The following is a 57,671-nucleotide window of genomic DNA, read 5'->3' as shown; positions in this document are numbered from 1 at the left end:
GCGTCGCTGGTCGCCAATCTCATCGACAACGCGATCCGCTATACGCAGAAGGGGGGCCGTGTCACAGCCATCTGCCGCTGTGAAGAGGGCGAGGCGATGCTCCAGGTGGTGGACAACGGACCCGGCATTCCGGCCGAGGCGCGCGCGCACGTATTCGAGCGCTTCTATCGCGTCGCGGCGGACACCGAAGGCACGGGCCTCGGACTCGCCATCGTGCATCAGGTCGCGCGCTCGCACGGCGGGTCGGTGAACGTCGCCGCGGGGGCGCAGCGCGTGGGGCTCGTCGCGACGGTGCGCCTGCCGGTGCTGGCAGGCTGAGGAGGGACCATGAAGTTGCTGCTCGTAGAAGACAATGCCGAACTCGCGCGCTGGATCGTCAACCTGTTGCGCGCCGAGAATTTCACGGTGGATTGCGTGGCCGACGGAGAATCCGCCGATTCCGTTCTGATCACGCAAAGCTATGACCTCGTGCTCCTCGACATGCGCCTGCCGCGTTTGAGCGGCAAGGACGTGCTCAACCGCCTGCGGCGCAGACGCAACAACGTGCCCGTGCTCATGCTGACCGCGCACGGTTCGATCGACGACAAGGTGGCCTGCTTCGGCGCGGGCGCCGACGACTATGTGGTCAAGCCGTTCGACAGCCGTGAGCTCGTGGCGCGCATCAAGGCGCTCATACGGCGGCAGTCGGGCGAGAAGTCGGGTTGGCTGACGTGCGGCGACCTGCAGTACATCTCCGATACGCGCGAGTTCCGTCACAAGGATGCGCCGCTCAGCCTGCGCCGGCGCGAGCATTCGATTCTGGAGGCGCTCATGCTGCGCCAGGGCAAGGCGGTGCCGAAGCACGTGCTGCTCGAGCGCATCTGCAGCCTGAGCGACGAGCCGAGCGCGGATGCCATCGACATTTACATCCACCGCCTGCGCAAGCACCTGGCGGAGTCGAGCGTGCAGATCACGACGCTGCGCGGGCTTGGCTACATCCTGCGTGCGAAAGAACCCGTGGCGGCTTGAACACGTCCGGATTTTTCCGGTATTGGTGAATGTACTTAGGAATACAGACGGTTCATGAAAGAATCGCGAAGGGATCACCTCTCTACTATTCGTCTCATCCGCTGACTCACGAGGCTCGACTACGTGTCAGGACTGCGTCCGGGACTGCCCGTCCGGGACTACCCGTCGGGACCAAACCGGCAAGTGACTGCAGCGGGTCCATGAAAACTTCCAAACGCGAAATTCCCTGGAGACGATCTTGAAGAGAAGGCATCTTGCAATTACCGTGGCGGCAGGCGCATTGGCGGCGAGCGGCGCGCACGCGCAGTCGAGCGTTCAGCTCTATGGTCTGTTGGACCTGAGCGTACCCACGTATCAGTCGCACGCGGATGCCGAGGGCAACCACGTGATCGGCATGGGCCTCGGCGGCGAGCCCTGGTTCAGCGGCAGCCGCTGGGGCTTGAAAGGCGCTGAAGACATTGGCGGCGGCACGAAGATCATCTTCCGGCTCGAAAGCGAATACCGCGTGAGCGACGGGCAGATGGAAGACCCGGGCCAGCTCTTCGACCGCGACGCCTGGGTGGGCGTGGAAGACGAACGCTTCGGCAAGTTCACGGCGGGCTTCCAGAACACGATCGCGCGCGATGCGTCCGCCATTTACGGCGACCCGTACGGCAACGCGAAACTCACGACGGAAGAGGGCGGCTGGACCAACGCGAACAACTTCAAGCAGATGATCTTCTACGCGGGGAGCGCAACGGGCACCCGTTACGAAAACGGCCTCGCGTGGAAGAAGGTCTTCGACAACGGCATTTTCGCGGCTGCGGGTTACGCGTTCGGCAATTCCACGAGCTTCGGCAACAACGCGAACTACCAGTTCGCGCTCGGCTACAACGCGCCGACCTGGACGGCTTCGACGTTCTATAACCACGTGAACCGCGAAGGCAATACGAACCAGGCGTTCTCGGTGGGCGGCAACTATACGATCGGTATTTTGCGCGCCAATGCGGGCTATTTCCGCTACTGGGGCAATCAGGGGGCGCTGGGCCAGCGTCAGGACAACGCCTGGACGGTCTCGTTCAAGCTCGTGCCGAAGGGCGCGCTCGACTACGAACTCGGCTATCAGCAGATGCGCACGCGCAATGCCGCGTACAACGTCGACGGCAACATCCCGAACGCCAACATCGGCGCATTCGATCCGACCAGCGGGCTGCACAACGGCTTCAAGGAGACGCTCTACGGTTCGATCTTCTATCACCTGTCCAAGCGCACCGAAGTGTACCTGGCAGGCGACTACATGAAGCTGCACGGCGGCTACACGGTCGGCTCGACGTTCGGCGCGACCAACCAGGTCGAAGTGACGACGGGCGTGCGCACGCGCTTCTGATCCCGCGTCAGTCTGTTTTTCTCGACAGCTAGCAGGGCTCGATTCGTCTGGCGAATCGAGCCCTTTGTTTTTGCTGCGCCATCAACCCGCGCTCACGCATGCCACGGTCGGCGCCGTATAAGCAGACGGGTAAGGCGAGAATGGGCCGCTGAGCAGTCGCAAGCGCTGGGTGGCGAGGACATCGGCCTCGACCTGTTCGCGGCGCGTGAGCGCGGCCGGTTCGCCGGCCGGCGGCGCTTCGTTGACGCCGCAAAGCAGGTTCTTCCCGCTCGATAGCTGCACAGGCGTCTGGTAGACCGAGCCGGGCGCCGCCGCGGCCAGGGCGCCGGTGCTCCACAACGCCGCCGCGCAGACCATTGCGCATCCGGGCAAGACGATCTTCATGGCTCACTCCTCAAATTGCGATGACCCATCTTCTGCCAATGAACGGGCGCGTTCCAGACCGGATCCGGGAAATGACTCTTGCGACTGGCTCAAGGATGGCGGCGTCGTCGTGCAGGCCGAGATTTCAGCCTGCGGCTCGGGCCGATTCTGAAAGTTCGGACAGGCTGCGGGCGCGAGTGGGTTCATCTGCCGGAAAAGTGCCGATAGATCAAGGGGTTATTCATTGACCGCGGCGCTGGCACGCCTGCTGCTTTATAGAGGTCCGGCGGCCCAATCAGGCCGCTTCCCTCATCAAACAAGCACCGGAGACGCGACGCAGTCCGGTCGCGAAAACGAAGGAGACATCCCGTGCAGAACAGCGTATCCGCATCCGCCACTTCTCAGGCGATCCCCGAGCCGTCCTCGACTCCCCAAACCCGCTTCTGGCCGGAAGGCTGGTGGAAGCTGATGGAGATCCGCATCGGCATCATTCCGCTGCCGATCTACATGATCCTGTTCGCGCTGATCGCCGGCTTCGCGGTCACGGGCAAGGTGCCCGGCGAGATCTCGATGGCCATCGCCGTGCTGGCGTACTGCGGCTTCACCTGCGCCGAACTCGGCAAGCGCCTGCCACTTCTGCGCAACATCGGCGCGGCCGCGATTCTCGCGACCTTCGTGCCCTCGGCGCTCGTGTACTACCACGTGCTGCCCAAGCCCGTGCAGAACCTCACGGTCGAATTCACGAAGCAGACCAACTTCCTGTATCTCTTCATTGCGTCGATCATCGTCGGCAGCATTCTGAGCATGGACCGGCGCGTGCTCATTCAGGGCTTCCTGAAGATCTTTATTCCGCTCGCCGCCGGCACGGTCGCGGCGACGCTCGTGGGCACCGCCGTTGGCGCGGCGCTCGGGCTTGGCGTCAAGCACACGCTGCTCTATATCGTCGTGCCGATCATGGCGGGCGGCGTTGGCGAAGGCGCGATTCCCCTCTCGATCGGCTATTCGGAAATCATGCACGTCGCGCAAGGCGAGCTGTTCGCACAGGTGCTGCCGCCCGTGATGCTCGGCAGCCTCATCGCAATCATCCTCTCGGGCATGCTCGACATGCTGGGCAAGCGCCTTCCGCATCTCACCGGCAACGGTCGCCTGCAAGTCGGCGCGACCGACGAAATGGCACCGTCGGACGAGGAAGTGCGCGGCCATGTCGATGTGAGCCACATCGCGGCGGCCGGCATCACGGCGATCACGCTGTACCTGATCGGCCTGATGGCGAACAAGCTGTTCGGCTTGCCCGCGCCGGTCGCGATGCTTTTTCTCGCCGTGCTCGTGAAGCTCGCGCGCGCGGTTTCGCCGCCGCTGCAGGAAGGCGCGTTCGTGGTCTACAAGTTCTTCTCGACGGCGGTCACCTACCCGCTGCTGTTCGCGATCGGCGTGGCGATGACGCCTTGGGAAAAGCTCATGGCCGCGTTCACGCTCGTCAACGTCGTGACGATCGCCGCGACCGTCGCAACGCTGATGGGCACGGGTTTCGTAGTGGGCCGCCTGATGAAGATGTACCCTATCGACACCGCAATCGTGAACGCGTGCCACAGCGGCCAGGGCGGCACCGGTGACGTCGCGATCCTCACCGCCGCGAACCGCATGCAGCTCATGCCGTTCGCGCAGATCGCCACGCGCATTGGCGGCGCGATCGTCGTGACCGTGACGCTCATCGTGCTCGCCCATTTCGGCGCATGACGCGCGGGTGTGCCCCTCGCACGCGCCGTCGCGATGGCGGCGCCGGTGCATCCGGCGCGAACCGTCCGCTCATCGAGCGACAGGGCGGCGATCCATCGACGAGAGTGAACGTGCACAGGCGCTACAAGGGAATTCCATGGTGGGGATGGGCGGCGGCGGCCGTGCTTTATGTGGGCGCGGCCGCCGCCGCGGTGGAGTTCGCCTGGAGCCGCGCGATCGACGCATTGGCCGAAGTGGGTGCGCACCGGCTCGACCTTTACGCGGCGAGCCTGACGAGCGAGCTGGGACGCTTCGAGATGGTGCCTGCGCTCGTCGCGAGGCAGGACAGCGTGCGCGCGTTGCTCAAGGCCTCGCCGGACGAAGCACGCGCGAGGTTGCCCGCGGTCGATGCCTATCTGGAAGCGGTCAATCGTGACGTGGGCAGCGGCGCCGTGGACGTGATCGATGCGCACGGCACCGTGATCGCCGCGAGCAACTGGAACCAGCCGGTCAGCTTCGTCGGCACCAATGTGTCGTATCGCCCTTACTTCATCGACGCCCTCGCGCAGGGCAGAGGCCGTTTCTTCGGCATCGGCACCAACACCGGCATTCCCGGGCTGTATTTCGCGAGCGCGATTCGCGATGGCGATGCCGCGATCGGCGCCGCGGCCGTCAAGGTCAGCGTCGACGCGCTCGAGTCCGCCTGGCGCACGCCCGGCGAAGCGGCGGTCGTGGTGGACAGCAATGGCGTGGTCGTGATCTCGACCGAGCCCGAATGGAAATTCACCGCCCTGCGCGCGATGACCCCGCAGCAGCAGCGCGAGATTCAGGCGTCGCGGCAGTACGCGGGCCGCATCGTCGAGGCGCTGCCACACCGGCGCGTGGGCGACTGGAACGACGCCGCGTGGATCGGCGTGTTTCCCGACCTGCGCCGCGCGGGCCGCACCGCGCGTTATCTCGTGATGTCGCGGCCCGCGCCGCAGGGGCAGGACACGATCATGGTGCTGCTCGACACCGCCGGTGCGCGGCGGCAGCAGCGGCTTGCCTTCGTGTCCGTGACGGGGGTGTTTCTGATCGCCGCACTCTATGCGCTTTATGCGGTGCAGCGCCGCCGCGTGATCGTGGAGAAGCTCAAGGCGCAGGAAGCGCTGCGCCGCGCGAACGACCAGCTTGAAACGACCGTTGCGCAGCGCACCGCCGCGCTCACCGAGGCGAACGCGCGGATGCAGCGCGAGATCATCGAGCGCGAGCACACCGAGCAGCGTCTGCGTGCCACGCAGCAGGAAGTCGTGCATGCGGGCAAGCTCGCGGTGATCGGCCAGATGGCGGCGGCCCTCACGCACGAGCTGAACCAGCCGCTCGTGGCGATCCGCACGCTCTGCGACAACGCGCGCACCTTCTTCGAACGCAATCAGCCCGCGCAGGCGATCGCCAATCTGGAGCGCGTCGCTCGCCTCGTGGACAGCATGGCGGTGCTCACCAGCGAGCTTAAGGCCTTCGCGCGCAAGCCAGAGGTCGAGCGCGTGGCGGTATCGCTTGCCGAGGCCGTCGCACACGCGCGGCTCATCTACGAGTCGCGGATTCGCGACGAAGCCGTGCGGCTCGATGTGCGGATTGCGCCGGGCCCGACGGTGTATGCAGAGTCGAGCCAGCTTCAGCAGGTGATCGTCAACCTGCTTGGCAATGCGCTCGACGCCGTGCGCGACGCGAGCACCCGCGTGATCGCCATGGATGCCAGCGAGCCCGATGCGTCAGGTTGCGTGCGCTTCACGATCGACGACAGCGGCCCTGGCATCGCGCCGGACGTGCTCGCGCATCTGTTCGAGCCGTTCGTCACGACGAAGCCGCGCGGGCAAGGCCTCGGTCTCGGGCTCGCGATCACGTCGCGCATCGTCGAAGGCTTTGGCGCGAGAATCACCGCGGCGAACCGGGAAGAAGGCGGCGCGCGCTTCACGATCGAATTCGCGGCAGCCGAGCCGCAAAGGACAGAACATGGCAGATGAGATCCGGGTGCTGGTTGTCGAGGACGACGAGAACGTCCGCATCGGCGTCGAGCAGGCGGTCGCGCTCGCCGGCTTTCCGGTGAGCGCATACGCATCGGCGGCCGATGCCTGGGCCGATATCGCGCCCGGCGCGCCGGTCGTGGTCGTTTCGGACGTGCGCATGCCCGGCATCGACGGCCTGCAACTGCTCGACCACGTGATGGCCATCGATTCGCAAATCCCCGTTCTGCTGATCAGCGGCCACGCGGATATCTCGACGGCGGTCAGTGCGATGCGCGTGGGCGCCTACGACTTCATCGAGAAGCCGTTCTCGTCCGATGTGATCGCGGCCCGCGTGGCCCGAGCCGTAGAGAAGCGCCGGCTCACGCTCGAAGTCGAGGGCCTGCGCGCAACGCTCCACAACTGGCAGGGCATCGAGGCGCTGGTGCTCGGCAAATCTGCGGCGATGGCGGATGTGCGCAAGAAGATTCTGCGGCTCGCCAACACTTCGGTGTCGGTCCTCATCACGGGCGAGACGGGCACCGGCAAGGAATTGATCGCGCGCAGCCTGCACGATTTCAGCGCGCGGCGCGACGCGCATTTCGTGGCGCTGAACTGCGGCGGACTGCCCGAGCAGGTGTTCGAGAGCGAGCTGTTCGGACACGAGGCCGGTGCCTTCACAGGCGCGATCAAGAAGCGCGTGGGCAAGATCGAATGGGCCAACGGCGGGACGCTCTTTCTCGACGAGATCGAAACGATGCCGCTGCCGCTGCAGATCAAGATGCTGCGCGTGCTGCAGGAGCGCGTGGTCGAGCGGCTTGGCGCGAACGAGCTGATTCCGGTGGATTGCCGCATCGTTACCGCTTCGAAGGCGGACCTCGCCGAACTCTCCGCCGCCGGCGGCTTTCGCGCCGACCTGCTGTACCGGCTGAACGTTGCGCAAATCGAGTTGCCGCCGTTGCGCGAGCGGCGCGAGGACGTGCCTTTGCTGTTCGAGCACTTCGTGCTGGCGGCGGCGCGCCGCTTCGGCACGCCGCCGCCCGTCGTGACCGCTGCTCAGGTGTCCGAATTGATGACGCACGCGTGGCCCGGCAACGTGCGCGAGTTGCAGAACGTCGCCGACCGCTTCGTGCTGGGGCTGACCGGAGACAGCCTGCTTTCGGCAGGCGCCGCCTCAGTGAAAGGGGACACGCTGGCTCAGCAGCTTGCGTACTTCGAACGCATGCTGATCGAAAACGCGCTGCAGCGCCATCGCGGCAACGTCGCGGACGCGAGCGCCGAGCTAGGGATGCCGCGCAAGACGCTGTATCACAAGCTGCGCCAGTTGAAGATGGCGGCGCGGGATGCGCAGGGCGAGGAAAAGGAAGACCCGGACGCTTGAGCGTGCGGCCGGCAGTCGGCCGCAAATTGACCACGATTTCCACCACGCAGCGCAAACATGGACCGCATCGAGCTCGCGACGCAAGGCCAGATTCCCGGCTATCTGATCCGGGGTGTCACGCAACGCCAGAAAGTATTTCGTCCCGGGGATTGGGCGGAACGGCTCAAGGGCGTCATCACGCTTTTCGTCGGCGAACGGCGGCCCGGGCTTCACGTCGCGTCCACGCGGCTCGTCATGCCGGTCGTATCGGCGGGTATCAAATGTTTGTTCGTGTCCGACGAATTGAGGTTGATCTGCCCGGATGCATTCGAGTTCGTGATGGGATTCGCAACGGACAACGAACTGCTGGTCAGCGGGCACGACGCACCGCTGATCGCCGTGGTGCCAACGGCCTAGTTGGTGCGGTACGTGGTGGTGGTCGACTGCAGTTTTGTCAGCGTGCCGTTCTTGAGCCGGAACCAGCCTTCCGAGCCCTGCATCACGACTTCATCCGGTTGCCAGAAGACGCGTTTGACCGTCATGCGCATGTTCGCGCGCTGCACGAGCGGCGGCTGGCGGCGAAAGTCGTACAGCACGGGGCCGTAGGCGGTTTGCACGAGCATGCGCGTAACGGTGCCGTTGTCGCCACCGACTTCATCGAAATGCACGAGCGTCTTCGCGTCGAAGCGGTCGAAGATCTCCTTGCCGAGGACAGCCACGAAGTCGCGGTCGTCACGCACGAATTGCACGGTGCCCGCAGGCGTGGCGAACGAGCCGGGCGCGTTGCTTTGCGCCTGCGCGCAAGTTGCAACGAAGGAGACGGCGGCGAGCGCGGCGAATAGAAGTCGTTTCATGTTGCTTTCCGGATCGGGCGGCCGCCCCGTGAGTGGCGTGGCGGCACATGGACGTTGGCTTGCCGTGCATTTTCGTTCATTTCCGCTGTTACGTCGAATGTCCCGGGCCGCGCTTGCGGGGCCGCGCACCGCATATGCGCAAGCGCCCGGCCTGCGGAACAGGTCCGCGGGCCGGGCGCTTTGCATTGCGTTACGCGGGGAGGCTGCCTGGAGGTCAGCTCGGCACGTAGCCCTTGGGAAGCGTCGAATTGGAACTGGCCACCGACGCATTCTTCGAGACCACGTAGATCGGCGACTCGGTCAAGCTCAACGACACTCTGCCATTGGAGTAGCTCATGGTCGTCGGATTGCCCATTTCGTCGAGCACGGTGACCGTGCCGCTCGTGCCGGGTGCGTCCACGGCGAGGCTGTAGCCCACGCTATAGGTCGAGCTGTAGCCGCTGCTCGCGCTCCACACGTTGTTGTTGTGCGTCCAGAGGGCCGTGATGACCGCGCCGTTGTTCAACTGCTGGAACGCGTAGGCGTAGACGCCCGAGGGCGTGCCGTTCACCGGGCCGAGCGTGTTGGTGCCGTCGAGAATGCGCGTCATCGCCGCCACCGACATCGCCGCGGGCTTCGGGCTGATGTTCTGCGCGCCGTATTGGCCCTGGGCATCGGCGAGGTCGAAGAACGTGCCGTAGCCCGTGAGGCCCGGGAAGTCCGCACCGTAGAAGATCCAGGTTTGATCGGCGCCTTCGCCCAGGATGATCAGGTGGCTGCGCGCGACCACTGCGCCTTGTGCATAGAGGATATTGCCGTTCGGATAGTTCGGACCGTACGACGTGCCATTGTCATAGCTGATGCCGAGTTCGGTGCTCCAGAGCTTCATGCCCGGCTTGTAGTCGGCCGCCATTTCGCTGCGCAGGGCGCGCATTTGCCCGATCAGCGAGTTGGACGCGTTGGCGGGATCGGTCGCTTGCCGTTCCGGCACGTACGAGGGCGAGGTGCCGTTGACGTCGTAGTAGCCGTGCGTCGTCACGCCGTCGATGTACTGGGCAAAGCCGAGCGACGCGAGCGTTTTGAGGTGGTTCGCGGTGCCGGCCGGCGCCGTATCGGTCGGACCCATCACGACCGCGTGAGGATCGGTCGAGTGAACGCCCTGATGGACGGCCTGGTAAAGCTGCACGAATTGCGAGTTCGTACCCTTCCATTGGGAATCCGGCTCCCAGGTGAGCTGGTAGTAGTTGGCCGATTGATGCGGGTAATAAGTCGTCCGAATCGAATTCGATTCCGTACCGAGCCGGCTCATGTAGTTCTGGTAGTACGTGAGATCGGTGGGCAGCTGTGCCTCGTCCTCGAACGCGTTGGTCGGGCTCGCCCAGGCGGGAATGCCGTCGAGGCGAACCATGCGCATCACGTTACCCGTGGCGAAGAACGGGTCGACCTTGCTGGTGCTCGGGTTGAAGGTGTTGGGGCCGTTCGGCTCCATGGTCGACATCTCGCGATGGTCGTAAATCGTCGAGATGCCGAGCGAGGAGAGCACGGATGTGTTGCCGTCCTCGCCTTGCATGCCGAAGCGATGCTGGTCCTGATGCGCATACGTGACCGTCGGGACGATGCCGGACAGGTTGGGCAGCACGCCGAACGTCGCGAGGCCGGTCGGCCGGGTGCCCGCGGAGGGGAGCTGTCCGCCGGCGGTGTCGAGCTTGGCGGACACGGCGAAGTAGCCAGCGAGCGTGGACGTGCAGCTCAAGGTGGTCGTCACGGCGCCTGCCGTCACGTGCAGATGACCGCTCGCGGCCACGTTGCCGACCTGGTCGGTGACCGACCAGGTCAGCGTGTCGGCTGCGGGCGCATTGGTGGTGAAGGCGAGCGGGAACGTCGCGCCCGAGGCGAAGATGCGGCCGCTTTGTGCGGTCGGGGTGTCGGCGCTCACGAGATTAGTGCTGGAAGTCGCACTGGATGTCGTGGGGGAGCCGCATTGCATCGTGCCATGCGTGAGCGCTTTCGCGTTGGCGCTCGTCGTTGCATTTGCAGCATTCGTGCCGGCTGCGCTTTGCGGCGTAGCAGAGGCATTGGCTGCATCCGTTGCGGGGCTTCCGGAGCCACCGCCGCCGCACGCCGCCAGGAATAGCGACGACGACAACAAGAGATAGAAGAGCTTCATCGATTGAAAAGGGCAAAGCGACGCCCGGCCGGCTGCGGCGCGCGATGGGCGCTCGGGGCAGGCCAGAAAGTCGGGACAATGAATGAATGCGGCGTGGCTCGAAGAACCCTGCACCCGCTAACGAACGCCGTGCGCTGGCACGAGCTTGGCTATCTGGTACTTCGCGGTAGCCCAGGTAAAAATTTCACCTTTGCTAACGCTGCACCGTCGGAAATTCGGCCTTGCGCTGGATCCCTGGAGGAGGGGAGACGTGCGCAATTTTTACGGACGAAGATGACGTAGTTACTGCTTGAAGTCCAGACGCCGAGCGAATATTACCGATAATTGGCGTTTTCATGTGAAAATTAGACGTAACAAAATGTACAGACGAATTGGTTCTATCCATTTTTCCCGAAAGCCAGGCCAATTCGAGCCAATAGCGAGGTATTAATTACCTCACGTCGAGACGGTAATGTTTGCCGCATCATCCACGATGAAACCCGCTATCTCCTGCAATATCGGCAGTTCGGCGGGAATATGAATGGCGCCAGGGTAATTAATTCTGGCAATATATCCCTTTTAATATCCTTTCTATTTAATTCGGGTCGGAATTAATTGACTTCACCGATTTATTTCGATCAGGGGTGGCGAATTGATCGACGGCGATAGCGCTTTTATTCGCTTTATCCGTGACTTGAGTGGGAACGACGGAGTAGAGAAGGCCGGCCAGCGCTCAGGCGTGGCGAACGAAGTTGCCGGACGGGGCGCGGCCCCTAGACCCGGTCGAGTGCGAGATGCAGCGGTGCGTGCGGTCGCAACGTCACGTTGAGCATGGGGCGTGGTCCCGCCATGCCATCCCGGGCCGAGAGCGTGTAGCGCTGCAGCACCATCGCCGCGATCACGGTCATCTCGGTCATGGCCAGGTGCTGGCCGAGGCCCGAGGGTTCGAGCTGAGCGACGCGCAACGGCTCTCGCATTTCCCGGCGTCCCCGCTGGTGTGTCTTTCGTGGTAGCGGGAACTGGATGCGGGGCTCGTGCAAGCGTGCGCGAATGGGCCGACGTGGCGGCCGTTCGGCACGGCGCTCACGCTTTCGGGCAGCCAGTCGCGACCCACCACGAGCTGGGCGCCGACCACGGGTTTCGGCGGCATGATCTGCTTCGCGGCCGATGCGGCGAAAGCCTTGTTCGATCTGGATCTGGCCACAGTTCACGACCGCTTTCTGATTGCCAGCGCCGCGCTGGGACCGCAGTGGCAGACGTTCCTCGACGATTTGATCTGCACTGCTGACGATACCCAAACCCTCGCGGTTCTTGCACACCACCTGTCGCCGCGTTGGGAGGCGGTTCGTGAGTCGCACGCACAGCGAGCGCCAGGTCGAGCGGCGCATCAAGGCTTACAGCGGCCGCTCGCTGCGCGAGTGGCGGTCGCTGGTGAAATCCGAGGGCGCGTATTTCGCGGCAACGGACCGCTTTGCGTCCGGCCAGTCCTTCGATTGGGCGGCATTTGCCCAGGACGAAGGTTTTGCGGATCAGGCGCACCTGAGCCGCACGACGAAGCGCATGACCGGGTTCTCGCCTACTGAGTTCGCGCAGCGCTATGTCGAGGACGAGTCGTTCTGGATGTACCGGTTGTGGGTATGACGCGGCTCTGGCGCGAGTGGGCCGATGCGGCACCGCAGGAGAGTTAGCAAGCGGCCCAAGAGCCACGGAAACTGCGTCCGGCCTGCAATGTTTTGTGTCCGGCACCGCCGCCGATACAGTGAGATACAAAACCTCTCGCGCCTTGCGGTATAAACGCATCATTCCCCGCACACGGAGCCCGAACATGCACGCCGATGGTTTTGCGGCCCCCCGCCGCGTGCCGCTTTCCGTGGCGGCGCTGCGCTGGCCGCGCACGCTGTTCGCGCGCCTCGCCCTGATCCTTTGCGTCGGCCTCGCGCTTGCGCAGGTGTTGTCGTTCACGCTCACCGTAACCGAGCGCGACGACGCCACCGCGACCATGATGACGGCCTACATCGCGCGCGAAGTCGCCATCTCCGTGGCGCTGCTCGATCATCTGCCCGCAGCCGAGCGCGAAGCCTGGCTGCCGCAGCTCGCGCGCCGTAGCTATTTCTTCATCCTCGGGCCCGGCACGCCTGGCGAGCCGCCCGAGGCGCACCGCTCGAAGAGCGTGGCGTCGGCGATCGCGAGCGGCCTGGGCGACAAGTACCCGCTCACCTCCAGTGCCGTGCCGGGCACCGGCGAACGTCTGCAGATCCATCTGCGCCTCTCCGACGGCTCGCCGCTCACCATCGACTACCGGCCGCCTCCCGCACTGCCCATGTCGGGCTGGCTGCCGGTCGTGCTGGCGGCCCAGCTCGCCGTGCTGGCGGTGTGCTGCTGGTTCGCCGTGCGCATCGCGACGCGGCCGCTGCACGAGCTCGCGCGCGTGGCGGACGCGCTCGGACCGGACCTGAAGGCCGAGCGTCTGGAAGAAGACGGCCCGTCCGAAGTGGCGCGCGCCGCGCGCGCGTTCAATGCGATGCAGCAGCGCATTTCGGCGCACGTGGCCGAGCGCATGCAAATCCTCGCAGCCATCTCGCACGACCTGCAGACGCCGATCACGCGCATGCGGCTGCGCGTGGATCAGATGGACGACGAAGCGCAGGCGGGCAAGCTCACGCAGGACCTGCTGGAGATGGAGCAACTGGTAAAGGAAGGCGTGGCCTACGCGCGCACGCTGCATGGCACCGGCGAGGCGCCGCGCCGCGTCGATCTCGACGCGCTGCTCGACAGTCTGGTGTGCGATTACGTGGATGCGGGTTCGCCCGTGACGTTCGAGCGCCGCCTGAACGTGGCGATCGTCACGCGCGTGCAGGCGCTGCGGCGCATCGTCGGCAATCTCGTGGATAACGCCCTGAAGTACGGCAACACGGCGGCCATCGAGGTCAGCGCGTCGCCGCAGGACAAGACCGTCACGATTTCCGTGCTCGACAGCGGCCCCGGCATACCGGACGAGGCGCTCGAAAAGGTATTCGAACCGTTCTACCGCCTGGAAACCTCGCGCAATCGCGGCACGGGCGGCACGGGGCTCGGCCTCGCGATCTCGCGTCAGCTCGCCGTGGCGATGGGCGCGCAGCTCACGTTGCGCAACCGGCCCGAAGGCGGCCTGGAAGGGCGGCTCGTGCTGCCGGGCGCCGATGCGTGAAGGGAGTCAGGCTAGCGGAATGAAGACATTGAACTGCCCCTCGTCGGGGTGCCGCGAGCGATGGCCCTTGCCAATGGTGTCCTCGCAGAGCACGACGGTGCCCGGCTCGCAATGGCGCGTATCGCCGTCGCTCGTTTCGAACTCGACCCAGCCAGTCATCCAGATCACGAACTGGCGCACCGGCGTGGTATGCCAGTCCGCTTCCTTGAGGCCCGCGGGCACCCAGCCGAAGCGCACCGCCTTAGCCGATTCCCATGTGGAGAGGTAAATGGGCGGGATGTTGGGGAAAAGCTCCAGCCGCGTGAGCGGGATGTCGATGTCCTCGAGATGCGACTCGCCCTGGGCATCGGCGTAGATACGCAGGCATTTCATGGGAACCTCCTGGAACCGTTGTCGCCGTTGTGCGCCTATGCGCATTGTCGTCCCGAATCGGGCGGTGCGGTTCCGGTTTGTACATGATGTGCAGCGCATTGCATGCCCCCCGATGCAATGTGGCGTGTCTGCCCGCGCGAGACTTTCCGTTCTGGAGGACGCATGAAACGTTGGTTGGCTATCCTGTTCTTCGCCGCGAGCGGCCTGGCTGCGGAAATCGCGCATCCGGTGTACTGTTCGTGCATCGCTCAAACCCGTTCACGCCTCGGGCGCAAGGAGAAACATGCCAATGACGGAAAAGATGGATCATGTCCTGATCGTCGATGACGATCGCGGCATACGTGAACTGGTCGGCGCCTACCTCGAAAAGAACGGCATGCGCGTGTCGCTGGCGGCGAACGGCCGCGAGATGCGCTCGGTGCTGGAGAGCGGCGCGCCCGACCTGATCGTGCTCGACCTCATGATGCCCGGCGACGACGGCCTCGTGCTGTGCCGCGAGTTGCGCGCGGGCAAGTTCCGCGCCGTGCCCGTGGTGATGCTCACCGCGCGCAACGAGGAGACGGACCGCATCGTCGGCCTGGAAATGGGTGCCGACGACTATTTGCCCAAGCCGTTCGCCGTGCGCGAACTCTTCGCGCGCATCCGCTCGGTGCTGCGCCGCACACGCATGCTGCCGCCCGGCATGGAAGTGAGCGAGTCGGCCCAGTTGATCGCGTTCGGCGACTGGCGGCTCGACACCACGGCGCGTCATCTGCTGGACGCCGAAGGCACGATCGTGGCGCTGAGCGGCGCGGAATACCGGCTCTTGCGCGTGTTTCTCGATCATCCGCAGCGTGTGCTCACGCGCGACCAGTTGCTGAACCTCACGCAGGGCCGCCAGGCCGATGCGTTCGACCGCTCGATCGATCTGCTCGTGAGCCGTCTGCGCCAGCGTTTGCGCGACGAGGCGCGCGAGCCGCGTTACATCAAGACGCTGCGCAGCGAGGGCTATGTGTTTTCGGCGGCGGTGAGCATGGCCGAGGCACCGGAGTAGGTTCGACGCCAATGCGCATGCCGCCGCCGGTCGAGGTCTGGCCGAATCAATGATCGTTTCGCCATCCTTACTTCGTCCTGCGATGTAGCGGAGCCCCTCACTCCACGCTTTCGCCCCGCCCCTTATGCTGCGCCGCCAGCCTGTCCTGGTGCGTCGGCGGCACGGGATCGTAGTGGCTTAGCTGAATGCTGTAATTTCCATGCCCGCCCGCGAGCGAATTGAGCCGCGACTGATAATCGTTGAGTTCTGCAAGCGGCACCTTCCCCGCAATGACCATGGCTTGCCCACCCATCGTGCGCGTCCCATGCACCTGCCCGCGCCTCGCGGATAGATCGCCGATGATGTCGCCCATCGCAGCCTCAGGCGTCATCACCTCAATATCGACGATCGGTTCGAGCACGATAGGCTGTGCTTTCAAAACCGCATCGATGAACGCCTTGCGGCCCGCGGTAACGAACGCCACTTCCTTCGAGTCCACTGGATGGCTCTTGCCGTCGTACACGATCACGCGCACGTCCTGCATCGGAAAGCCCGCAAGCGGCCCGCTGTCGATCACCTGCAAGATTCCTTTTTCCACCGCAGGCATGAACTGCGAAGGAATCGCACCGCCTTTCACAGCATCCACGAATTCGAAACCAGCGCCGCGCGGTAACGGCTCCACGCGCAGCATGACTTCGCCGAACTGGCCCGCGCCGCCCGTCTGCTTCTTGTGGCGGCAGTGTCCCTCGGCCTTGCCGCCAATCGTCTCGCGCCAGGCGATCGTGGGCGGGCGCGTGACCACATCGAGTTTGTACTGATCGGTGAGCCGCTCCAGCATGTAGCGCAGGTGCAGCTCGCCCAGCCCGCGCACGACGGTTTCGTTGGTGCCCTCGGGATGATCGATCTGCAGGCAGGGGTCCTCGGCCGCGAGCTTTTGCAGCACCTCCCACACGCGCTGCTCGTTGCCGGGACGCGCGGGCTCGATCGCGAGCCCGTAAATCGGATTGGGAAACGCGGGCGGCGTGAGATGGATGTTGCCGTCCTCGGGCGCATCGTGCAGCACGGCATCGAAGCCGATGTCATCGGCCTTTGCCACGGCGCAGATGTTTCCGGGCCCGGCGCGCTGGACTTCCGTATGCTCTTTGCCCTGCAGCATCAGCAGATGCGCGACCTTGAACGGCTGTCGCGCGTTGCCGATATAAAGCTGGCTATCGCGCGTGACGGTGCCCTGATGAATGCGAAATACGGCGACCTTGCCGATATACGGGTCCATCACGATCTTGAACACATGCGCGAGCACGTGCTTGTTGGCGTCCGGCTCGGCCTGCACGGGTTCCACCTTGCCTTCCAGCTCGCGATAGAAAAGCGGCGGATTGCCTTCGGTGACGTTGGGCAGGAGCCGAACGAACACGTCGAGCAATTGTGCGATGCCCGCGCCCGTCGCCGCGGACGTGAAGCACACCGGCACGAGATGCCCTTCGCGCAACGCGCGCTCGAAGGGCGCGTGCAGTTGCTCGGGGCTGATGGCTTCGCCTTGCTCGAGGTAGAGCTCCATCAACTCGGGATCGAGTTCGATCACCTGGTCGATGAGCGCATTGTGCGCCGCTTCCACCGAATGAAAATCGGCCTCTCCCGCGGGGTTGAAGAAGCAGTCCACCACCTCGCGGCCGCCTTGTGCGGGCAGATTGATCGGCAGGCAGCTCTTGCCGAAGGCCTCCTGAATCTGCGCGAGCAGGCCCGGCAAATCGACTTTTTCGGCGTCGATGCCGTTCACGATGATCATCCGGCATAGCTTGCGCTGTTGCGCGTACGTCATCATGCGCGTGGTCGTCATCTCGATGCCGGTGCGCGCATTGATGACGATGGCCGCCGTTTCCACCGCAGGCAGCGCGCTCATCGACATGCCGGCGAAGTCGGGGTAGCCGGGCGTATCGATCAGGTAGATGCGGGTGTCCTGGTGGTCGAAGTAGGCGACAGCGGAATTGAGGGAGTGGTGGTACTTGCGTTCGAGGGGATCGAAATCGCAGAGGGCGGTGCCGCGATTCACGCTGCCTGGCGCGTGCAGCGCGCCGCCCTGGTGCAGGAGCGCTTCGGCAAGTGAGGTCTTGCCGCAGCCGGCATGGCCGACCAGAGCGATCGTGCGGATGGCTTCGGGACTGTAATCCATTTGTCGATCCATTGTTGTACTTCATCCAGTGTGACCCACAAGCGTTTCCAAAATCCACTGTATAATCAATAGGTTGTCAACGTAATTCGCCCAAGATGACCCATTTTGTTCCGACTGCTGCCATGTGTCCAGTGGTGGGATAGAGGGTGGGTCAGGATCCTGGGGAAATACCCTATGCCTGCGCTTCCCGGTCGCGCGGTCAGCCCAACGACGCATAGGCGCCGGGAGATGGGATTGGGCGTGTACCCGCCTACGTCGCTGCGCGACGCCCGAGCGCGAGCGCTGGTGATGCGCAACCAGCTCGATAGCGGGCCACGACCCTATCGACGAGCGCAGACGCGAGCAGGTGATTGTCGAGCGAGAGGTGAAGGTGCCTACGTTCTTGCAGGCCGCCGAGAAAACCCACGAGAGGGCAAAGAGCGGCTGGAAGCATGCCGACGGGAGAAACGCACGGCGGTGGCTAAGTAGCGTAAAGGCGCACCTTGCGCCGCTGCTGGAATGTCGCGTCGATACCCTCCGGCCGCGTGACTTTTCCGATGCGCTCGCGTCCGCATGGATCGAGTGCCCGCGTGTTGCGGATAATGTCTTTCAGCGTGCTAGTGCAATCATGGAATGGGCTTTCGCGGCGTACCCGGAGTACGTGATGTGTAATCCGGTGCCAAGTGCGCGCGCTTTGCTGCCAAGCAGAAGCGCGCGGCAGTCGAGGCCAAAGCACCACCCCGGGATCCTGCACACCGATGCCCCCGCGTTCGTGCGCGTGCACCTTGCGGGCATTGAGCCGCACGAGGTTACGCGCGCGTGCACGTTCGTGCTGCTGCACACGGCGGTTCGCCCGGCCGAGGCACGAGGCATGGAATGGGGCGAGCTCGATTTTGACAGTGCTCGGTGGCTGATCCCCGCAGAGCGCATGGAAGGCGGCGTCGAACACGATGTGCCGCTCGTCCCTGAGGTGATGGCCCTCCTACGCGCGATACGAGAAATTCGAATGCACGATCGCTTTGTTTTCCCGAACGTGACCAACACAGGTCCGGTTTCCGATGTGGATCTGCAGACGTTCTTTCGGGAAACGGGCACTGTGTCGGATACTCCGGGCCGCACGCCTGTGCCACATGGTTGTTGTGCGTGCTTTCGCGATTGGGTCGACGCCAAAGGCTATGATCCCAGACTTGGCGAGCGCCAGCTTGCGCACTGGCCACGCGGAGAGACGGCGGTGGCATATCAACGAGATACGATGTTTGAGCGCCGCGCGGTCCTCATGGGTGCATGGACGAACTACCTGCACGGGCGGGCAGCGGCAGGTGACAACGTGATTGCGCTTAACGTGAGCGCAGCGGCATAAAAGAACCCGGCCTTGTGCGAGCTCAGTCAATTGGAGCCTCTAAACGAAAATGACTTGTACTGCCGCGAAGCGACATGTTCCACAAGTCGGATGGAAAGGAAGGCGTGTGATCAAAGATCCGCGGTGGCCCAGACGAAGGGACGCAGATCAACCGCGAGAGCGTCAGATCAGCGTAGGCACCTCGACGAACAGCGCCGGCCTCAGGTGCGGTCTTTTGTAGGTCCTGTAGAGCTTCCGTTGTGAACCTTTGTTGGGCCGGACGCCGGGTGTCCGCGAGGCCGAAGTCCTGAAGTCCCAGTACTTTTCGCAGGTACGCCCCGGGCGGGGCCAACCCGCTTCACATCACCGCTGGCAGTGCAAAGTGATCTTCTGTCTGGTCATGGTCAAATGGCGCTACGGTGTGGATGTCGGTGTTTTAACCGGCAGATGGTTCATGTTTGAAGTCATCGCCGTATCTCAACAGGGCCCACGCCATCCTCGCGTTCTTGGCAGCAATAGCCACCGCAGTGCGCCAATAGTCGCGGCGGCAAGTGCAACATCGCCCGCACCGTTGCGGATTGCGCTTGAGACGGCGCGAGGCGGCCTGAGCGTTTCGTTCGTGAAGCGCCGCGGCCCGCATCGCGATGACCCCGTCTTCGTTGCACTGTCTCCGCGCCGCCCGTCGATCAGGTGGCTTCGCGCACCGCGCGCAGGAACTGCTGCGTGCGTTCGTGCTGCGGCGACGCGAAGAACTGCTGCGGCGGCGCCTGTTCGATGATCTTGCCTTGCGAGAAGAAGCACACGCGGTCCGCGAATTCCTTCGCGAAGCCCATCTGGTGCGTGACCATCAGCATCGTCAGGTTGTGCTCCGCGCCGAGGCGGCGCACGACGTTCAGCACTTCGCCGCACAGTTCGGGGTCGAGCGCCGACGTCACTTCGTCGAACAGCATCACCTTCGGGCGCATCGCGAGCGCCCGCGCAATCGCGACGCGCTGCTGCTGGCCGCCCGACAACTGCGACGGGTAGTGATCGCACTTGTTCGACAGGCCGACCATCGACAGCAGTTCGCGGGCGCGCTCGACGGCGTCGCGCCGGCTCATGCGGAGCGTGCGCATCGGCGCTTCGATCGTGTTCTGCAACGCGGTCATGTGCGGGAACAGGTTGAAGCTCTGGAACACCATGCCGATCTTGCTGCGCACCGCACGGACATGGCGGTCGTTCGCCGGCACCAGCCCGCCGTTGCGGCGCATGTGCGTGAGCGGCTCGCCGTCCACTTCGATCATCCCCGAGGTCAGCGGGTCGAGTGTCATCAGCACGCGCAGCAGCGTGGACTTGCCGGAGCCGCTCGGCCCGATGATCGCGACTTTCTCGTTGCGCGCGATGTCGAGGTCCAGCTCGTCCAGCACGGTCAGCGTGCCGTAGCGTTTCGTTACGCCGCGAAAGCGCACCATCGGCTGGTCGTGCTGGGCCTCGGCCAACTGACCGAGGGCGGGGTCGAGATCCCGTTTCATCTGCTTCTCCTGAATTTGCATGGCCGTGTCGTCCGTTGTGGCGCTCGGGGTGCGGCTCACGGCAGTCTGACGCGCCGTTCCAGATGCCGTATCCCCGAGGCGAACGTGATGCTGATGACGAGAAAGAACAGCCCCGTCATCGTGATCGGTTCGAGGTAGCGGAACGTTTCCGATCCGATATTTTTTGCCTGCTGCATCAGTTCAACGACGGTGATGGCCGACAGCACCGGCGTGTCCTTGAACATGGCGACGAGGTAGTTGCCGAGCGCCGGAATGACCGGCCGGATCGCCTGCGGCAGGATCACGTCGCGATAGGTGCGCGAACGCGAGAGCGACAGCGCGCACGCCGCTTCCCACTGGCCGCGCGCGACGCCGTTCAGCCCGGCGCGGTACACCTCCGAGACGTAGCACGCGTAATGCACCGCGATGCCGATCGTGCCCGCGGTCAGCGCGGTCATCGTAAGGCCGTAGAGCGGCGCGACGTAAAACAGCACGTACACCTGGATCAGCAGCGGCGTGCTGCGGATGAATTCGACGACGAACGCGGTCGAGCGCGAAACGGTGCGCACCGGGCTGCGCCGCAGCAGGGCGAGCACGAGACCGAGCACGAGCGCGATCGCGAAGCCGACCAGCGTGATGCCGATCGTGTACAGGCAGGCATGCAGCAGCGCGGGTGTGATCTGCAGCGCGTAGCCGATGTCGAAAAGCTGGCTCATCGTGCGACTCCCTGCAGGATGCCGTGGCTCACACGGCGTTCGACGCGGCGCATCAGCAGCACCAGCGCCTGCGCGATCACGAAGTAGATGAGCAGCGTGAGCGCGAAAATTTCGGCGGTCTTGAAGGTGGCCTCGTCGAGCTGGCGCGCGCGGAACGTGAGGTCCGAGAGTGTGATCAACGAGACGAGCGAGGTGCCCTTGATCAATTCGATCATCAGGTTCGTGGCAGGCGGCAGCGCGTTGATCATGGCCTGCGGCAGCACCACGCGAAAAAGCCGCGTGCGCGCCGACATGTTCAGCGCGAGCGCTGCTTCATACTGGCCGCCCGGTACGGACCGCAGCGCGCCGCGCAGGATTTCCGAACCGTAGGCGCCGTAGTGCAGTCCGAGCCCGACTACGGCGACCGTGAACGGCGTCAGCTCGATGTGGAACGGCGGCAGCGGCAGCACGAAGAAGAACCAGAAGAGCTGCACGAGCAGCGACGTGCCGCGGAACACCTCGACGTAGGCGTTGGCGATCCAGCGCACCGCGCGCCACGGTGCGGCGCGCAGCACGGTGGCGAGGCTCGCCATCACGATCGCGAGCACGATCGCGAAAGCCGCGATGCTGATGGTGAGCCCGGCGCCTTTCAGCAGCAGCGGCATTAATTCGTTGAGGTCACCCATGTCGTCTCCTTGCCTGCGATGACGGTTGGCGGTGCCGTGCGCGGCGCGTCGCGAAGAACGCACTGCGCACGGCGCGTTATGCGTGTTCGCTTAACCGCCGCACAATTGCGCGGCGGTCTTGTTCGTCACATTCGACTTGTCGAAGCCGAACGGCGCGACCGTCGACAGATGGTCCGGCGTGCCGAGCCATGCATGCAGTTGCTTGTTGACGGCGTCGCGCAGATCCGTGTCTTCGGGGCGGAAGGCGAGTGCGCCGTACCCTGTGTGCTTCGGATCGTCGCTGAACTGCTGGATCGCTTCGACCTGGTCCGACGCCTTCGCGGCGAGGTCCTTCATCGTCAGCGCGGTGCCGGCCGCGGCATCCGCGCGGCGAGCGCGCACGGCTTGCAGTTGCGCGGTCGTGTCGGGCACCTGGAGCAGCTGCGCATCTTTTACGCCCGAATCGCGCGCATAGCCGAACTCGACCGAACCGGCCATTACCGCGAGCTTCACGTCCGGGTTTTTGCTGACGTCCGCATAGCTGTGCAGCTTTTTCGGGTTGCCCGGAAGCGTGAGCAGCGTGTCGTGGATCTGATACTGCGGGTCGGCGAACGCGACCTGCTTGCAGCGCACGGGTGTCACGTACATGCCGGCTGCGATCACGTCGAAGCGTCCGGCGCGCAGGCCCGGAATCAGCGAACCCCATTCGGTCAGCACCGCATCGACCTTTTTCACGCCGAGCTTTGCAAAAATCTTGCGCGCGATTTCCGGCGATTCGCCGGTGACCGTGCCGTCCGGCGTCGTGTACGCGAACGGTTTTTCGTTCGCGTAGCCGATGCGGACTTCGCCGGTGCGCTGAATGCGCTGCAACGTGGTTTCCGCGTGTGCCGCCATGGCGGCTGCGCCGGCGGCGATGCACAGTGCGCCGAATGCGCTGATCGCGCGGAGTGCTGGCTTCAGTTTCATATCGATTCGTTCCCGTAGTGGTACGTCGCGTTTGAAGTATGTCGCCGCCCGCTACCGGCAGGCTTGCGGCTAGTGGAAAACCCTTGTCCAGCAAGGACTTCGCAGGGGCGGGTCCGCAGACATGGACTGAGCATACAAAGCCATATTTTTGTTCCCGATTGCTCTAGGACAATAATTTTCAGGCGCGCTTTTGGGTGACCATGAGTGCAAGTCGAAGGAGAGAGAACGTGGCGGGTAGGGCGAACGATCGGGTAGCGGCGAGCTGGCGCGAAGCGGTGGGCGCAGCGCATGGCGCCGAATCCAAATACAAGCGGCTCGTGAAGGCCATTGCAGGCGACATCGAAAGCGGCGCGCTCGGCGCCGGCGCACGGCTCGCGCCGCAGCGCGAAGTGGCGGCGGAACTCGGCATCAGCGTGCAGACGGTTACGAACGCTTACAAAGAACTGGAGCGACAAGGGCTGATCCGCTGCGAAGTCGGGCGCGGCAGCTTCGTCGCCGCGCGCGTGACGGAGTCGATGTCGAACTACATTCTCGATACGAGCGAGCGCGAGATCGTCGATTTCTCGATCGCGCGAATCGTGCACACGCCCGAGCACGACGCTAGCTGGCGCGAGGTGTGCGCGACGCTCGCCACGCTCGACGATCAGCCGTGGATCCGCTCGTTCCGGCCCATCGCGGGTTTCGAGCATCACCGCCAGGCGGGCGTTGCATGGCTCGCATCGCTGAACATGCCCGCGCAGGCGGACACGTTGCTCATCACCAACGGCGCCGCGCACGGCATCTTTCTCGCGCTCGCCACGACGGTCGGCCCCGGTGATACGGTGCTGTGCGAAAGCCTCACCGATCACGGCGTGATCGGCTCCGCGAACGTGCTGGGGTTTACGCTGAAAGGACTCGAAGTCGACGAGTACGGCATCCGGCCCGAGCACTTCGAGGAGATGTGCGACAGCGAGCGGATCAGCGCGCTCGTCTGCACGCCGACGCTGAACAATCCGACCGTATCGATGATGCCGGACTCGCGGCGCCGCGCGATTGCGCGCATCGCCGACCGTTATGGCGTGTACGTGATCGAGGACGACGTGTACGGCGCGCTGCCCGCGAAGGCGGCGACACCGATCGCGAGCCTGATTCCGGAGCTCGCGTTCTACAGCACGAGCATGACGAAGTCGGTGTTGACGGGGCTCCGCACCGGCTACCTCGCGATGCCGCGCCGGCTCGCGCTGCGCACGGAGAGCGTGCTGCGCGTGAGCAGCTGGATGGCGACGTCGCCGATTGCGGAGATTGCGACGCGCTGGATCGTGGACGGCACCGCGAAGCGGCTCGTCGCGCTTCAGCGCGAGCGGCTAGCGGTACGCCAGGCGATGGTGCGCGCATCGCTCGGCGAATATGTGCTCGGCAGCCATCCGCAGGCGCTGTCCGTGTGGCTGCGTGTGCCCGATTACTGGCAGGCCGATCGCGTGGTGCGCGAGTTGCGCAACCGGCAGATCGCAATCACGTCGCCGGACCCGTTCCTCGTCGGCAGCACGCCGCGGCCGAACGCGGTGCGGCTGTGCGTCGGCGCGGAAGTGAGCGATGCCGCGTGCAAGGCGGCGTTCGACACGATTGCCGAGGTGTTCGAACAGTACCCGCATCTGAACGATTTCATGTAGCGCAGCAACGCCCGCGAATCGGCGGGCGCGGATTGTACCAGTACATTCGAAAGGCAATCTGGCGACATTAGACTGGGCCGCACTGAAACATTTCCCAAGTCGTGCGCCTCATGTCTTCACTCACGCTTGCCGACGTCTACCGCGCGCGCCAGAGGCTTGCCGGGCGCGTCGCGCCTACGCCGCTCGTCGCGTCCGCATCGCTCACCGAACGCTCCGGCGTGCCCGTCTACCTGAAGCTCGAAACCGTCCAGCCGACCGGCAGCTTCAAGCTGCGCGGCGCGACCAACGCGCTCGCCCAACTCGCGCAAGAGGGCGTGAGGCGCGTCGTCACCGCATCGACTGGCAATCATGGCCGCGCGCTCGCCTATGCGGCGCGCGCGCTCGGCATCGAGGCGGCCGTGTGCATGTCGGCGCTCGTGCCGCAAAACAAGGTTCGCGCGGTCGCCGCACTCGGCGCGCGCATCGTGATCGCCGGGCACAGCCAGGACGATGCGCAGATCGAAGCGCAACGCCTCGTGCGCAAAGAAGGCTACGCATTCGTCCCGCCATTCGACGATGCGCGCGTCATCGCGGGCCAGGCGACGATCGGCCTGGAGATTCTCGAAGCGCTGCCCGATGCGGCGACGCTCATCGTGCCGCTGTCCGGGGGCGGCCTTTTCAGCGGCGTCGCGTTCGCCGCGAAGGCGATCCGGCCGGACGTCACGATGATCGGCGTGTCGATGGCGCGCGGCGCCGCGATGCACGCCAGCCTCGCGGCGGGCAAGCCGGTGCCGGTCGACGAACTCGAAACGCTCGCCGATTCGCTCGGCGGCGGCATCGGCCTCGACAATCGCCATACCTTCGCGATGACACGCGCATTGATCGACGACGTCGTCCTGCTCGACGAGGCGTCGATCGCGCGCGGCATCGTGCACGCCTACCGCGAAGAGCGCCTGGTGGTCGAAGGCGCGGCGGCGGTCGGCATCGCCGCGCTGCTCGACGGGCGCATCGGACACATCGAACGCCAGGCGGACAGCAGCGATACCGCCGGCCCGATCGTCGTGGTGCTGAGCGGCGCGAACATCGACATGGCGCAGCACCTGCGCATCATTTCGGATAACTGATATGCGTTTGCCGATCACACTCCTGAACGAGGCGCAACTGCGCGCGCTCGTGCCGCTCGACGTCACCGCCATCGACCAGGTCGAATCGGCGTTCGTGTCGCTCGCGACCGAGGCGGTCGCGATGCCGCCGATCCTGAATCTCGCGCTGCCGGAGCACAACGGCGAGGTGGACGTGAAGACCGCGTACCTGCCGCGCTTCGACAGCTTCGCGATCAAGGTGAGCCCCGGCTTTTTCGACAACCCGTCGCTCGGTCTGCCGAGCCTGAACGGGCTGATGCTCGTGTTATCGGCGCGCACCGGCCTGACCGAGGCTGTGCTGCTCGACAACGGCTATCTGACCGCGGTGCGCACCGCGGCAGCCGGCGCCGTGGCCGCGCGCTGGCTCTCGCGCCGCGACGCGAAGCACGCGGCGATCATCGGCGCGGGCGAGCAGGCGCGCCTGCAATTGAAGGCGCTGATGCTCGTGCGCAACATCGAATCGGTCAGCGTCTGGTCGCGCGACGTGGCGCAGGCCGAACGCTACGCAGCGGACATGAGCCGCGCATACAACCTGCTCTGCACGGTGGCCGGATCGGTGCACGAAGCGCTCGCGCACGCGGACGTCGCGGTGACGGCCACCCCGAGCCGCGAGCCGCTCGTTGGCGCGCACGACCTGCACGCGGGCCTGCACGTGACCGCGATGGGCTCCGACGCCGAGTACAAGACGGAAATTTCGCCGCTGGTGTTCCGCGCGGCGCACTACATCTGCGACCGGCTTTCGCAGACGCGCGTGCTCGGCGAGCTTTCGCATGCGATCCGCGCGGGCGTCGTAGCCGCCGACGCAGACTTCCCCGAACTCGGCGACGTGATCGCCGGACGCCGCGCGGGCCGCACGCGTGCGGACGAAATCACGATTTGCGATCTGACCGGCACCGGCGCGCAGGACACCGCGATTGCGGCGCTCGCGCTGCAACGCGCCCGCGCGAAGGGCGCCGGAACGATTTTCGATAACCATTCTTGACAACGTCAGGCACTGAGAGGGAACGATGTCAGCAATTGAAGAAGGGCAGGGGGCAGCATCCGGGCCTCGCCTCGCATTCGAGCGAAGCGAGTACGATGCCCGGATCGCCAAAACGCGCAGCGCGATGCAGAAGGCGGGCATCGAACTGCTGATCGTCACGGATCCGACCAACATGGCGTGGCTCACGGGCTACGACGGCTGGTCGTTCTACGTGCACCAGTGCGTGCTGGTGCCGATGCAAGGCGAGCCGGTGTGGTACGGGCGCGGCCAGGACGCGAACGGCGCGAAGCGCACCGCGTTCCTCGCGCACGACAACATCATCGGCTATCCCGACATCTACGTGCAGTCGCCGGTGCGCCATCCGATGGACTACCTGTCCACCGAGGTGATCGCCGCGCGCGGCTGGGAGCGCCTCACGATTGGCGTCGAACTGGACAACTACTACTTCAGCGCGGCCGCGTATGCCTCGCTGCAGAAGCATCTGCCGAACGCGCGCTGGGCCGATGCGACCGCGCTCGTGAACTGGCAGCGCGCGGTGAAGTCGCCGCGCGAGATCGAGTACATGCGCGTCGCCGCGCGCATCGTCGAGAAGATGCACGCGCGCATTCTCGATGTCATCGAGCCGGGCATGAAGAAGAACGAGCTCGTCGCGCAGATCTACGACGCGGGCATCACCGGCGCCGACGGTTTCGGCGGCGACTATCCGGCCATCGTGCCGCTGTTGCCGACCGGCGCCGACGCCGCTGCGCCGCACCTGACCTGGGACGACTCGAAGTTCGAACAGAACGCGGGCACGTTCTTCGAAATCGCCGGCTGCTATCGCCGCTATCACTGCCCGCAGTCGCGCACCGTGTATCTCGGCAAGCCGCCGAAGCACTTCATCGAAGGCGAGAAAGCGGTCGTCGAAGGCATCGAGGCCGGGCTCGCCGCCGCGAAGCCGGGCAACCGCTGCGAGGACATCGCGAACGCGTTTTTCGCGGTGCTCGCGAAGTTCGGCATCGAGAAAAACAGCCGCTGCGGCTATCCGATCGGCGCGAGCTATCCGCCGGACTGGGGCGAGCGCACGATGAGCCTGCGTCCCGGGGACCGCACCGTCCTCGAACCCGGCATGACGTTCCACTTCATGCCGGGCCTCTGGCTCGACGACTGGGGCCTCGAAATCACCGAGAGCATCCTGATTACCGATACGGGCGTCGAGACCTTCTGCACCACGCCGCGCAAACTGTTCGTGAAGGAGTAAGCCGATGCGAGCGTCACCGATAACGCCCACCGTCGATTTCGATCGGGACGGCGAGCAGCACGGCTTTTTGAAGCTGCCGTACTCGCGCGACGATTCCGCGTGGGGGGCCATCATGATTCCGGTCACCGTGATCCGCCGCGGCGAAGGCCCGACCGTGCTGTTGACGGGCGGCAACCACGGCGATGAGTACGAAGGACCTGTGGCGCTGTCGAAGCTCGCCGGCTCGCTGAGAGCGGCCGACGTGCGCGGGCGCGTAATCATCGTGCCGTTCATGAACTACCCGGCGTTTCGCGCGGGCCGGCGCACGTCGCCGATCGACGCGGGCAACCTGAACCGCAGCTTCCCCGGCAAGCCGGACGGCACGGTCACCGAGAAGATCGCCGATTACTTCCAGCGCTATCTGCTGCCGATGGCCGATTACGTGCTCGACATCCACGCGGGCGGCCGCACGCTCGACTTCGTGCCGTTCGCGGCGATCCACGTGCTGTCCGACCGCGATCAGGAAGCCCGCTGCGCGCGCGCGATGCGCGCGTTCGGCGCACCGTACTCGATGCAGATGCTCGAACTCGACAGCGTCGGCCTGTTCGACAGCGCCGTGGAAGAGGCGGGCAAGGTGTTCGTCTCGACGGAGCTGGGCGGCGGCGGCACGTCGACTGCGGCGAGCGTCGCAATCGCCGAGCGCGGGGTGCGCGGCTTTCTCGCGCATGCCGGTGTGCTCGCGCAAGCGTCGAACGAAGCGGCTCCCGTTTCGGACGCCGCGCGCACGACGACGCTGCTCGACATGCCCGACGGCGACTGCTTCACGACGAGCGAGCATCACGGCCTGCTGGAGATGTGCCGCGACCTGGGCGAGATGGTCGAGAAGGGCGACGTGCTCGCGCGGATTCACGACGTGAGCCGCACGGGCGCCGCGCCCTTCGACTACGTTGCGAAGCGCGCGGGATTGCTGGCCGCGCGGCACTTCCCGGGCCTCGTGCAGGCGGGCGACACGGTCGCGGTGGTCGCGCACGTCGTCGAACGCAACATCCCCGTGGCGGCGTGACTTGATCAAGCTCGATCGCTACGACCTCGCCATCCTGCGCATTCTCGCGCGCGACGGCCGGATCACGAAATCGAAGCTCGCCGAGGAGGTGAACCTGTCGATTTCGCCGGCCTGGGAGCGCGTGCGCAAGCTCGAAGAGAGCGGCGTGATCCGCGGCTATCGCGCGGACATCGACTGGGCGGGCGCGTTTCGCGGCAGCCGCATCGTCGTCGAGGTGACGCTCGCGCGTCATACCGCGCACGACATGCGGCGCTTCGAGGAGCGCATCGTTTCTGCACCCGAAGTAACGCATTGCTATGCGACTGGCGGCGGCGTCGATTACGTGCTGCACGTGATGTCTCGCGACATCGACCATTACCAGCGTTTCGTCGACGCGCTCCTCATGGAGGATATCGGCATCGAGCGCTACTTCACGTACATCGTCACGAAGATCGTGAAGAACGCCCCGGACGGCGTACCGGGCTGGGACTGAAAGATTTTCTGCAACGTCGGCGCGCAAAGAGAAAAAACCGCGTGCGGCACGGCGTAAAGCCGAAATTTCGCAAGGCGCATTTGCGAAAGAATGAGGCTCATGACGTCGCTACGTTATCGAGGAGGAGACGACATGCTGCCCGGACACCCCGTCCTTTTCAAATCGCTGTGCTACATGGATGGCCGCTGGATTCACAGCGACACCGCCGCGACAGTCGCCGTGCAAAACCCCGCCGATCAAAGCGTGATCGGTCACGTGCCGATGCTCGAACGCGCGCAGATCGTCGCGGCCGTCGACGCCGCGCAACGCGCGTTCGAATCGTGGCGCTGGGTGCCTCAGCAGCGCCGCAGTGCGGTGCTGCTGCGCTGGCACGAACTGATTCTGCGCCACCTCGAAGACCTCGCCGCGCTGCTGTCGCTCGAACAGGGCAAGCCGCTCAATGAATCGCGCGGCGAAATCCGCTACGCGGCGAGCTTCGTCGAGTGGTTCGCGAACGAAGCGAAGCGTCTCGCGGGACGCACGATTCCGACGCACATCGACGGCGCGCATCTCGGCACGCTGATGGAACCGGCTGGCGTCGCCGCGCTCATCACGCCGTGGAATTTCCCGGTCGCGATGATCACCCGCAAGGCGGCCGCCGCCATCGCGATCGGCTGCACGACCGTCGTGAAGCCCGCGCACGAAACGCCGTTTTCGGCGCTCGCGCTGGCGCAACTCTCGGAAGAAGCTGGCTTCCCGCCCGGCGTGTTCAACGTCGTGCTCGGCGAACCGCAGATGGCGATGGAAACGCTCGTGTCCGACACACGCGTGCGCGCGGTGAGCTTCACCGGCTCGACGCGCGTTGGTGGCCTCGTCACGCAGGCAGCTGCGCAGGCGGGCATCAAGAAGGTCGCGCTCGAACTCGGCGGCAACGCGCCGTTCATCGTGACCGAAGACGCGGACCTCGAACAGGCGGTGAAGGTTGCCGTCGGAGCGAAGTTCCAGACGTCGGGCCAGGATTGCTGCGCGGCGAACCGCATTTTCGTCGCGCGTGCGCTGTACGAAGCGTTCGTCGAACGCTACGCGGCAGCCGTGTGCGCGCTGAAGACCGGCCCGGCGTTCGAGGAGGGCGTCGACGTCGGCCCGCTCATGCATCAGGCTGCGTTCGACACGACCGTCGCACGCGTCGCCGATGCGCGCGAGAAGGGCGCACGCATTCTCGCCGGGGGCAAGCCGCACGCACTCGGCGGCTGGTTCTACGAACCGACCGTGATCGCCGATGCCCGGCCCGGCATGCGCGTCTACGACGAGGAAAACTTCGCGCCGATTTCGGCGGTCTGCGCATTCGATACGCTCGACGAAGTGGTCGCGAAAGCAAACGACACCGAATACGGACTTGCCGCGTATGTCTGCGCGAACCGTATCGACACGATCTTCCAGCTCGTGCGGCGGCTCGACTTCGCAATGGTGTCCGTCAATGGCGTGAAGTTCACTGGCGCGCCCATCCCGTTCGGCGGCATGAAGGCATCGGGCCTCGGCCGCGAAGGCGGCGCGGAAGGCTTCGAGCCGTTCACCGAAACCAAATATTTCTGCCTTGGCAACCTTGGCCTGCCGCTCACGGCGACGGCCTGAACCTACATCAGGAGCACCATCATGACCCGATCGCTCGACGCACTGTTCGAACAGGACCGCACACACTTCATGCACCCCTCCACGCACGCGTACGATCACGCGTCCGGCGCGCTGCCGGGCAAGATCATCCGCGGCGCGAAAGGCATCCGCATCGAAGACCATCAAGGCAAGCAGTACATCGACGCTTTCGCGGGCCTGTACTGCGTGAACATCGGCTATGGCCGCACCGAAGTGGCCGAAGCCATCTACGAGCAAGCGAAGCAGCTCGCGTATTACCACACGTATGTGGGCCACTCGTCGGATGCGATCATCGAACTGTCCTCGCGCATCATCGACTGGGCGCCCGCCGGCATGAAGAAGGTTTACTACGGAATGTCCGGCTCGGATGCGAACGAAACGCAGATCAAGATCGTCTGGTACTACAACAACGTACTCGGCCGCCCGAACAAGAAGAAGATCATCTCGCGCGATCGCGGCTATCACGGCTCGGGCATCGTGACCGGCAGCCTGACCGGGCTGCCGAGTTTTCATCAGCACTTCGACCTGCCGGTCGAGCGCGTGAAGCACACCATTTGCCCGCATTGGTATCGCAGGGCGCCCGCCGGCATGAGCGAAGCGCAGTTCGTCGCGTACTGCGTCGAGGAACTCGAAAAGCTGATCGCGCGCGAAGGCGCGGACACGATCGCCGCGTTCATCGGCGAGCCGGTGATGGGCACGGGCGGCATCATCGCGCCGCCGCAAGGCTACTGGGCCGCGATTCAGGACGTGCTCAAGAAGCATGACATCCTGCTGATCGCCGACGAAGTCGTGTGCGGTTTCGGCCGTATCGGCTCGAAGATGGGCTCGCAGCATTTCGACATGCAGCCGGACCTGATCACTGTCGCGAAAGGATTGACGAGCGCGTATGCGCCGCTGTCCGGCGTGATCGTCGGCGAAAAGGTGTGGGACGTGATCGCGCGCGGCTCGCAGGAACACGGCCCGATGGGGCACGGCTGGACGTACTCGGGACACCCTGTGTGCGCGGCAGCGGCGCTCGCGAACCTCGACATCCTCGAACGCGAGAACCTGACGCGCAATGCGGCGGAAGTCGGCGCGTATTTCGGCCAGCAATTGCACGCGGCGTTCGACAATCATCCGTTCGTCGGCGAAGTGCGTAGCATCGGCATGCTCGCGGCGCTGGAGTTCATGGCCGACAAGGACGCGCGCAAGCCGTTTGACGCCGCGCTGAAAGTCGGTCCGCAAGTGTCGGCGGCAACGCTGCAACGGGGCGTGATTGCGCGCGCGATGCCGCACGGCGACATCCTCGGTTTCGCGCCGCCGCTCGTGATGACGCGCGCTGAAGCGGACGAGATCGTCGGAATCGTGAAGGAAGCAGTCGACGAAGTGGCGGAGCGCACGCTGGCTGTGGCGGGGTAACGCTGGTGGGCGGTGGCGGGCGGGTGGTTGCAGCTTTGCCCGTGGTGCCGGCTGCCGCCGCCCGCGCGTGTTCGTTGTGCGATCGAGCTTACCTGGAATGCCGTGGCGTTTCTCGTGAGCGGCAAGCGGGTCGTGTTGGTCAAGCGCGCCGTCGAAGGCAGGAATCGCGGCGCGCCTGGTCACGTTGTCCGGTTTGCGGACGTTGCCTGGCTGGGACATCTGGTGGCTCTATGCGACGCTGGGTTGCCCCACACCCAGGCTGGAGGTACCATTTTAAATAGATAGCATGATCGCATTTCAATACGCATTCCTTATTGTGTGAATGCACGTCGCCAAAAGTGCATCTGGTCATCCGGTCACTATCGCCCAGTTCAACGCCGGCGAAAGAGCGGATGCAGAGACGCAGCAACCGAACACCGTTGGCCGCACCCATCTGTCTTTGTTAAGCGTCGAAGCTTCCGGATTTTCTGGCAGAAGCTATGTCGATAACTTCCGCATCTCTTCGATCAGGTCCCGCTTGCCCTCAAACCCGATCCCCGGCAAATCCGGCAGCGTCACGTAACCGTCTTCGACTTTCACTCCATCGGGAAAGCCACCCTACGGCAGGAAAAGATCCGGATGTTGGTGCTCGCAGTTTTTGCTAGCCATGACCACGGATTTTGGGAGTGGACGAAAAGTGAGGGAGCGTACGGTTCAGCGTCGAACAGACTCGGACGACCTGAAATGCGGAAAACGCTTCAGGAAACAGCGCTCCAATCTACCGTCAAGCAGCTCGACGCGAGTCTGCAGCAGATAATGCGCTCCCTTCATGGACCAGCGCATCTGTTGTCGCTTTGACAGGCGGCGATTGACCAAGTGATTCATGACCGATTCCGCTGATGCCGACGAAACGCGGCGTCCCTCCATACGGGCCTGCTGGTAGTCGACAAGGTCTCGCTGGTTGTTTTCCAGGAACGAGCGTATCCCGTTGATTATGTGAAGCTTGGCGGGATCCTGGAGAATTTCCCGGCCAAGCGCGCGGCGTCGTGACGTTCGTGCACGGCAGCGGCAGCAGCGCGGCTGAAAGTAGCGGACGGTGTCGCCGAGTCGCAGATTCCCGACAGCGCCGATGCTGCGGTCGACCATCAAATCGTATGGCTCGCCATTGTCTTCGAGCAGCGTGATGCTGACGCGGCCGGTGTCGATCGCAATGACGACCGCATTCGCATCCTCGGGTTCGCCGTCCCGGCGTTCGTCGCGGCCGCGTCGCCGGACGTCACAAGTGCCGGTGCCGCGCCGACAAGGAAACTGTATCGCCATCCACGTTTCAAGGTGACTTCTCCGCTGTTTTCCGCAAGCGCATATTTGCCGACGTTACCGGCGCCTCGACGGTGACGGCATTTGACCGCCTGGGAGCGTTGCAGGGCTTGACTTGCATCAATTCCTTCGCCGCCGCTTCGCCGAATCATGCGCATAAGGGGGGCGCTTCAGCTAGCGCAGCCCCTGCATCCGTGAATTTGCGAGAAAGAAATCCCGGTGGGCGATGGAGGAAGACATGATCAAGAATGTGGGTACTGCTGAAAAGATTCGGGCAGAAATTCTGCGCCGGGTTCAAGAGGATGCCGATCTTGGTGACAGCTGCCGTGATTGCGACATTTCGATTCCGCGCAAGGTCGATCCAGTGGAGAACGGGGGGTGCAATTGGATCGTCGACGAGTTTCCAGGGGTTGCGCAGGAGTGTATGGCGCCTTTGAAAGCCGTGATCGGCGAAATGATGCGCGAATATGAACTGTCCTGAGCCTTTGCGGGACCTGCGTTCGCAATCCTCTGCGCAGGTCGGTACGTGCCTGGCCGGAGAGCGACGTGTCCAGCATTTTTCCGACTGCTCCCGCGCCGTAGGGGCGCGCCATGATCCAGCTAGTTGAGAGCCGCGTCATGAACCTGCTGCACTATCAGACGCTGGTGGCGAGCAAGGCAGCACGCATCGTGCTGGCGGCGCGCGGCAATCAACTCGTCGACTTTGGGCTACGGCGCGCGCACCGGTGCCGAGGCCGGCCTCCTCTCGGCGCGAGCCAGCTATCTGGCCGGATTCACCGGCACCGCGCCACAGCTCGCGGGCGCGCTCTGGGGCATACCCACGTTTGGGACGATGGCCCATTCGTATGTTCAGGCGCACCGCAGAGAACTCGACGCATTCGAGCACTTCGCGCGAGCGCAGCCGCACAACGCCACGCTCCTCATTGATACCTACGACACGGAAGCGGCGGCCGGCACGGTGGTCGAGCTCGGGCGGCGGTTGGCATGCGATGGCATTTCCATCCGGGGCGTGCGGCTCGACAGCGGCGATCTTGCCACGCACGCCAGGCAGGTACGCGCGATTCTCGACGAAGGCGGCATGCATGACACGACGATTTTCGCGAGCGGAAATCTCGACGAATACCTTTTGCGTGATCTGATCGAATGCGGTGCGCCAATCGATGGCTTTGGCGTGGGCACGCGGATGAACACCTCTGCGGATGCGCCGTACCTCGATTGCGCCTGCAAGCTCGTCGAATACTCGTGCGAGCCGCGCCGCAAGCGCTCGGAGGGCAAGGCGACACTGCCTGGCCGCAAGCAGGTTTTCCGCAACCATGATGGGGCCGGCCGTATTCTCGAGGACTGTCTCGCACTGGCGCATGAAATGCACGACGGTGTCCCCTTGCTGGGTACCGCGATGCGAGACGGCCAGCGGTGCGCGCTGCCGCCAATCGACGCAATTCGCGCCCATGCCGCGCGCGAGCCTGCGTCGCTGCCGGGGCGCCTGCGTACGCTCAAAGGTTCAGCCATTTCGGCCCCGGCTCTCCGCACGACTCGAGGCGCTCATCGCACAGTTGGATCGTGGTTCCTGACGTGAATTGAGAAGCCATTGTGCCGGGCGGCTTTTGCCTTTTGCTCCAGTCACGAAGACGAGGAGAGTTCCGCAAATTGACCGGCAGGGCCCCGATGCCGTTGCCGATCACCAGCTGGCGGCAGTTTCACGGAATGTCTTCGTCGATCGAAACCAGTGTATGTCCGGATGTCTCCCGGTACTTGCGCGACGTCGATCGACCTGCAGCACGGCATCATCGTCTGAATGCCGAAACCCACAGGCTGGTGGCGGCGACGCTTGCGCCTTGTCACGGACGCTTACGGCGCTCGGCGACATGGCGCGCCGCCAGGAATGCCCGCCACGCAATCGACGACGCAAATCAATTTTGCAAACAAGAATCGTTTACATTTGCGTTACGGGATTGTATATTTCTCCCTGCAACGGCATGACAAGCCCCACTGATGACGGGCAAGGGAACTCCCCTCGAGCACGGCCGTTGCTATCCCCCGCCATGCGCAGGCATCGCCACGTCCTCGGTTGCGTGCCTGCGGCGCATGAATTTCCGTAGGCGCTTGCTCGCATAGCCGGCCAGCGCCCGGCGAATCGCGCCAATCATTCGAATGCCAGGCAATCGGGCCGCTCCTCGCTCACTGTCAGCGAAGGCTGCAGATGGAGCCTGCGCGTTTTCCGGATGTTTCGTAGTGCTACGTAGTATGGGGAAGCATGTTCAAGAAGAACGGGAGCTGTTTGATGAAGCAGAAAGTCACATCGGTTGCGATTCGCCGTCTGGTTTCCGGTGCCGCCAACGCGAGTGTCGCCATGACGCTCACCTCCGTGCCCCTGATGGTGTTCGCGCAAGACCCGGCCACAACGGCCCAGGCGCGCAAAGACCAGCAGGTGGGCATCGATGCCGCCGGCGAGACGGCGCAACCGGTCGCGCAGGTGCCCAACGACGTTCCGCCTGCCACGGCGGTTGGCGGCGCACTGCCGAAGATTTCCGTCACGGCAAGGGCGCTGCTCAATACGAACGAAGCCTCCACCGGCATCGCGCGGCTTCCTGATACGGTCAGGGAAATGCCGCAGACCGTCAACGTGGTGCCACGCGAACTGATCGAGCAGCAGAAGGCCACGTCGCTCGAGCAGATTTTGAAGAACGTACCGGGCATCACGATGTCGACCGGCGAGGGCAATGGCGGCCAGAACGGCGATCAGTTCAAGATTCGCGGCCTGTCGGCCAAGGGCGATATCTATATCGACGGCCTGCGCGACTTCGGCGCGTACAAGCGAGACAGTTTCGCTATCGATAGCGTGCAGGTCATCAAGGGGGCTTCGGGCGACAGCTTCGGCGTGGGCAGCATTGGCGGTATCATCAACCAGACCTCGAAGTTCGCGAATCTCGATACGGCAACGAATGTCGATCAAAGCGGCGGCTCGGGCTCGACGTATCGCACGACAGTCGACAGCAACATCAAGCTCGCCGACACGACGGCGCTGCGCGTGAACGGCATGTACCAGAGCGGCAATACGCCCGATCGCGACAATGTGAAGGACAACCGTGCCGGTGTGGCGCTGGACTTGGGCACGGGCATGGGCACGAATACCGAGTGGCATCTCGGCTACTCATACCTGCATCGCGATGGCGTGCCCGACTACGGCGTGCCGATGGCGCAGGGGGCCGACGGCATCTATCGCCCGCTGCTCGAATACGGCGTTCCGGGCATCGATCCGTCGACATCGTATGTTCGCAATACCGATCGCGACAAAAGCGATACGCACATCGTCTCATCGCTCTTCACGAAGAACCTCGACAACGGCGTCCAGATCCACAACGACACACGCTTTACGTTCTACCAGCGCGATTTCTCGTCGACGAATCCGGCAGCGGTCAGCTACGCCAATCTGCAGAAGCTGCTGGCTGGACAGAACGTCGCGCTCAGGTACGGCGCGGGCGGCGGTGTTGCGTATCTTCAGCGCGGCATCGGCGTGCAGAACGTGAACACCGCGAAGAGCGAATTCAATCTCGGCCAGTTCCGCAATCGCGCCGTGATTGGTCTCGACATGAACTATCAGCGCGACCACCGCGACCAGGGTGCCTGGACCGGCCGGGTGAACAATCAGACGGTGGTCAATCCGCAATATCAGATGCCCGCCGGCTGGCGGCTCGGGTACGGTGCGACCACGCGCGACGCGGAATCGTCGGATATCGGCGTGTTCGCGAACGATCGCATCTGGCTCACGCAGCAGTTCTCACTGCTCGGCAATCTGCGCTGGGACTATTTCCGCAGCAAGTATTGGACGAACGCGACAACCGTGGCTGGGGGCACGGCCACTTCGAGCAAGGTCAGTCCCGCGATTTCGGCGATCTGGGAGCCGACGAGGGACACCATGTTCTATACGTCGTTCTCGCGCACCTATCGTCCTGTCGGCACCGATATCGCACTGGCCGTCGGCCGGCGTGCAATCGGAGGTGCCGCAAAACGGCGTGGGCAACGAGCCCGAGCGCGCGGATACCGTTGAAGTGGGCACGAAGCTCGACTTGCTCGACAAGCGCCTCGGCGTGACGGCCGCGTTGTTCCAGACGCGCAAGTCGCATTCGTACACGGTGGATCCGGACACGGGCGAGCTTGCGCCGGGCTTCTCGGACAACGGCGAAGGCTACCGCATTCGTGGTGTCGAACTGGGACTCTCGGGCTGGATCACGAACAACTGGTCGGCCAACATCGCATATGCGTACCTGAACGGCACCGTTACCGAGGCGAGCGCGGCGACCTCCATCGGCAACACGGCGCCGGGCGTGCCGGCCAATAACGTGACGCTGTGGACGAGCTACATCGTCCCGCATTCATTGCTATTGCTTCCGGGCAGGCTCACGGTGGCCGGCGGACTGCAGTACAGCTCGGGCTACTGGGTCGATTCGGCCAACAGGGCGCGCATGCCCGACAATTTCTCGCTCGACAGCATGATCGGATACGAGCAGGGGCCGTACCGCCTCTCGCTCAATCTGTATAACCTCACCGACCACCGGAACTATCAGTCGGCGTTCAGCACGGCGCGTGCGGTTCCCGCTTCGCGACGCACGTTCCTGCTGAGCGCGGGCGTGATGTTCTGATCGCGGCGATTGCCACGGGCGGCTGCGCGCCGGTGCAAAGGCATAGGGTGCCGCCGCGCAGGGCGTAACCGGCTTTCGGATTGGTCACGCATGGATCTATTCAGGATAGCTATATACATGTTAATTCAGATTCCGGACGTTCTCACGTCCGCCGAAGTGAAGCATTGCCGCCAGGTGCTCGAAGCGTCGCAATGGGTGGACGGGCGTCTTACCGCAGGCGATCTTGCCGCGAAGTCCAAGCGCAATCTGCAGATTCCGGCCGATAGTGCCGAAGCGCGCGAACTGGACGAACTGATACTGAATGCGCTGGGCCGCAACACGGCCTATCATTCGGCTGCGCTGCCGTTTCGCGTGTTGCCGCCACGCTTCAATCGCTACGATGTCGGCATGACGTTCGGCACGCACGTCGACAACGCGATCCAGACCGTGCCCGGCACAGGCGGCATGCGGATGCGCGCGGACGTGTCCAGCACGATCTTTCTCTCCGAACCCGGCGAATACGACGGCGGCGAACTCGTGATCGACGACGCACACGGCTCGCGCGCGATCAAGCTGCCGGCGGGCCACATGATCGTCTATCCCGCTTCCACGCTGCACCGCGTGACGCCGGTCACGCGCGGCAGCCGCTGGGCTTCGTTTTTCTGGGCCCAGTCGCTCGTCAAGGACGAGACGAGCCGCACGATGCTGCATGAACTCGATTGCGCGATTATCGCGCTCCGGCAGGAACTGGGTCGCGTAGCGGGCGATGAAACCGGCGATGAGCATCCCGCGGTCCACAGTCTCGTGAGTCATTACCATAACCTGCTGCGCCGCTGGTCGGAACTGTGAGTCGCACGATGAACATTCCCGCCGATACCGTTTAGCTGTCCGACTACGAACGGTACTTCCGTGCGCGCGTCGATCCCGCCGTTCACGGGTATATCGCGGGCGCGGCGGCAGACGGCATCACGCAGCGCGAGAATCGCAGCGCGTTCGATCGCGTGAAAATCATGCCGCGTGCACTGGCCGATATTTCTGCGGCCACGGCGTGCACCACGCTGCTGGGAGAAACGCTCGGTTATCCGATACTGATCGCGCCGATGGCGTAGCATCGGCTGGTTTGTCGGGATGGCGAAGTATCGGGCGTGTTGGTCGCTTCGCTGGCGGCTTGTACCGACGAAGTGGCGCTTTTCATGCGTGATGCGGGAATGGCCGGGAGCCTGCACCCGGCCGCGCCTCGATCAACTACGGTGCAGCAAACACATCAGTGCGGTTGGCCGTATTTCCCGAATTCGTTTGCACAAAGAATGGTACAAACGTCGTCCCCCTGACATCGAGCCCCTGATAGTCGCCCACAAAAAAGCCTCTGGAGTTCGGGGCCGTTTTCATATCGAAGGAACCGGCGACATGCAGTTCGCTGCCAAAGCTCTGCCCGCCGTCGGTGGACGTGGTGCGCCAGATATCCGTGGGCAACGTCGTCGTGTCGCCAGCCGGGAGATTGCGGAAATCGTAATAGGTGACGGCCACGGTGCCGGCGGAATTGACGCGAACCGACGGATTGAACGCTGGCCGCCCTGTCGGCGTGTTCACGCGGACCGGCGCGCTCCACGTGTTACCGCCGTCGGTGGATGTCGATAGCGCGATTTCGTCGAACAGGCCGCCATTGAAGCGCGAGTCTTGCCACACTACGTAGAGCTGGCCGGTCACCGGGTCAATAGCGGGTTCGGGAATGGTATCGCCTGTACGCAGAGGCTCGCCGGTGTTGGGATCCGTGACCCCAACGGTTCGCAGGTCCGCGATGATCTGCGGCTTCGTCCAGGTGCCACCATCGTCCGTCGACTTGATGAATGCAACCTTGCTGGCCGTGACGTTGAAGGGTGGCCTGAACATGTCGAAGAAGTCATAGAGCGTGCCGTCCTGCGAATTGACCACGATCTGGTTGCCGATCGTCTGCTGCCGCGAGGGAAGATTCACAATGATCTTCGGTGAGCTCCAGGTTTGACCACCATTGACCGTTTTCGCGAAGAACGTCGGTCCCCGGAACGCAGCAGCGTGCAGATCCGCGTACGGGTTGCCGTTTGGCGACTCGAGCCGGTCCCAGACCGCATACGCAACGCCGGCTTTGATCGGGTTGGCCGTCACCGACTCTTTGTCATTGAAGAACTGCGTGGTGGGCTCGTTGTTGGCGATGAGGACGCTCAGATTGCCCCATGTCTTGCCGAAATCGTGCGAAACCGCGGCAGCCACCGCGTTATTGTTGTTCGACGCGTTGAACGAAATCGATACCGTATAGGCCGTGCCATCTGGTCCGATCGACACCCATGGGTCGGAGGCCCGCTCATACCCGAGCCCGCCGGCACAGGCGCTGAAGGGCAGGGGCGTCTCCCCCCATGTCGCACCGCCGTCGAGAGAGAAACCGGCAACCAGACCGTGCGCGCCGCCGTCCGACCAGCGGTCCTGCTGCCATACCCCGATCAGGTTCGTGGAAATGGCGGGATTCACGGCCAGCCAGGGTTCGACCTCGGCGTTCACATAGTTAGTGCCAGTGCTGGATCCTCCGATAGTGCAACTGGCAAAGGGGCTGGGACCCGAGACCGGTGTGGCTGACCATGTGCTGCTGGTTGCCATGACAACTGGAATTCCAATCAGAAGTACGGCTGCGTTGTTGCGTCGCATGGAAGACTCCTCATCCAGATGCGACCCATAACAGCGGGACCGGTCGTTTTGGGCAGTGAAACAGCAGGAGCAGCCGCGCGCTCCCCTCGTCCAGGAGTTCAACGATGTTGCCGTCGGCGCGCCTTGTTCCCAACCTATCCCGCTCGCCCTACTTGCAACCGCTTCAACTGCCACAGGCCGCGAGCGCTGGTCACCGCCAGCGTGTCGGTCACGACTTCAACACGAGTGTGATCCCAGCCTGTCCTGAGATGCCAGCGTGTTCGGCCCTGCACATGAACAAAGTTGCGGCATGGTCGGCTGTGACAAACACTCCTATTGAATGTAGAACGCCCGCAGCGTGATTAGCGTTAATTTTTTGTAACAGGGACCTGTTGCCAGGTGCACTGACGCAAGTTTTCGATTGACGACGATTGCGGCCTGGCGGACGTCTTACGAGAAATGCTCTCGCAAAACGTAAATCAATCGACAGATTCGCAATAAGGTTCATCGACCTTTCGTCATTGAAAATGAAAATATGTTGAAGCTGTGTTCGGGTCACGCATTGCGTGTCCGCGCGCGTGATGGGCCCGGTCCAGGACTCGTGCGCGCGTGTCATGCAAACGGCATAACCCCGACCCGTTGCCGCCACCCGGTGCGTAAGGACGGCGACGTCCCGGTACTTCATCTGCCATTCACGCGCGGTAGCCGTGGGTTGCCTGCCAGACGAGACCACTCACCGCACGCTGGACTGCGCGGCCGACACTTCTGGACGCCGCGTATTCATCGCCGCTAACATGCCGCCGGTCGATGCTGAGCGCCTGGGACGAGTGCTTGCCGAAGGGCTGGTGATGCTGTGTAATTCGCGAGCCTCACGGTTCAGCCGAGCATCACTGGCCGCGCGTGAGGCGTGACAGGAACATCAAAAGCGGTGCGATATGCCCGCAGCGACCAGTGTCTGAGACGCACCAAAGTCCGGAGCGCCCGTAGGGGTGACAACCCGTATCCCGGGCCAACTGGTTCCGTAGAAGCTCAGTTGGTGTGGCCGCGAGTGACACGCCAAACAGCCTGACCGTGAACCGTCGTTCGGCCCTCGGGGAAGCGCTCTGGCATCAAGGCAGGGTGCGCTCCAGCTCGACTTCTGCCCGCAGGCTTTCTGCATCGCGATAGATAGTGGCCACGGCGAGGACACGTCCGTCGCGCTTGTAGCGCAGGACACAGTCGCGTCCTGCGATATTGCCGTCAACCGAGATCTCGTCCCAGCTCTGCGCGTGTCCGAGATAGTTGATCGGGACGTCGTAGTGCTGGCTCCAGAAGAATGGCACGGCGTCAAACTTCTCATGTCCGCCAATCAGGTTCATCGCCGCCGTTTGTCCCTGGCGTTGAGCGACAACCCAATGCTCCACGCGAATGGCCGTGCCACTATGCGGATCGGGCCAGCGAGCAATGTCGCCGGCAGCGAAGACGCCAGGCGCGCTTGTCTGCAAGCAGGCATCGACTATTACGCCCCGATCGATTGCGAGGCCGGCTTGCTCGGCCAGCGCGAGTCGTGGTCGCACGCCGACGCCGGCCACCACCAGATCGGCCTCCACGCTGCCGCCCGCCTCGAGCGATACCTGCTGCGTATCGATCGCGCTGGCTGTGTTCCCGAGGTGGAAGACGACGCCGTGTTCCTCATGCAAGCGCTGCAAGAATTCACCCATCTGTGGCCCCAGCACACGTTCCATCGGACGCCGCTCTGGCGCCACGACGTGTACTTCGAGCCCACGCGCGCGCAATGATGCCGCCACTTCCAGTCCGATGAAGCTTGCCCCGATCACGACCGCGCGCCGCGTGCTCGCCGCGCGAGCGATGATGGCGCGGCAGTCGGCCAGTGTGCGCAGGGTATGCACATGCGGCAGATCCATGCCGGGGATCGGCAAGCGAACCGCTTCGGCTCCCGTGGCCAGCAGCAAGCGGTCGTAGGGCACCTTGCTCCCATTCGATAGTTCCACTTCCTGCGCGGCGACGTGAAGGCGTACGACGCCGGCCTTGAGCCGCAGATCAATGCGTTGATCTGCATAGAAAGCGTCGTCTCGAAGCGGCACCCACGCCTCAGGCGCGCTGCCGGCCAAATAGTCCTTGGACAGATTCGGCCGGTCCACTGGCGGGGCGTCGTCGTCGCTCAGCATCGTGAGACTGCCCGCGTAGCCGAGGCGCCGCAGACGCTCAGCAGCGGCGAAACCCGCAGCCCCGCCGCCGACGATCACGATCTTCTGTGGCGCTCCGGCCGGCGCGGACACAGAAGCGGCGGGTGGTGCCTTTTTGTGCAGTACGACAACCTTGTCGCCCCGAACCTCCGTGGACCAGCACGCGACAGGGCTCAAAGCCGGAGCCCGCACCGCTTCCCCCGTGCGCAGGCTGAAGCACGCGTGATGCCATGGGCACCGTACCGTGCCCTCGACGATCAACCCTTCGGCGAGCGGGCCGTGATAGTGGGTACAGGCAGCGTCGATAGCGAAGAATTCATCACCGAGCCGTGCAATCAGCACCGCGTCATTGCCGACGTGTCCAGACAACAGGCCAGCTTCGCGAAGCGATTCGATGGGCACGCCCTGCGCCAGATCAGGACCGCTTTCATTCGGTGTCTCACTGCTCATATCGACCTCCGCGGACGCTTGAGCCCCGCTTGACCAGCCAGGGGCCAAATCGAACGGGCGCCGGCAGCCCATGCACCACCACCTGCGCCGTGGAGACTGCTTCTTCCAATGGTAGTCCAGGTTCATCGGAACACCGCCACCGGCGACGACCACGCACGGCACCGGCGTACGGACGCGTGGCCGCACCGGCGTACGGACGTGCGCTGCCGATGTCAATAGCCGCGCAGAACTACAATCATTCAACCGGTCTGAACGCGCTCCACGCAAACTCGGGTCATGGGGTGGCTACGCGCGGACTCTCCGGGCTGCGTTACAGTCTGTTCGGTCGCGCTCACGGCAGACCGGCAGTGCGCGATCGATCCGATCGCGGCAGGGCAGGGGCGGCGGCCTGCACAGGAGGGACTATGCGGTCGGGAGTGAAGTCCGGCGTGCGCCTGAGACGCTATGCAATCACGGCGATGGCCGTCATCGCCGGCCTGCTTGTCGTCGGACGCATCACCGGTACCCTGGTCGACTGGCTGTGGTTCTCTTCGATCGGCTATGGTAGCGTTTTCTGGACCATCATTTCCGTGAGAGCGCTGCTGTTTGTGGCGGTGTTCGCAATTTCGGCGGGCGCGATATGGCTGTCCGGGATTTTGGCGCATCGTTACGCGAGGAGCGTCGATATCTCGCGAGCGGACGCCGCCGATTCGCCGGATGCGGCTGAATTTACCGGCGATCTGGCCGAACTGATCGCGCCGCGCGTTCCCTGGCGCTCCAGCATTGCCTGCGTCGCGGTCGTCCTTGGGTTGCTTGTCGCCGCCAGCGAGATCTCAAACTGGGACGTCGCGCTTCGCTTCATTTATCAGGTGCCTGTGGGCGCGCGCGATCCGATCTTCGAGCGGGACATCGGCTTTTATCTCTTCTCGCTTCCCGCCTATGTCGCGCTCAAGAACTGGCTGCTGTGGCTGGTCTTCTTCAGCGCGATCGTGGCAGGTGCTGTGTACGGGGTGCGCGGCGACATCGCGCCGGAGCGGCCACCACGAACGCTTTCTCCCGCTGCCATCACGCATGGTTCGGCACTGCTCGGTGTGTTCTTTGCGCTGAAGGCCTGGTCGTGGTGGCTCGAGCGCTTTTTGCTGCTCTATGACGACAATGGCGTCGTGGTCGGCGCCAGCTATACCGATGTCCACGTCGAGCTGCCGGTCCTGTGGATGCTTGTCGGCCTTGCCGCGGCGTCATCCGTTGCCCTTTGGATCAACATGCGCCGGCGCAGCTATCTGCTGCCTGCCGTTCTCACGCTGCTCGTATTCGGCAGTTCGTTTGTGTTCGCTGTGATCTATCCGTCGCTGTTTCAGCGCTTCTATGTCAAACCGAGCGAGTTGAAACTCGAAACACCCTATATCGAGCACACTATCGCGCTAACGCGGGAGGCTTACGGTCTCGCAAAGATCGAGGTTAAGCCGTTTGAGGCCGAGCAGGGATTGACACTCGACTCGCTGCAGGCCAATCGGGCGACCATCGACAACATCCGGCTATGGGATGTGCAACCACTGATGGATACCTATGCACAGTTGCAGGAGATCAGGACTTACTACAAATTTCTCTCGGTGGACATCGACCGCTATCAGCTTGACGCCGGATACAGGCAGGTGATGCTGTCGGCGCGTGAACTGGAACCGGCAATGCTTGCACCCAATGCCCAAACCTGGGTGAACCTGCACCTTATCTTTACTCATGGCATTGGCGTCGTGATGTCGCCAGTCACCGAGAAATCCACTGAAGGGCTACCTTCCTTCTATTTGCGGGACATTCCGCCCGTCTCCAACGGCGGCCCGGCCATTCGCGAGCCACGTCTATATTTCGGTGAAGGGCGGCAGAATTATGTCATCGTGAACGGCAACGTAGCTGAATTCGACTATCCTCAAAGGCCGACCAATGCCTACACGACGTATAGCGGGCGCGACGGCGTCAGCGTCGGCAGCGGGGCGCGACGTAGTCTCTTCGCCTGGGAGCTCGACGATCCCAACATCCTGCTGAGCGGCTATATCACAGACCAGAGCCGGGTCCTGCTTCACCGCAACATCCAGGACCGCGTGCGTACGATCGCGCCGTTCCTGGGTCTCGACCATGACCCGTATGTCGTCGCAAGCAATGGGCGCCTGTTCTGGATACTGGACGCCTACACGGTCAGCCAGTGGTTTCCTTACTCCCGGCCGGGTTTCGGCGACGGCGCCAATTACATCCGGAACGCGGTCAAGGTCGTGGTCGACGCGTACAACGGCACGGTCGACTTCTATGTCAGTGATCCAGCCGATCCGCTCCTGCGCACCTACGAGCGCACCTTCCCGGGTTTGTTCAAGCCTTTGGACATGATGCCACCGGAGCTCCAGCGTCATATCCGCTACCCGGAAGATCTGTTCCTGATCCAGGCGCAGCTTTACCGCGCCTATCATATGGATGCGCCGGAGGTCTTCTACAACCGCGAGGATCTGTGGCAGTTTCCCCAGGAGCTGGTTGGAATCGATGGCGGGAGCTCCGCGAGCACGATGCCGCCGTACTACACGATCATGCGACTCCCCGGCGAGGCACGAGCCGAGTTCATCCTCATGTTGCCGATGGTGCCGAGCCAGCGGGAGAACATGATTGCCTGGCTGGCGGCGCGTTGCGATCCGGCCGGCTACGGCAAGCTGATCGTGTATGTCTTTCCCAAGGACAAGCTGGTCTATGGGCCGTTTCAGATCGAAGCGCGTATTCAGCAGAATACCGAGATCTCGCAGCAGATTTCGCTCTGGAACCAGATGGGCTCACGCGTCATTCGCGGTCATCTTGTGGTCGTGCCGATCGAGAACTCGATTCTCTACGTTTCTCCGCTCTATTTACGCGCGGCGTCCGGCCAGTTGCCCGAGTTGAAGCGGGTGATTGCCGCCTATGGCGACCGTGTGGTGATGGAGGACAGTCTGGGTGAAGCGCTGGCGGCGCTTTTCAAGGAGACCGGACAAGCGGCATCGCCACCCCGAGGCAATATAGACGCGCGCGCGAAAGAGGCACTTGCCCACTATGACCGCGCCATCGAGCGACTGAAGGCGGGAGACTGGAGCGGCTTCGGCGCGGAACTTGACGCCCTCCGCCCGTTGCTCGAGGCACTCGGTTCCGGCCGTTCCGATGCCCGGAAATGACCGAAGGGAAACTGGCCGGGTCTGTGCTGCCCGGCTACGTGTCGATGAATGCGGTTCGCCGAGGCAAGCGTCGGCAACATTGACGATCGGCTCGCTGTCGGCGTGAGCTTGAGGAAAACTTTCATGAAAGACGATCATCACAGCGATCCTGCTTCTGACCCAGACAAACTCAAAGGCCCTGGCGGCATGACCTTGCGGCAGATCCACGAACAGGTGCAGAAGTCCGTCCAGCGCGACCGCGATGCGCAGACTGCGCACAGCTCGCCCGCGCCGCCGCAGAGCCGGTGGCAGCGGTGGGTGCGCTATGTATGGGGCCGCAGCGGGCGGCGCTAGCCGCAGTTTGATGAGGGCAGTGCTGGCCGCATTCGCGAGCGTGAATCGGTCCTGGAAAACATGCGCGGGAAGGCGGGGTCATGGGTGGCGCATCGCACAAGCACACACATCGCAGAAGGCCTACGATGTGGGAAACATCGAGGAGGCCGTCATGACCACGGCTGCCAGTTTTCACATCGGCTACACGCAGTACCTCGGCCCCGAAGGCGACCCCGTGCATCCGCTTCCGGCCTTCGCGAGCGATCCGGCAGCGCTCCTGTCGCTCTATCGCGCGATGGTGCTGACAAGGGCCTTCGACACGAAAGCGGTCGCGCTGCAGCGTACGGGTCAACTCGGCACCTTCGCGTCGTCGGTTGGCCAGGAGGCGGTCGGTGTCGGCGTGGCCAGCGCTATGCGCCCCGAAGACGTGCTGTTTCCTTCCTATCGCGACCACGCGGCCCAATTGCTGCGCGGCGTCACGATGACGGAAAGTCTGCTCTATTGGGGCGGCGACGAGCGAGGAAGCGATTTCAGTGTGCCTCGCTTCGACTTTCCGAACTGCGTGCCGATCGGCACGCAGGTGTGCCACGCGGCGGGTGCCGCCTACGCGTTCCAGTTGCGCCAGGAGCCGCGCGTTGCGGTGGCGCTTTTCGGCGACGGCGCGACATCCAGGGGAGATTTTTACGAGGCGATGAACTTCGCCGGCGCATGGGGCGCGCCGCTCGTGCTCGTGATCAACAACAACCAATGGGCGATTTCGGTGCCGCGCAGCCATCAGAGCGCTGCGCAAACGCTCGCGCAAAAGGCGATTGCGGCGGGAATCGACGGACTGCAGGTCGATGGCAACGACGTGATCGCCGTGCACCACGTGGTTGGGGCGGCACTCGCGAAGGCGCGGCGCGGCGACGGTCCAACCTTGATCGAAGCGCTCAGCTATCGCCTCGGCGATCACACGACGGCCGACGATGCCACGCGCTATCGCGACGCCGAGGAGGTCAGCAAGCAGTGGGAATCCGAGCCGCTGCGCCGGTTGCGCACGTACCTGATCCGTATGAACGTTTGGGACAAGGCGCGTGACGAGCAACTCGGCAAGGCATGTCACGCGCAGGTCGAGCAGGCTGTCGAGGCGTATCTCGCGATCGCCGCGCCTGACGTGTCCTCGATGTTCGACCATCTCTATGAGGCGCTGCCGCTCGCCATGCGCGAGCAACTGGCGATGGCGCAGCGGTTTGCTCCGCTTGCGCCGGATACGGAGAACGGCAATGGCTGACCTGAACATGGTCGAGGCGGTCAATGCCGCGCTCGCATGGGAGCTTGCGCGCGACCCCGCGGTGGTGCTGCTCGGCGAGGACATCGGCGTGAACGGCGGCGTGTTTCGCGCGACCGTTGGCTTGCAGACGCGCTTTGGCGCACAGCGCGTGATCGATACGCCGCTCGCCGAAACGGCGATCGTCGGCACGGCCGTCGGCATGGCGGCAATGGGCCTCAAAGCTGTCGCGGAGATTCAGTTCAGCGGCTTCATCTATCCAGCGATCGATCACTTGCTGAATCATGCGTCGCGTCTGCGGCACAGGACGCGCGGGCGGCTCACGTGTCCTCTCGTGGTCCGGTCGCCAGCCGGTGCGGGCATTCACGCGCCGGAGCATCATTCCGAAAGCCCGGAAGCGCTGTTCGCGCACATACCGGGGTTGCGCGTCGTGACACCGTCTTCACCCGCGCGCGCATATGGCCTGCTACTGGCGGCAATCCGCGACCCGGATCCGGTAATCTTCTTTGAGCCGACGCGCCTCTACCGCCTCTTCAGGCAGCCCGTGGAGGACAACGGCGAAGCGCTGCCGCTCGATTGCTGCTACGTGCTGCGCGACGGGGCGGATGTCACGCTGGTCAGTTGGGGCGGAGCGCTGCAGGAGGTTCTCGCGGCCGCCGATCTGATTGCGCAGGAGGGCGTGATGGCGGAGGTGATCGACGTGGCCACGCTCAAGCCGCTCGACATGGAGACGATTCTTGCGTCGGTGGCGAAAACGGGCCGCTGCGTGATCGTGCATGAAGGTTCGCGCACGGGCGGCGTAGGCGCGGAGATTGCTGCGGGCATCGCCGAGCGTGGACTCTACTCGTTGCTTGCGCCGGTGCAGCGCGTCACGGGCTATGACGTGGTCGTCCCGCTCTACAGACTCGAAAGTCAGTACATGCCAGGCACGGCGCGCATCGTCGCCGCGGTCAGGCAGGCGCTGGAGGCGCAGTGAAACCATGAAGATCTTCAAGCTGCCCGACCTGGGCGAAGGCCTCCAGGAAGCGGAAATCGTCGAATGGCACGTCAAGAGCGGCGAGGACATCCGGGCGGACCAGCCGCTCGTGTCGGTCGAAACGGCAAAAGCCATCGTCGAGATTCCCTCGCCGCAATCGGGCCGCATCGCGAAGCTGTTCGGCAAGCCCGGTGACATCGTGCATCTGGGAGCGCCGCTCGTCGCTTTCGAAGCGGGTAAGGAAGGTGGTGAGGATGCCGACGCGGGCACCGTAGTCGGCCATATGGAGGTGGGCCGGCAGCCGGTGCAGGAAGCGCCAGCCGCGCCAGGCGTTGGCACGGGAGCGGGGCCTGGCGTCATCAAGGCGATGCCGGCGGTGCGGGCGCTTGCCCGCAAACTGGACATCGATCTCGCGATGGTGACGCCTTCCGGTCCGGAAGGCGTTATCACGGCGGCTGACGTACAACGGGCAGCAAAGCTGCTCACGCAGCTAGGTCCGCCAGAAGTGCTGCATGGCGTGCGTCGCGCGATGGCGCAGAACATGGCGCGCGCCCAGAGCGAAGTGGCGGCCGCGACCGTGATCGACGACGCAGATATTCACGCATGGCCTCCCCATACCGACGTGACGATCCGCCTGATCCGCGCGCTGGTGGCCGGGTGCCGCGCGGAGCCGGGACTGAACGCATGGTTCGACGCGAGGATGGTGCGGCGCCATGTGCTGGAGAAGATCGATCTGGGCATTGCCGTCGATCTGCCGGATGGCTTGTTCGTGCCGGTGCTGCGCGATGTCGCGCATCGGGACGCGGCTGGTCTGCGCGCCGGACTCGACCGCATGCGTGCCGATATTCGCGCACGCAAGATTCCGCCTGAGGAAATGCGTGGCAATACGATCACGCTGTCGAACTTCGGCATGATCGCCGGCAAATATGCCGCTCCCGTGGTGATGCCGCCCACAGTCGCGATTCTTGGCGCCGGGCGGATGCATGACCAGGTCGTGGCGCACGAGGGGGCACCGGCCGTGCACAGGATCTTGCCGCTGAGCCTGACATTCGATCATCGGGTTGTCACCGGCGGAGAGGCTGCACGCTTTCTCGCCGCGGTCATCAAGGACCTCGAGATGGCGCAATAGCCGGCCGTTGTGCCGTCGCGGCACTTCAATCACCGCGGGCGTTCAGGAGGCGCCGTTCGTGAAGCGCTTCGCGACACGGTGCTGAGCACCGCACAACGTTGCTCGGGAATCGCAGCCATGCGCTGCACGCTTTGTGCGCACTTGACTCTACGAGACATTCTGCGAAGGCTGCCGTCACCATGTCCGACCCTGTCTTGCCCTTCGACGGGAGTACCCTCGAAACATGTATTCCTGTCAGCTCCGGGCCGCCATATTCAATGTGTCCAGGATAGCGGGGTACACAAACATCAGTTTCCAGGAGGAACCGAAATGAGTGAACTACGGTATCCGAACGAGAGCAGAGAATATCGCGATGCGCGTGACGTGTTGCTTAAGGAAGAACAGGAACTTGTCGACAAAGTGAGATCGGTGGCAAAAAGGCGTCGCGGTCTTCCTGCCGGGGGACAGTTAAAAGAGGACTACGTCTTCCAATGGGCCAACGATGGCAAAGTTGGCAAGAGCGTGAAGTTATCCGAACTATTTGGGGATAAAGAAACCCTGCTTCTTTACTCGTTTATGTTCGGTCCGAACTGGGATAAGCCCTGTCCGTCGTGTACGTCGCTGGTCGACGGGTTTGATCGCACCTGGTATCAGGTCACTCGACACGCCGCATTCGTAGCGATTGCCAAAGCCCCCGCGGATCGAATCAATGCATGGGCCAAACAACGCGGCTGGTCGCAGATCGAACTGGTTTCTGGATCGGGCTCCGCCTATCAGTCCGATTACCGATGCCAGGGAGACTCAGATGATATGCAATGGCCAGTGATGCACGTATTCAGGAGGCAGAGTGGAAAGATTTTTCACTTCTGGGGTAGTGAGTTATCAGCGAATCACGTTGACACGGTGTGGCCGTACTGGAATCTCATGGACTTTACGCCAGAGGGTCGTCCGGACATTCCCACCCCGCCACAAACTTTTCGGTCAGAATTCCTTGAAAAAAACTATCTGAACAGGGAGTAGATTGGCGCGCGGTAGCAGATAGTGCGGCGCGCCGCCGCAAGGCCTGCCTCGTATCTTGCTAACGGGTGACGATGTGGCCCGCTTGCGCCGAGCCGCCCGATGATGACTATGGCCGTCCTGAACGAGAAAAGGGCGCGTCGTGCGGGTGGGCATGACGCGCGAAGGCCTTCCCTGGGACATGTACCAGGCACCAGGAAAATTATCGATTTCGACCAGGCGCGTAAGTCCGTATCCCAGAACTGACGAACTCCCTCGGTCAGGAACACGTGAAAAACCGTATGGCCGCTTGACGGTCCGCATTGGCGTGGCCTCGTCAAGCTAGCGAGGCGTGCCTGGCGCTCACGAAGCGATTGGTCAGGTCAGCACGGCCTGCCAGGCGTGGTCCACAAGCAGTTCGGGGCTTGCAAACGACTTGAACCACTGCGCCGCCTGCTACGAATCCAGCGAGCGATGCACGCCCCTCGTGTTTTCGGCCGTACCCGACGCTCGGCGATGGGTGGCTGTGCGTCGGCTGCAGGTTGGTTTGCTGCCGTTCGCGAACCAGCGTCGGCGAATGGCTTGCTCGCAGTCAATGAATGGGTCTTCTCGACCGTAAGGGGACGTTCGTCAATACTGGAAGCAGCCATTAGAAAGCCTACCCGAGCGATCGACTACCTCACCTCATCGTCGAGCGTCTATGTATGGCAAATGCGCGCTGCCGCAATCTCTGTGGAAAACTTCGATTCTCGGCAATCGCTCCCAGCAGTTCGACGATTTTGTCGTCAACGGGCAAGCCTTGTTCAAGCCAGCCGATCGCCAGGTCGCACCAATATGGAGTTGGCCAAGACAGTCCTGTCGCCACGACTTCTCGAGCGCAATCGATGCTCGATGAAAACTCGGCCAATGGATGCTCAAGTGGCTCGACAATCGTAGGCGATTTCATTTTGGAGGTTGCTCGGTGCGACCGCGTTACTTGCTGGTGTGGGAACTCCGATTGTCAACGACTTGGAGACCGGTGTCGACCGGCAGTTTCTGGCCGCATTGCGCCCCACAGCCGAGCGCGACGATCGTCGTGGGCGTGCGCGTCATGCGAAGGGCATAAGCCGACCTAGATGGAATGGACACAGCCTCGGCCCGTTTCTGCCCTTCGTCTCGCGGCTCGACGGCGGCTGAACGATGACCGTTGGGCCGGTGAAGTGAAGACGCTGTTTGCGCGCGAAAGTCAGGCACGTTCCGCCGTCGTGACCATGTGGCGGCGATTCGTGCGCGCAGACCGCCGCGCATGTCGCGCCGGTTCATCTTGCCGTCGCGCCGTGGCAGGTCATTGTCACGCTTCCGCAATAATTTCCCCAGATCACGCGCCACTGTGCCGGAGCCATCTGCGCTTCGTGATGCGGATAGGTGTCGCCGGTCGCAGCGGGGTGCATCAGGCATCGATCGGGGGGCACACAAACTCAGCCGAATTGCCATTCCCAAGGAGAGAGACCATGCAACGCCGCACGTTTCTGAACACCCTTGTTGTCGCCACCGCTGCCAGCTCGCTGATGCTCGACGCGCAGTCGGCAGAAGCCGGACGCGCGGCGACGCCGGACGCGCTCGATCCGGGCCGCTGGTCGCCGCTCAACGCCGCGCGCCTGCAGGTGGTGCTCGACGAGCATGGCGTCAAGAGCGGGCGCTACGATCCGGAACGGCGTCCGTATGCAGTGTTCGACTGGGACAACACGTGCATCATGAACGACTGCGAAGAGGCGTTGTTGATGTATCAGATCAACCACATGGCGTACAAGCTGACGCCGGATGAATTCGTCGACGTGATGTGGACGGACGTGCCGAAAGGCACCTTCATGAAGGACTACACGACGGTGGACGGCAAGCCGGTGTCGATGGAGGATCTCGCCGCCGACGTCGAATCCGATTACCGCTGGCTGCATGCGAACTACAAGGGGCTCGCAGGCGACAAGAGCCTCGACGAGATCCATGAGACCGACCAGTTCAAGGATTTCCGCGCGAAGCTCTACTTTATGTACGATGCGATCTGCGACACGCATCCGCTCGAGATCGGCTACAAGTGGATCATCTACTTCTACCGAAACATGACGACGGCAGAGCTGCAGGCGATGGCCGAAGCGTCCAACAACCACGGCATCGGCGATGCGCTTCGCAAGGTCAGATACGAAAGCCCGAAGACCCTGTCGGGCAAGGCCGGCGTGGTGGCCGACACGCATTTCCACGGCATCCGCATTCACGAAGAGATACGCGCGGTGATGCACACGCTGCGCGCGAACGGCATCGACGTGTACGTCAGCACCGCGTCGCTCGACGACGTTGTGCGCGTGTTCGCCGGCAATCCGAACTACGGCTATGGCGTGCCGCCGGAGAACGTGATCGGCATGCGCCTGGAGATGCAGGATGGCAAGTACGCCAGCCGATACAAGGCCGGCTGGCACTTCAACTATGGTCCGGGCAAGACCGTCGGCATTCGCGGCGTGCTGGAGTCGAAGAAAGGCTACGGCCCGCTGCTCGTGTTCGGCGACAGCGACGGCGACGCGTGGATGCTGCGCGACTTCAAGGACACCGCGGTCGGCGTGATCGTCAACCGGATGAAGAAGGGCGAGATCGGTGCGGACAGCAAGCTGGCGGCCGGGCAGATTGGCAACCCGAACGCGCGCTTCCTCCTGCAGGGCCGCGACGAGCACACCGGTCTGATGATCCCGGACGAGAAGTCGATCAAGTACGGCAAGACGGAGCGCAAGCTGCTGGCCTGACGCGCGTCGACCGGCAGTCCGGCGCCGGTTGGCGAAAATCCGGCGCCGGACCGGGTAGCGCGTTCGGGGAAGCTCCACATGCAGGCAGCTGCGCGTCCAGGCATCGAATGACCGTTGACCGCTGTGGAACCGTCATCTGGATGACCGACGAACAATACCGGCGATCGGCCGTTCCTGGCCGAGAGCACCAATCGACCAGTCTCCAGAGACCGGACGTTGATATCGTCGAAGGCAGTTTTCGGGCTATTGCCGTGAATGTGTAAAGTCGGCCAGAAACGGGCGGTGATAATGTTCGGTGCGACGACTGCTTGCGAAGCCGTGACCAGCCGTTCGCCCGCGGATTCGGCAGACTGAAGAGACGCACGCCGCTAGAAGACCACGCGCGAGCGGCCTGGGTTTCGTAGCACTCGGCTTCCCGATTTGTCCGCCGCCGAGGTTACTGAACCAGGTCCGGGTCACTCAGGATGATGTCGTCCCACAGTGTTTGAAACGACAGCCAACCGAACTGCGGTGAACCAAGCACCGAAGCCAGCCATCTCGCGTCATCGGGGGCCCACAATGACGGCTCCCCGCAAGCTTGCGCAATCAGTTGCGCTTCGCAGCAACGGTTCATCAACACGAACCACCATGCCGCCTCATCTACGGTCTGTCCGGTTGTAAAAATGCCGTGGCCCGCGTGAATCGCCACCAGTTTGTCGCCGAAACCTTTGGCAAAGCGTGCCGCCGCAGTTCGGTCGCGCACGACACGGGGTTCGAGGATTAATGCCTGCTGTTCGAAGAATACGCACGCGTCCTGTGTGATCGGATCGAGCAGCCGTTCGAATGCGGCCCACGTCGACGCATGCAGAGCGTGCGCGTGGCACATCGCCGATACGTCGGGTCGCGCCTGATGGACGGCCGTGTGCAGCAGCAGTCCGACTGGGTTCACCATCCCGTCGCCCTGTACGATCTGACCTTCGTGATTAACCTGCACCAGGTGCGAGACGCGGACCTGGTGCAAGGGGATGCCGACTGGGTTGACCCAATAACGCTCCGGCACTTCGGGATCGCGCACGGTGATGTGGCCGAGCAGGCCCTCCGAGTAGCCACGCCGTCCGAAGATGCGGCAGGTTGCAGCTAGCCGCTGCAACACGTGCACTCGCTCTTCGTCTGTACTCTCGAACACCGGCCGCGAGCGGCTTGCAAAGCTCTGGACACCAATCTGCATGCCTTCCACCTCCCTGATGTTCGTCAACGGCGCTAGCTCGGACCGGCGAGGTTGGTGACGACGTCATTGCTACCGTGAGCGCGGTTCAAGGCACACATGCGCAGACGGTCCATTGCTATTGCAAAGCCCCTGGTCTACGGCTGCTTCGCGTTTGCCGATCATCAGTTACTTTAGAAAGAAGGCCGAGAAAAAGATAGGCGACGGCGGTAACTGAGAGGCCGAAAAGGGGTCGTTCACAGCCCGACGAGCGACACACGCCTGGGTAGTTCACGCGCGACGCGCTGTCGGCGAACGGGCGTGCGGTGCTGATGCGCGCGGCTGCAATGGCTTGGTACCTGGAGTGACGGTGCCGCGGCTTGCACGGAGGTGAACTGCGCGCGCCGCGTTCAACGCGTACGATGAGGGCGGCGCGAGTGCAATGAACGAGCGGAGCGTGATATGAATCCAACCGACGAGACAGGCAAGCGCGCGTTGCGCTTTGTTGCGGCGCATCCAGCGCGATTCCTGTTCCAGGTCTGCACCGCGTTCCGCAAAAACCAGGGGCTGCTGCTCGCGGGCGCGATCGCCTATTACGCGTTGCTGTCAATCGTGCCGCTCCTCATTCTCGTTGTAATCGCGTTCGGTCACTTCATCGGTGAGCAGTTGCTGTTCGACACGCTCGGGCGTCTGCTCGAATGGCTGATACCGGGGCAGTCAAAAGCACTCGTTCGCGAACTCGCGACCTTTTTCGAGCATCGCTCCGTGGTCGGCTGGTACCTCGTCATCACGATGATCTTTTTCAGTTCGCTTGCGTTCTCGGTTCTGGAGAATGCCCTCTCAATCATCTTCGTGCATCGCGTTGAGGTCCGGCGAAGGCACTTCCTGCTGTCCGCAATCCTGCCCTATCTATTCAGTTTGTCACTAGGTATCGGTGTGCTGCTTGTGACGCTCGTCTCCAGCGGCCTGCGGGCTGTCGCAACCGGTAGCATCGATCTGTTCGGCCACGGGGTGTTACTGACAGGCGTGACCCGCGTCGTGCTCTATCTGTGTGGCCTTGCGGGCGAGATATTCGTGCTGACGGCAATCTATTTTGTGATCCCGAGGGGGCGCACGACACTGCGGCATGCGGTCGTCGGCGCGGTCGCGGCCACCGTTCTGTGGGAAATCACAAGACGCGTGCTGGTTTGGTACTTCGCGAAGCTTTCGCAGGTGAACGTCGTCTATGGGTCGTTGACGACGGCGATTGTTGTGCTGTTCGGCCTCGAAGCGCTCGCGACGCTGATGTTGTTTGGCGCGCAACTGATCGCAGAATACGAGCGCCTCAATACGCGCGGCGACCCTCCAGCGGAGTCGATGGAAACGGTCTGACTAGCGGCAGCGCGTTGAGCACCCTCGTTGTGACTTCAACCAGTCGGCACGATGACACCGTAGTTTCCGGGTGCCGACGAATTCCACGCGTATTCGCAGTCCTACCAGCCGCACCGTCAAATGCGGTGCAGTGATGTCAACGGCATGTTAGCAAAGCAGCTTTCCCCTGGACCGGACAGCGGACATGGCTGTGCAGAATATCCGGTCGTGTCTTGTGCTGGTCAGTGAGAGTTTCGAGGACGGCACCTCGACGCTTTCCGGAATGTTGAAGGTGAAATCACGTGCTTTAGTCGCCGCACCGTTTTTCCAATCAGGCCGTGAGCGCGTTGCGCGCCAGCCCCCCGCACCGGACGGTTCGCGTAGCCAGGATGAGCAGAGACGGCAACAGGGGGCACGCCACTTGCTGCCATGCCGTCGTTATCACGTCGCTCCTGGAGCACACGATGAATGAAGACAGGATTAAGGGCCAGTGGAAACAGCTGTCCGGCAAGTTGAAGGCCAAGTGGGGCAAGCTGACCGATGACGATCTTGCGGTGGCCGAAGGCGACAGCGAGTATCTCGTGGGCAGGATTCAAGAGCGTTACGGAATCGCGCGCGACGAGGCCGAGCGCCAGTTAAAGGACTTCGACAGCATGCTATGACCCGGACAGGCGCGCCGCTGGCGAGACGCCGATGGCCGCTTGACTTCAGGAAGTGCCTCTCAGAAGCGCTCGATCCACCGTGCTATGTGGGTGGCGGGTTATGCCTTTGCGTGACGCGCGCACGTGAGGCGATCGTCGCGCTCGACCGACGGGCGCTAGCGTTCCCGTCGATCAGCCGAAAAGGGCACTTGCGCACTGATTCCGCCGCCCCATCCGCTCCTCTGTAATCGTCCGTAATATGCGGGGACTACAATCGCAGCCCTGTCACGTGCAATCGCGGGCGACGTAGTGCCTGAACATCAGCCCAGCCACAAAGGGCGAGCAGAGACTTCCTTGACGCAAGACAAACCAACCGCGCGCATGCCAGTGCTCCGCGCGGACTTGCCCGGCAGTGAAAGCGTCGCCGCGAAGCCCTTCGCGGCGAGGCCGCCCGCAGGCCACATCGACGACGCAGGCGATCGCGCCCTGCCCGCCATCCGCCGGCC

At 63.6% G+C, this 57,671-nt stretch carries 46 protein-coding genes and 5 pseudogenes (1 of these 51 running past the window's edge); 34 read left to right on the top strand and 17 right to left on the bottom strand.

The genetic code is table 11. The features are described from left to right. The 3 genes from BMI01S_RS17855 to BMI01S_RS17845 all read left to right on the top strand — a co-directional run. Window positions 1-318, top strand: partial view of a sensor histidine kinase gene (locus BMI01S_RS17855; RefSeq protein WP_028212696.1) — the 3' end only. It extends 1,059 nt beyond the left edge of the window; only the last 318 of its 1,377 coding nucleotides appear in the window; the start codon falls outside the window, past its left edge; its stop codon occupies window positions 316-318. Window positions 319-327: 9 nt separating this feature from the next. Continuing rightward, window positions 328-1,008 carry a response regulator gene (locus tag BMI01S_RS17850; RefSeq protein ID WP_028212695.1) on the top strand — a complete coding sequence of 227 codons (681 nt, stop codon included), beginning with the start codon at window positions 328-330 and terminating at the stop codon, window positions 1,006-1,008. Window positions 1,009-1,234: 226 nt separating this feature from the next. After that, window positions 1,235-2,374: a porin gene (locus tag BMI01S_RS17845; RefSeq protein ID WP_407669022.1), complete on the top strand. Its 1,140-nt coding sequence runs from the start codon at window positions 1,235-1,237 to the stop codon at window positions 2,372-2,374. An 81-nt stretch (window positions 2,375-2,455) separates the two neighbouring features. On the opposite strand, the gene BMI01S_RS17840 is transcribed toward BMI01S_RS17845, so the two are convergent. Continuing rightward, window positions 2,456-2,758 (bottom strand): hypothetical protein, encoded by a 303-nt coding sequence (locus BMI01S_RS17840; RefSeq protein ID WP_051381425.1) that lies wholly within the window; start codon window positions 2,756-2,758, stop codon window positions 2,456-2,458. 387 nt (window positions 2,759-3,145) lie between these two features. On the opposite strand from BMI01S_RS17840, the gene BMI01S_RS17835 reads away from it, so the two are divergent. The 4 genes from BMI01S_RS17835 (at window position 3,146) to BMI01S_RS17820 (ending at window position 8,212) form a co-directional block, all read left to right on the top strand. Beyond that, window positions 3,146-4,474: a 2-hydroxycarboxylate transporter family protein gene (locus BMI01S_RS17835; RefSeq protein WP_244145250.1), complete on the top strand. Its 1,329-nt coding sequence runs from the start codon at window positions 3,146-3,148 to the stop codon at window positions 4,472-4,474. 110 nt (window positions 4,475-4,584) lie between these two features. Beyond that, a complete protein-coding gene (locus BMI01S_RS17830) occupies window positions 4,585-6,456 on the top strand; it encodes an ATP-binding protein (RefSeq protein WP_028231097.1) in 1,872 nt (623 codons plus the stop codon). Beyond that, on the top strand, window positions 6,446-7,816 hold the full coding sequence (locus BMI01S_RS17825) for a sigma-54-dependent transcriptional regulator (protein ID WP_028231096.1): 1,371 nt from the start codon (window positions 6,446-6,448) through the stop codon (window positions 7,814-7,816). The genes BMI01S_RS17830 and BMI01S_RS17825 overlap by 11 nt, the downstream gene beginning before the upstream one ends. Window positions 7,817-7,873: 57 nt before the next feature. Then, a complete protein-coding gene (locus BMI01S_RS17820) occupies window positions 7,874-8,212 on the top strand; it encodes a DUF3579 domain-containing protein (RefSeq protein WP_028231095.1) in 339 nt (112 codons plus the stop codon). On the opposite strand, the gene BMI01S_RS17815 is transcribed toward BMI01S_RS17820, so the two are convergent. From BMI01S_RS17815 to BMI01S_RS43060, 3 genes and pseudogenes are all read right to left on the bottom strand, one after another. Continuing rightward, complete coding sequence (locus BMI01S_RS17815) at window positions 8,209-8,649, bottom strand: hypothetical protein (protein ID WP_028231094.1); 441 nt, start codon at window positions 8,647-8,649, stop codon at window positions 8,209-8,211. The genes BMI01S_RS17820 and BMI01S_RS17815 overlap by 4 nt on opposite strands. Before the next feature lie 214 nt (window positions 8,650-8,863). After that, window positions 8,864-10,795 (bottom strand): hypothetical protein, encoded by a 1,932-nt coding sequence (locus BMI01S_RS17810; protein WP_028212688.1) that lies wholly within the window; start codon window positions 10,793-10,795, stop codon window positions 8,864-8,866. 752 nt (window positions 10,796-11,547) lie between these two features. Beyond that, window positions 11,548-11,709: pseudogene (locus BMI01S_RS43060) on the bottom strand (cytochrome P450); the annotation flags it as partial. Between the two features lie 412 nt (window positions 11,710-12,121). On the opposite strand from BMI01S_RS43060, the gene BMI01S_RS43055 reads away from it, so the two are divergent. Next, window positions 12,122-12,415 (top strand): helix-turn-helix domain-containing protein, encoded by a 294-nt coding sequence (locus BMI01S_RS43055; protein ID WP_028231092.1) that lies wholly within the window; start codon window positions 12,122-12,124, stop codon window positions 12,413-12,415. Window positions 12,416-12,599: 184 nt separating this feature from the next. Further along, the gene (locus BMI01S_RS17800; RefSeq protein WP_042290037.1) at window positions 12,600-13,961 is read left to right on the top strand and encodes an ATP-binding protein; all 1,362 of its coding nucleotides are present in this window, start codon (window positions 12,600-12,602) and stop codon (window positions 13,959-13,961) included. A 6-nt stretch (window positions 13,962-13,967) separates the two neighbouring features. Here BMI01S_RS17800 and BMI01S_RS17795 read toward each other — a convergent pair whose 3' ends face one another. Then, window positions 13,968-14,333 carry a cupin domain-containing protein gene (locus tag BMI01S_RS17795; RefSeq protein ID WP_028231090.1) on the bottom strand — a complete coding sequence of 122 codons (366 nt, stop codon included), beginning with the start codon at window positions 14,331-14,333 and terminating at the stop codon, window positions 13,968-13,970. 289 nt (window positions 14,334-14,622) lie between these two features. Here BMI01S_RS17795 and BMI01S_RS17790 point away from each other — a divergent pair, with 289 nt between their 5' ends. Next, window positions 14,623-15,366 carry a response regulator gene (locus tag BMI01S_RS17790; protein ID WP_028212684.1) on the top strand — a complete coding sequence of 248 codons (744 nt, stop codon included), beginning with the start codon at window positions 14,623-14,625 and terminating at the stop codon, window positions 15,364-15,366. A 97-nt stretch (window positions 15,367-15,463) separates the two neighbouring features. Here the strand turns inward: BMI01S_RS17790 and fusA are convergent, their stop codons facing one another. Beyond that, window positions 15,464-17,512 (bottom strand): elongation factor G, encoded by a 2,049-nt coding sequence (gene fusA, locus BMI01S_RS17785; protein ID WP_028231089.1) that lies wholly within the window; start codon window positions 17,510-17,512, stop codon window positions 15,464-15,466. A gap of 364 nt (window positions 17,513-17,876) precedes the next feature. On the opposite strand from fusA, the gene BMI01S_RS17780 reads away from it, so the two are divergent. Continuing rightward, window positions 17,877-18,851 (top strand): tyrosine-type recombinase/integrase, encoded by a 975-nt coding sequence (locus BMI01S_RS17780; RefSeq protein WP_169745488.1) that lies wholly within the window; start codon window positions 17,877-17,879, stop codon window positions 18,849-18,851. A gap of 415 nt (window positions 18,852-19,266) precedes the next feature. Here BMI01S_RS17780 and BMI01S_RS40895 read toward each other — a convergent pair. The 5 genes and pseudogenes from BMI01S_RS40895 to ehuB all read right to left on the bottom strand — a co-directional run. Continuing rightward, window positions 19,267-19,377, bottom strand: a pseudogene (locus BMI01S_RS40895) (IS110 family transposase); the annotation flags it as partial. Window positions 19,378-19,516: 139 nt separating this feature from the next. Then, the gene (gene ehuA, locus BMI01S_RS17775; RefSeq protein WP_028231087.1) at window positions 19,517-20,341 is read right to left on the bottom strand and encodes an ectoine/hydroxyectoine ABC transporter ATP-binding protein EhuA; all 825 of its coding nucleotides are present in this window, start codon (window positions 20,339-20,341) and stop codon (window positions 19,517-19,519) included. A 56-nt stretch (window positions 20,342-20,397) separates the two neighbouring features. Then, a complete protein-coding gene (ehuD, locus tag BMI01S_RS17770; protein WP_028214182.1) occupies window positions 20,398-21,057 on the bottom strand; it encodes an ectoine/hydroxyectoine ABC transporter permease subunit EhuD in 660 nt (219 codons plus the stop codon). Next, window positions 21,054-21,722 (bottom strand): ectoine/hydroxyectoine ABC transporter permease subunit EhuC, encoded by a 669-nt coding sequence (ehuC, locus tag BMI01S_RS17765; protein ID WP_028214183.1) that lies wholly within the window; start codon window positions 21,720-21,722, stop codon window positions 21,054-21,056. The genes ehuD and ehuC overlap by 4 nt, the downstream gene beginning before the upstream one ends. 90 nt (window positions 21,723-21,812) lie before the next feature. Next, a complete protein-coding gene (ehuB, locus tag BMI01S_RS17760; protein ID WP_028231086.1) occupies window positions 21,813-22,667 on the bottom strand; it encodes an ectoine/hydroxyectoine ABC transporter substrate-binding protein EhuB in 855 nt (284 codons plus the stop codon). A gap of 227 nt (window positions 22,668-22,894) precedes the next feature. Here ehuB and ehuR point away from each other — a divergent pair, with 227 nt between their 5' ends. From ehuR to BMI01S_RS17720, 8 genes are all read left to right on the top strand, one after another. After that, the gene (ehuR, locus tag BMI01S_RS17755) at window positions 22,895-24,316 is read left to right on the top strand and encodes a MocR-like ectoine utilization transcription factor EhuR (RefSeq protein WP_028231085.1); all 1,422 of its coding nucleotides are present in this window, start codon (window positions 22,895-22,897) and stop codon (window positions 24,314-24,316) included. A 110-nt stretch (window positions 24,317-24,426) separates the two neighbouring features. After that, on the top strand, window positions 24,427-25,419 hold the full coding sequence (gene eutB, locus BMI01S_RS17750; protein ID WP_028231084.1) for a hydroxyectoine utilization dehydratase EutB: 993 nt from the start codon (window positions 24,427-24,429) through the stop codon (window positions 25,417-25,419). 1 nt (window position 25,420) lies between these two features. Then, a complete protein-coding gene (locus BMI01S_RS17745; RefSeq protein ID WP_028231083.1) occupies window positions 25,421-26,419 on the top strand; it encodes a cyclodeaminase in 999 nt (332 codons plus the stop codon). Window positions 26,420-26,444: 25 nt separating this feature from the next. After that, entirely contained in the window at window positions 26,445-27,659 is a 1,215-nt protein-coding gene (doeA, locus tag BMI01S_RS17740) for an ectoine hydrolase DoeA (RefSeq protein WP_028231082.1), read from the top strand. A gap of 4 nt (window positions 27,660-27,663) precedes the next feature. Next, a complete protein-coding gene (doeB, locus tag BMI01S_RS17735) occupies window positions 27,664-28,701 on the top strand; it encodes a N(2)-acetyl-L-2,4-diaminobutanoate deacetylase DoeB (RefSeq protein ID WP_028214189.1) in 1,038 nt (345 codons plus the stop codon). Window position 28,702: 1 nt separating this feature from the next. Further along, window positions 28,703-29,173, top strand: a complete 471-nt coding sequence (locus tag BMI01S_RS17730) for an Lrp/AsnC family transcriptional regulator (RefSeq protein WP_028231081.1) — start codon at window positions 28,703-28,705, stop codon at window positions 29,171-29,173. Between the two features lie 132 nt (window positions 29,174-29,305). After that, complete coding sequence (locus BMI01S_RS17725) at window positions 29,306-30,784, top strand: NAD-dependent succinate-semialdehyde dehydrogenase (protein WP_028231080.1); 1,479 nt, start codon at window positions 29,306-29,308, stop codon at window positions 30,782-30,784. 21 nt (window positions 30,785-30,805) lie between these two features. Beyond that, a complete protein-coding gene (locus tag BMI01S_RS17720; protein WP_028214192.1) occupies window positions 30,806-32,200 on the top strand; it encodes an aspartate aminotransferase family protein in 1,395 nt (464 codons plus the stop codon). A 477-nt stretch (window positions 32,201-32,677) separates the two neighbouring features. Here the strand turns inward: BMI01S_RS17720 and BMI01S_RS43045 are convergent. Next, window positions 32,678-32,821 (bottom strand): annotated as a pseudogene (locus tag BMI01S_RS43045) (mandelate racemase); the annotation flags it as partial. Window positions 32,822-32,893: 72 nt separating this feature from the next. Next, window positions 32,894-33,163 (bottom strand): annotated as a pseudogene (locus tag BMI01S_RS39090) (ISKra4-like element ISBugl3 family transposase); the annotation flags it as partial. Between the two features lie 571 nt (window positions 33,164-33,734). Here BMI01S_RS39090 and BMI01S_RS17710 point away from each other — a divergent pair. From BMI01S_RS17710 to BMI01S_RS39085, 6 genes and pseudogenes are all read left to right on the top strand, one after another. Then, window positions 33,735-33,977, top strand: coding sequence for a hypothetical protein (locus BMI01S_RS17710; RefSeq protein ID WP_028214193.1), 243 nt, complete (start codon window positions 33,735-33,737; stop codon window positions 33,975-33,977). Between the two features lie 116 nt (window positions 33,978-34,093). Then, window positions 34,094-35,072 (top strand): annotated as a pseudogene (locus BMI01S_RS17705) (nicotinate phosphoribosyltransferase); the annotation flags it as partial. A gap of 705 nt (window positions 35,073-35,777) precedes the next feature. Beyond that, window positions 35,778-37,544, top strand: coding sequence for a TonB-dependent receptor (locus tag BMI01S_RS17700; protein ID WP_255217809.1), 1,767 nt, complete (start codon window positions 35,778-35,780; stop codon window positions 37,542-37,544). Beyond that, window positions 37,510-38,136 carry a TonB-dependent receptor domain-containing protein gene (locus tag BMI01S_RS43040; RefSeq protein ID WP_255217808.1) on the top strand — a complete coding sequence of 209 codons (627 nt, stop codon included), beginning with the start codon at window positions 37,510-37,512 and terminating at the stop codon, window positions 38,134-38,136. Before BMI01S_RS17700 ends, BMI01S_RS43040 begins: the two co-directional genes overlap by 35 nt. A 117-nt stretch (window positions 38,137-38,253) precedes the next feature. Further along, entirely contained in the window at window positions 38,254-38,964 is a 711-nt protein-coding gene (locus tag BMI01S_RS17695; protein WP_028214195.1) for a Fe2+-dependent dioxygenase, read from the top strand. Window positions 38,965-38,999: 35 nt separating this feature from the next. After that, window positions 39,000-39,224, top strand: coding sequence for an alpha-hydroxy-acid oxidizing protein (locus BMI01S_RS39085; RefSeq protein WP_255217810.1), 225 nt, complete (start codon window positions 39,000-39,002; stop codon window positions 39,222-39,224). Window positions 39,225-39,360: 136 nt separating this feature from the next. Here the strand turns inward: BMI01S_RS39085 and BMI01S_RS17690 are convergent, their stop codons facing one another. Then, window positions 39,361-40,791 (bottom strand): sialidase family protein, encoded by a 1,431-nt coding sequence (locus BMI01S_RS17690; RefSeq protein ID WP_036020566.1) that lies wholly within the window; start codon window positions 40,789-40,791, stop codon window positions 39,361-39,363. Between the two features lie 1,088 nt (window positions 40,792-41,879). Continuing rightward, window positions 41,880-43,406 carry an FAD-dependent oxidoreductase gene (locus BMI01S_RS17685; RefSeq protein WP_028231079.1) on the bottom strand — a complete coding sequence of 509 codons (1,527 nt, stop codon included), beginning with the start codon at window positions 43,404-43,406 and terminating at the stop codon, window positions 41,880-41,882. A gap of 404 nt (window positions 43,407-43,810) precedes the next feature. Here BMI01S_RS17685 and BMI01S_RS17680 point away from each other — a divergent pair, with 404 nt between their 5' ends. The 6 genes from BMI01S_RS17680 to BMI01S_RS17655 all read left to right on the top strand — a co-directional run bounded on the left by BMI01S_RS17680 (window position 43,811) and on the right by BMI01S_RS17655 (window position 51,247). After that, window positions 43,811-46,564: a UPF0182 family membrane protein gene (locus BMI01S_RS17680; protein ID WP_028231078.1), complete on the top strand. Its 2,754-nt coding sequence runs from the start codon at window positions 43,811-43,813 to the stop codon at window positions 46,562-46,564. Between the two features lie 123 nt (window positions 46,565-46,687). After that, complete coding sequence (locus BMI01S_RS17675; RefSeq protein ID WP_028231077.1) at window positions 46,688-46,897, top strand: hypothetical protein; 210 nt, start codon at window positions 46,688-46,690, stop codon at window positions 46,895-46,897. A gap of 151 nt (window positions 46,898-47,048) precedes the next feature. Then, window positions 47,049-48,146, top strand: coding sequence for a pyruvate dehydrogenase (acetyl-transferring) E1 component subunit alpha (gene pdhA / locus BMI01S_RS17670; protein WP_028231076.1), 1,098 nt, complete (start codon window positions 47,049-47,051; stop codon window positions 48,144-48,146). Beyond that, on the top strand, window positions 48,139-49,119 hold the full coding sequence (locus BMI01S_RS17665; protein ID WP_028231075.1) for an alpha-ketoacid dehydrogenase subunit beta: 981 nt from the start codon (window positions 48,139-48,141) through the stop codon (window positions 49,117-49,119). Before pdhA ends, BMI01S_RS17665 begins: the two co-directional genes overlap by 8 nt. A gap of 4 nt (window positions 49,120-49,123) precedes the next feature. Further along, window positions 49,124-50,248, top strand: coding sequence for a dihydrolipoamide acetyltransferase family protein (locus BMI01S_RS17660; protein WP_028231074.1), 1,125 nt, complete (start codon window positions 49,124-49,126; stop codon window positions 50,246-50,248). A gap of 309 nt (window positions 50,249-50,557) precedes the next feature. Then, window positions 50,558-51,247: a DUF899 family protein gene (locus BMI01S_RS17655; RefSeq protein WP_028231073.1), complete on the top strand. Its 690-nt coding sequence runs from the start codon at window positions 50,558-50,560 to the stop codon at window positions 51,245-51,247. 655 nt (window positions 51,248-51,902) lie between these two features. Here BMI01S_RS17655 and BMI01S_RS40885 read toward each other — a convergent pair. Continuing rightward, window positions 51,903-52,169, bottom strand: a complete 267-nt coding sequence (locus BMI01S_RS40885; protein WP_154671255.1) for a hypothetical protein — start codon at window positions 52,167-52,169, stop codon at window positions 51,903-51,905. Between the two features lie 544 nt (window positions 52,170-52,713). Between BMI01S_RS40885 and BMI01S_RS17650 the strand changes: the two genes are divergently transcribed. Then, entirely contained in the window at window positions 52,714-53,991 is a 1,278-nt protein-coding gene (locus BMI01S_RS17650; RefSeq protein WP_028214214.1) for an HAD family hydrolase, read from the top strand. Window positions 53,992-54,427: 436 nt separating this feature from the next. Here the strand turns inward: BMI01S_RS17650 and BMI01S_RS17645 are convergent, their stop codons facing one another. Next, window positions 54,428-55,225 carry a class II aldolase/adducin family protein gene (locus BMI01S_RS17645; RefSeq protein WP_218002756.1) on the bottom strand — a complete coding sequence of 266 codons (798 nt, stop codon included), beginning with the start codon at window positions 55,223-55,225 and terminating at the stop codon, window positions 54,428-54,430. 411 nt (window positions 55,226-55,636) lie between these two features. On the opposite strand from BMI01S_RS17645, the gene BMI01S_RS17640 reads away from it, so the two are divergent. Both BMI01S_RS17640 and BMI01S_RS17635 read left to right on the top strand, forming a co-directional pair. Next, window positions 55,637-56,545 (top strand): YihY/virulence factor BrkB family protein, encoded by a 909-nt coding sequence (locus BMI01S_RS17640; RefSeq protein ID WP_028231071.1) that lies wholly within the window; start codon window positions 55,637-55,639, stop codon window positions 56,543-56,545. 443 nt (window positions 56,546-56,988) lie between these two features. Continuing rightward, a complete protein-coding gene (locus tag BMI01S_RS17635) occupies window positions 56,989-57,186 on the top strand; it encodes a CsbD family protein (protein ID WP_028214872.1) in 198 nt (65 codons plus the stop codon). The last annotated feature ends 485 nt before the right edge of the window (window positions 57,187-57,671 follow it).

Origin of the sequence: Paraburkholderia mimosarum LMG 23256 = NBRC 106338 (assembly GCF_000739815.1) — a bacterium.
GTDB classification, from domain to species: domain Bacteria; phylum Pseudomonadota; class Gammaproteobacteria; order Burkholderiales; family Burkholderiaceae; genus Paraburkholderia; species Paraburkholderia mimosarum.
Note: the sequence above shows the minus strand (reverse complement) of the source record. Positions and strands in the feature narration are given on the sequence as shown.

Bases quoted from the DNA above. Each gene is read 5' to 3' on its own strand.
- BMI01S_RS17820 (WP_028231095.1), top strand. From the start codon at position 7,874: ATGGACCGCATCGAGCTCGCGACGCAAGGCCAGATTCCCGGCTATCTG.
- BMI01S_RS17685 (WP_028231079.1), bottom strand. From the start codon at position 43,406: ATGAGCAGTGAGACACCGAATGAAAGCGGTCCTGATCTGGCGCAGGGC.
- BMI01S_RS17665 (WP_028231075.1), top strand. From the start codon at position 48,139: ATGGCTGACCTGAACATGGTCGAGGCGGTCAATGCCGCGCTCGCATGG.
- BMI01S_RS17795 (WP_028231090.1), bottom strand. From the start codon at position 14,333: ATGAAATGCCTGCGTATCTACGCCGATGCCCAGGGCGAGTCGCATCTC.
- fusA (WP_028231089.1), bottom strand. From the start codon at position 17,512: ATGGATTACAGTCCCGAAGCCATCCGCACGATCGCTCTGGTCGGCCAT.
- eutB (WP_028231084.1), top strand. From the start codon at position 24,427: ATGTCTTCACTCACGCTTGCCGACGTCTACCGCGCGCGCCAGAGGCTT.
- BMI01S_RS17710 (WP_028214193.1), top strand. From the start codon at position 33,735: ATGATCAAGAATGTGGGTACTGCTGAAAAGATTCGGGCAGAAATTCTG.
- ehuB (WP_028231086.1), bottom strand. From the start codon at position 22,667: ATGAAACTGAAGCCAGCACTCCGCGCGATCAGCGCATTCGGCGCACTG.
- BMI01S_RS17840 (WP_051381425.1), bottom strand. From the start codon at position 2,758: ATGAAGATCGTCTTGCCCGGATGCGCAATGGTCTGCGCGGCGGCGTTG.
- BMI01S_RS17825 (WP_028231096.1), top strand. From the start codon at position 6,446: ATGGCAGATGAGATCCGGGTGCTGGTTGTCGAGGACGACGAGAACGTC.
- ehuA (WP_028231087.1), bottom strand. From the start codon at position 20,341: ATGAAACGGGATCTCGACCCCGCCCTCGGTCAGTTGGCCGAGGCCCAG.
- BMI01S_RS17790 (WP_028212684.1), top strand. From the start codon at position 14,623: ATGACGGAAAAGATGGATCATGTCCTGATCGTCGATGACGATCGCGGC.
- BMI01S_RS17850 (WP_028212695.1), top strand. From the start codon at position 328: ATGAAGTTGCTGCTCGTAGAAGACAATGCCGAACTCGCGCGCTGGATC.
- BMI01S_RS17635 (WP_028214872.1), top strand. From the start codon at position 56,989: ATGAATGAAGACAGGATTAAGGGCCAGTGGAAACAGCTGTCCGGCAAG.
- BMI01S_RS17675 (WP_028231077.1), top strand. From the start codon at position 46,688: ATGAAAGACGATCATCACAGCGATCCTGCTTCTGACCCAGACAAACTC.
- BMI01S_RS17695 (WP_028214195.1), top strand. From the start codon at position 38,254: ATGTTAATTCAGATTCCGGACGTTCTCACGTCCGCCGAAGTGAAGCAT.
- BMI01S_RS17720 (WP_028214192.1), top strand. From the start codon at position 30,806: ATGACCCGATCGCTCGACGCACTGTTCGAACAGGACCGCACACACTTC.
- BMI01S_RS17640 (WP_028231071.1), top strand. From the start codon at position 55,637: ATGAATCCAACCGACGAGACAGGCAAGCGCGCGTTGCGCTTTGTTGCG.
- BMI01S_RS17810 (WP_028212688.1), bottom strand. From the start codon at position 10,795: ATGAAGCTCTTCTATCTCTTGTTGTCGTCGTCGCTATTCCTGGCGGCG.
- BMI01S_RS17690 (WP_036020566.1), bottom strand. From the start codon at position 40,791: ATGCGACGCAACAACGCAGCCGTACTTCTGATTGGAATTCCAGTTGTC.
- BMI01S_RS17725 (WP_028231080.1), top strand. From the start codon at position 29,306: ATGCTGCCCGGACACCCCGTCCTTTTCAAATCGCTGTGCTACATGGAT.
- doeA (WP_028231082.1), top strand. From the start codon at position 26,445: ATGTCAGCAATTGAAGAAGGGCAGGGGGCAGCATCCGGGCCTCGCCTC.
- ehuC (WP_028214183.1), bottom strand. From the start codon at position 21,722: ATGGGTGACCTCAACGAATTAATGCCGCTGCTGCTGAAAGGCGCCGGG.
- BMI01S_RS17660 (WP_028231074.1), top strand. From the start codon at position 49,124: ATGAAGATCTTCAAGCTGCCCGACCTGGGCGAAGGCCTCCAGGAAGCG.
- BMI01S_RS17815 (WP_028231094.1), bottom strand. From the start codon at position 8,649: ATGAAACGACTTCTATTCGCCGCGCTCGCCGCCGTCTCCTTCGTTGCA.
- ehuD (WP_028214182.1), bottom strand. From the start codon at position 21,057: ATGAGCCAGCTTTTCGACATCGGCTACGCGCTGCAGATCACACCCGCG.
- BMI01S_RS17700 (WP_255217809.1), top strand. From the start codon at position 35,778: ATGAAGCAGAAAGTCACATCGGTTGCGATTCGCCGTCTGGTTTCCGGT.
- BMI01S_RS17800 (WP_042290037.1), top strand. From the start codon at position 12,600: ATGCACGCCGATGGTTTTGCGGCCCCCCGCCGCGTGCCGCTTTCCGTG.
- doeB (WP_028214189.1), top strand. From the start codon at position 27,664: ATGCGAGCGTCACCGATAACGCCCACCGTCGATTTCGATCGGGACGGC.
- BMI01S_RS17680 (WP_028231078.1), top strand. From the start codon at position 43,811: ATGCGGTCGGGAGTGAAGTCCGGCGTGCGCCTGAGACGCTATGCAATC.
- BMI01S_RS40885 (WP_154671255.1), bottom strand. From the start codon at position 52,169: ATGAAATCGCCTACGATTGTCGAGCCACTTGAGCATCCATTGGCCGAG.
- BMI01S_RS17655 (WP_028231073.1), top strand. From the start codon at position 50,558: ATGAGTGAACTACGGTATCCGAACGAGAGCAGAGAATATCGCGATGCG.
- BMI01S_RS17650 (WP_028214214.1), top strand. From the start codon at position 52,714: ATGCAACGCCGCACGTTTCTGAACACCCTTGTTGTCGCCACCGCTGCC.
- BMI01S_RS17745 (WP_028231083.1), top strand. From the start codon at position 25,421: ATGCGTTTGCCGATCACACTCCTGAACGAGGCGCAACTGCGCGCGCTC.
- pdhA (WP_028231076.1), top strand. From the start codon at position 47,049: ATGACCACGGCTGCCAGTTTTCACATCGGCTACACGCAGTACCTCGGC.